The organism is Kitasatospora sp. NPDC034533 (assembly GCF_055575155.1).
The window spans coordinates 1-41786 of record NZ_JBVITE010000040.1 but is presented as its reverse complement, the minus strand read 5'-3'; the positions used below and the strand labels follow the sequence as shown (position 1 = coordinate 41786).

The 41786-nt window shown below is 70.6% G+C and carries 41 protein-coding genes and 1 tRNA gene; 30 read left to right on the top strand and 12 right to left on the bottom strand.

Annotated features, from left to right (window positions below):
• Positions 1-227 precede the first annotated feature (227 nt).
• A complete protein-coding gene (locus ACZ55U_RS25100; protein WP_465529148.1) occupies positions 228-806 on the top strand; it encodes a TerD family protein in 579 nt (192 codons plus the stop codon).
• A gap of 146 nt (positions 807-952) precedes the next feature.
• The gene (locus ACZ55U_RS25095; RefSeq protein WP_465529147.1) at positions 953-2050 is read left to right on the top strand and encodes a DUF475 domain-containing protein; all 1098 of its coding nucleotides are present in this window, start codon (positions 953-955) and stop codon (positions 2048-2050) included.
• A gap of 174 nt (positions 2051-2224) precedes the next feature.
• Here the strand turns inward: ACZ55U_RS25095 and ACZ55U_RS25090 are convergent, their stop codons facing one another.
• The gene (locus tag ACZ55U_RS25090; protein ID WP_465529146.1) at positions 2225-3337 is read right to left on the bottom strand and encodes a DUF2637 domain-containing protein; all 1113 of its coding nucleotides are present in this window, start codon (positions 3335-3337) and stop codon (positions 2225-2227) included.
• A 341-nt stretch (positions 3338-3678) separates the two neighbouring features.
• On the opposite strand from ACZ55U_RS25090, the gene ACZ55U_RS25085 reads away from it, so the two are divergent.
• A complete protein-coding gene (locus ACZ55U_RS25085) occupies positions 3679-4419 on the top strand; it encodes a Tellurium resistance (protein ID WP_465529145.1) in 741 nt (246 codons plus the stop codon).
• A gap of 161 nt (positions 4420-4580) precedes the next feature.
• Here the strand turns inward: ACZ55U_RS25085 and ACZ55U_RS25080 are convergent, their stop codons facing one another.
• Positions 4581-5774, bottom strand: coding sequence for a TerD family protein (locus tag ACZ55U_RS25080; RefSeq protein WP_465529144.1), 1194 nt, complete (start codon positions 5772-5774; stop codon positions 4581-4583).
• A 357-nt stretch (positions 5775-6131) separates the two neighbouring features.
• Between ACZ55U_RS25080 and ACZ55U_RS25075 the strand changes: the two genes are divergently transcribed.
• The 3 genes from ACZ55U_RS25075 to ACZ55U_RS25065 all read left to right on the top strand — a co-directional run bounded on the left by ACZ55U_RS25075 (position 6132) and on the right by ACZ55U_RS25065 (position 11212).
• Positions 6132-7391, top strand: coding sequence for an HpcH/HpaI aldolase/citrate lyase family protein (locus tag ACZ55U_RS25075; RefSeq protein WP_465529143.1), 1260 nt, complete (start codon positions 6132-6134; stop codon positions 7389-7391).
• A gap of 169 nt (positions 7392-7560) precedes the next feature.
• Positions 7561-10218, top strand: a complete 2658-nt coding sequence (locus ACZ55U_RS25070; RefSeq protein ID WP_465529142.1) for a phosphoribosyltransferase — start codon at positions 7561-7563, stop codon at positions 10216-10218.
• 25 nt (positions 10219-10243) lie between these two features.
• Positions 10244-11212 carry an HAD family hydrolase gene (locus tag ACZ55U_RS25065; protein WP_465529141.1) on the top strand — a complete coding sequence of 323 codons (969 nt, stop codon included), beginning with the start codon at positions 10244-10246 and terminating at the stop codon, positions 11210-11212.
• Here the strand turns inward: ACZ55U_RS25065 and ACZ55U_RS25060 are convergent.
• Positions 11209-11421, bottom strand: coding sequence for an FmdB family zinc ribbon protein (locus ACZ55U_RS25060; RefSeq protein ID WP_465529140.1), 213 nt, complete (start codon positions 11419-11421; stop codon positions 11209-11211). The genes ACZ55U_RS25065 and ACZ55U_RS25060 overlap by 4 nt on opposite strands.
• A gap of 22 nt (positions 11422-11443) precedes the next feature.
• A complete protein-coding gene (locus tag ACZ55U_RS25055) occupies positions 11444-12853 on the bottom strand; it encodes a hypothetical protein (protein ID WP_465529139.1) in 1410 nt (469 codons plus the stop codon).
• A 266-nt stretch (positions 12854-13119) separates the two neighbouring features.
• Here ACZ55U_RS25055 and ACZ55U_RS25050 point away from each other — a divergent pair.
• A tRNA-Val gene (locus tag ACZ55U_RS25050) sits at positions 13120-13191 on the top strand.
• A gap of 79 nt (positions 13192-13270) precedes the next feature.
• Here ACZ55U_RS25050 and ACZ55U_RS25045 read toward each other — a convergent pair.
• From ACZ55U_RS25045 to ACZ55U_RS25035, 3 genes are all read right to left on the bottom strand, one after another.
• Positions 13271-14386, bottom strand: a complete 1116-nt coding sequence (locus ACZ55U_RS25045) for a tyrosine-type recombinase/integrase (protein WP_465529138.1) — start codon at positions 14384-14386, stop codon at positions 13271-13273.
• Between the two features lie 320 nt (positions 14387-14706).
• Positions 14707-15228 (bottom strand): hypothetical protein, encoded by a 522-nt coding sequence (locus ACZ55U_RS25040; RefSeq protein WP_465529137.1) that lies wholly within the window; start codon positions 15226-15228, stop codon positions 14707-14709.
• Positions 15229-15368: 140 nt separating this feature from the next.
• Positions 15369-15986 (bottom strand): helix-turn-helix domain-containing protein, encoded by a 618-nt coding sequence (locus ACZ55U_RS25035; protein ID WP_465529136.1) that lies wholly within the window; start codon positions 15984-15986, stop codon positions 15369-15371.
• Between the two features lie 255 nt (positions 15987-16241).
• Here ACZ55U_RS25035 and ACZ55U_RS25030 point away from each other — a divergent pair, with 255 nt between their 5' ends.
• From ACZ55U_RS25030 to ACZ55U_RS25020, 3 genes are all read left to right on the top strand, one after another.
• Positions 16242-16436 carry a helix-turn-helix transcriptional regulator gene (locus tag ACZ55U_RS25030; RefSeq protein ID WP_465529135.1) on the top strand — a complete coding sequence of 65 codons (195 nt, stop codon included), beginning with the start codon at positions 16242-16244 and terminating at the stop codon, positions 16434-16436.
• Positions 16433-16663, top strand: coding sequence for a hypothetical protein (locus ACZ55U_RS25025; protein WP_465529134.1), 231 nt, complete (start codon positions 16433-16435; stop codon positions 16661-16663). The genes ACZ55U_RS25030 and ACZ55U_RS25025 overlap by 4 nt, the downstream gene beginning before the upstream one ends.
• A gap of 139 nt (positions 16664-16802) precedes the next feature.
• Positions 16803-17024, top strand: a complete 222-nt coding sequence (locus ACZ55U_RS25020; protein WP_465529132.1) for a hypothetical protein — start codon at positions 16803-16805, stop codon at positions 17022-17024.
• A 70-nt stretch (positions 17025-17094) separates the two neighbouring features.
• Here the strand turns inward: ACZ55U_RS25020 and ACZ55U_RS25015 are convergent, their stop codons facing one another.
• The 3 genes from ACZ55U_RS25015 to ACZ55U_RS25005 all read right to left on the bottom strand — a co-directional run bounded on the left by ACZ55U_RS25015 (position 17095) and on the right by ACZ55U_RS25005 (position 21257).
• Positions 17095-18591, bottom strand: coding sequence for a glycosyl hydrolase family 18 protein (locus ACZ55U_RS25015; protein ID WP_465529130.1), 1497 nt, complete (start codon positions 18589-18591; stop codon positions 17095-17097).
• 539 nt (positions 18592-19130) lie between these two features.
• Positions 19131-20165, bottom strand: a complete 1035-nt coding sequence (locus tag ACZ55U_RS25010) for a C40 family peptidase (RefSeq protein ID WP_465529128.1) — start codon at positions 20163-20165, stop codon at positions 19131-19133.
• Positions 20166-20813: 648 nt separating this feature from the next.
• Positions 20814-21257 carry a helix-turn-helix domain-containing protein gene (locus ACZ55U_RS25005; protein WP_465529126.1) on the bottom strand — a complete coding sequence of 148 codons (444 nt, stop codon included), beginning with the start codon at positions 21255-21257 and terminating at the stop codon, positions 20814-20816.
• 309 nt (positions 21258-21566) lie between these two features.
• Here ACZ55U_RS25005 and ACZ55U_RS25000 point away from each other — a divergent pair, with 309 nt between their 5' ends.
• The 11 genes from ACZ55U_RS25000 (at position 21567) to ACZ55U_RS24950 (ending at position 33668) form a co-directional block, all read left to right on the top strand.
• Positions 21567-21884 carry a hypothetical protein gene (locus ACZ55U_RS25000; protein ID WP_045700742.1) on the top strand — a complete coding sequence of 106 codons (318 nt, stop codon included), beginning with the start codon at positions 21567-21569 and terminating at the stop codon, positions 21882-21884.
• Between the two features lie 7 nt (positions 21885-21891).
• Positions 21892-22641, top strand: coding sequence for a DUF8175 domain-containg protein (locus tag ACZ55U_RS24995; RefSeq protein WP_465529124.1), 750 nt, complete (start codon positions 21892-21894; stop codon positions 22639-22641).
• Between the two features lie 34 nt (positions 22642-22675).
• Positions 22676-24448 (top strand): hypothetical protein, encoded by a 1773-nt coding sequence (locus tag ACZ55U_RS24990; protein ID WP_465529122.1) that lies wholly within the window; start codon positions 22676-22678, stop codon positions 24446-24448.
• Positions 24445-25983, top strand: a complete 1539-nt coding sequence (locus tag ACZ55U_RS24985; protein ID WP_465529120.1) for an SCO6880 family protein — start codon at positions 24445-24447, stop codon at positions 25981-25983. Before ACZ55U_RS24990 ends, ACZ55U_RS24985 begins: the two co-directional genes overlap by 4 nt.
• On the top strand, positions 25983-27476 hold the full coding sequence (locus ACZ55U_RS24980; RefSeq protein WP_465529118.1) for a VirB4 family type IV secretion system protein: 1494 nt from the start codon (positions 25983-25985) through the stop codon (positions 27474-27476). Before ACZ55U_RS24985 ends, ACZ55U_RS24980 begins: the two co-directional genes overlap by 1 nt.
• Position 27477: 1 nt before the next feature.
• Complete coding sequence (locus ACZ55U_RS24975) at positions 27478-29289, top strand: type IV secretory system conjugative DNA transfer family protein (protein ID WP_465529116.1); 1812 nt, start codon at positions 27478-27480, stop codon at positions 29287-29289.
• Complete coding sequence (locus ACZ55U_RS24970; RefSeq protein ID WP_465529114.1) at positions 29286-30071, top strand: DnaB-like helicase N-terminal domain-containing protein; 786 nt, start codon at positions 29286-29288, stop codon at positions 30069-30071. The genes ACZ55U_RS24975 and ACZ55U_RS24970 overlap by 4 nt, the downstream gene beginning before the upstream one ends.
• On the top strand, positions 30068-30901 hold the full coding sequence (locus ACZ55U_RS24965) for a hypothetical protein (protein WP_465529112.1): 834 nt from the start codon (positions 30068-30070) through the stop codon (positions 30899-30901). Before ACZ55U_RS24970 ends, ACZ55U_RS24965 begins: the two co-directional genes overlap by 4 nt.
• Positions 30898-31941 carry a DnaB-like helicase N-terminal domain-containing protein gene (locus tag ACZ55U_RS24960; protein ID WP_465529110.1) on the top strand — a complete coding sequence of 348 codons (1044 nt, stop codon included), beginning with the start codon at positions 30898-30900 and terminating at the stop codon, positions 31939-31941. Before ACZ55U_RS24965 ends, ACZ55U_RS24960 begins: the two co-directional genes overlap by 4 nt.
• On the top strand, positions 31938-32204 hold the full coding sequence (locus ACZ55U_RS24955; RefSeq protein ID WP_465529108.1) for a hypothetical protein: 267 nt from the start codon (positions 31938-31940) through the stop codon (positions 32202-32204). Before ACZ55U_RS24960 ends, ACZ55U_RS24955 begins: the two co-directional genes overlap by 4 nt.
• Positions 32205-32687: 483 nt before the next feature.
• Positions 32688-33668, top strand: coding sequence for a hypothetical protein (locus tag ACZ55U_RS24950; RefSeq protein WP_465529106.1), 981 nt, complete (start codon positions 32688-32690; stop codon positions 33666-33668).
• A 191-nt stretch (positions 33669-33859) separates the two neighbouring features.
• Here the strand turns inward: ACZ55U_RS24950 and ACZ55U_RS24945 are convergent, their stop codons facing one another.
• Both ACZ55U_RS24945 and ACZ55U_RS24940 read right to left on the bottom strand, forming a co-directional pair.
• On the bottom strand, positions 33860-34090 hold the full coding sequence (locus ACZ55U_RS24945) for a DUF397 domain-containing protein (protein WP_465529104.1): 231 nt from the start codon (positions 34088-34090) through the stop codon (positions 33860-33862).
• On the bottom strand, positions 34087-34947 hold the full coding sequence (locus ACZ55U_RS24940) for a helix-turn-helix domain-containing protein (RefSeq protein WP_388043771.1): 861 nt from the start codon (positions 34945-34947) through the stop codon (positions 34087-34089). Before ACZ55U_RS24940 ends, ACZ55U_RS24945 begins: the two co-directional genes overlap by 4 nt.
• 219 nt (positions 34948-35166) lie before the next feature.
• Between ACZ55U_RS24940 and ACZ55U_RS24935 the strand changes: the two genes are divergently transcribed.
• The 9 genes from ACZ55U_RS24935 to ACZ55U_RS24895 all read left to right on the top strand — a co-directional run bounded on the left by ACZ55U_RS24935 (position 35167) and on the right by ACZ55U_RS24895 (position 41771).
• Positions 35167-35622 (top strand): ATP-binding protein, encoded by a 456-nt coding sequence (locus ACZ55U_RS24935; protein ID WP_369184141.1) that lies wholly within the window; start codon positions 35167-35169, stop codon positions 35620-35622.
• An 88-nt stretch (positions 35623-35710) separates the two neighbouring features.
• A complete protein-coding gene (locus ACZ55U_RS24930) occupies positions 35711-36235 on the top strand; it encodes an NUDIX hydrolase (RefSeq protein WP_465529102.1) in 525 nt (174 codons plus the stop codon).
• A gap of 32 nt (positions 36236-36267) precedes the next feature.
• Positions 36268-38151, top strand: coding sequence for a radical SAM protein (locus ACZ55U_RS24925; RefSeq protein WP_465529100.1), 1884 nt, complete (start codon positions 36268-36270; stop codon positions 38149-38151).
• A complete protein-coding gene (locus ACZ55U_RS24920; RefSeq protein WP_465529098.1) occupies positions 38148-38780 on the top strand; it encodes a hypothetical protein in 633 nt (210 codons plus the stop codon). Before ACZ55U_RS24925 ends, ACZ55U_RS24920 begins: the two co-directional genes overlap by 4 nt.
• Positions 38777-39511, top strand: a complete 735-nt coding sequence (locus ACZ55U_RS24915; protein ID WP_465529096.1) for a hypothetical protein — start codon at positions 38777-38779, stop codon at positions 39509-39511. Before ACZ55U_RS24920 ends, ACZ55U_RS24915 begins: the two co-directional genes overlap by 4 nt.
• Positions 39512-39516: 5 nt before the next feature.
• The gene (locus ACZ55U_RS24910) at positions 39517-40149 is read left to right on the top strand and encodes a nucleoside/nucleotide kinase family protein (protein WP_465529094.1); all 633 of its coding nucleotides are present in this window, start codon (positions 39517-39519) and stop codon (positions 40147-40149) included.
• A gap of 12 nt (positions 40150-40161) precedes the next feature.
• The gene (locus tag ACZ55U_RS24905) at positions 40162-41019 is read left to right on the top strand and encodes a protein kinase domain-containing protein (protein WP_465529092.1); all 858 of its coding nucleotides are present in this window, start codon (positions 40162-40164) and stop codon (positions 41017-41019) included.
• 107 nt (positions 41020-41126) lie between these two features.
• Positions 41127-41264 (top strand): hypothetical protein, encoded by a 138-nt coding sequence (locus ACZ55U_RS24900; RefSeq protein ID WP_369184148.1) that lies wholly within the window; start codon positions 41127-41129, stop codon positions 41262-41264.
• 111 nt (positions 41265-41375) lie between these two features.
• The gene (locus ACZ55U_RS24895) at positions 41376-41771 is read left to right on the top strand and encodes a hypothetical protein (RefSeq protein ID WP_465529090.1); all 396 of its coding nucleotides are present in this window, start codon (positions 41376-41378) and stop codon (positions 41769-41771) included.
• Positions 41772-41786: the final 15 nt, after the last annotated feature.

The window sequence follows — 41786 nt, the reverse complement described above, 5'->3', positions numbered from 1 at the left end:
TCTTTCGTTCTCTCTACTCCTCCCCCCCCCCCCCCCCCTTTTCCCCCCCCCCCCCCCCCCCCTCCCCCCCCCCCCCCCCCGCTTTCGTGCCACCTGGTGCCGCGGCGGTCCGCCGCGCTGCGAGGATGTGAGTTCAGGAAGTTCAGCCGACCGGAACCGGTCGGCCGGGGCCACGGGGGACTACACCTTGGAAGGCGCCCCGGGAGAAGCAAGGGAGGAAGAACGTCATGGTGGTCACGCTCGCCAAGGGCGGCAACGTCTCGCTCACCAAGGCCGCGCCGAACCTGACGCAGGTCCAGATCGGCCTCGGCTGGTCGGCCCGTTCGACCACGGGCGCCCCGTTCGACCTCGACGCGAGCGCCCTGATCTGTGGTGGCGGGCGGGTGCTCGGCGACGAGTACTTCGTCTTCTACAACAACCTCAAGAGCCCCGAGGGCTCGGTGGAGCACCAGGGCGACAACCTCACCGGTGGCGACGAGACCGGCGACGACGAGGTCGTCCTGGTCAACCTCGAACTCGTCCCGGCGCAGGCGGACAAGGTGATCTTCGCGGTGTCGATCTACGACGCCGAGGCGCGGCTGCAGAACTTCGGGCAGGTCCGCAACGCCTACATCCGGGTCGTCAACTCGGTCGACGGCCAGGAGATCGCCCGCTACGACCTGTCCGAGGACGCGTCCAGCGAGACCGCGATGATCTTCGGCGAGCTGTACCGCTACGCGGGTGAGTGGAAGTTCCGCGCGGTGGGCCAGGGATACGCCTCCGGCCTGCGTGGCATCGCCCTCGACTTCGGCGTGAACGTACAGTAAGGGCGGAAATCGGACTTATCGCACCCGCTCCGATCATGAGAACAGAAGGCAGTGCGGGGGTGACCTGACCGGGCCGGCCCGGTCAGGGCGCCTCGGGGACGGGGCCGCTCCCGACACGGCCAGAACCCGAAAGGTAGCCAACTCCCGTGTTCCTCCGCACATTCGGCTGGTCGCTCGCGATCACCGCCATCGGCCTGGTCGCGGCCGGACTGCTCTGGGGAGCCCAAGGCTTCGGCATCGTGCTGATCCTCTCCATCCTGGAGATCTCCCTGTCCTTCGACAACGCGGTGGTCAACGCCACGGTGTTGAAGCGGATGAACCCGTACTGGCAGAAGATCTTCCTGACCGTCGGCGTGCTCATCGCGGTCTTCGGCATGCGCCTGGTCTTCCCGCTGCTGGTCGTCGGCCTCACCGCGAAGCTCAACCCGGCGACGGTCATCGACCTCGCGCTGCACTCCGACAAGACCCACGACGGCCTCACCTACGGCCAGTACCTGGAGGCGGCCAACCCGGCCATCGCGGCCTTCGGCGGCGTCTTCCTGCTGATGATCTTCCTCGACTTCATCTTCGAGGAGAAGGAGCACAACTGGCTGGCGTGGATCGAGCGCCCGCTGGAGAAGGTCGGCAAGCTGGAGGCCCTCTCCAGCGTCGTCGCCCTGGTCGCCCTGCTGCTCGCCTCCAACTTCTTCGCCGGGGAGCACGCGGAGACCGTGCTGCTCGCCGGGGTCCTCGGCCTGGTCACCTACCTGGCGGTCAACGGCCTCTCCTCGATCTTCGAGTCGGGCCTGGAGGCCGAGGAGGAGCGCGAGGAGGAGGCGGAGAAGTCCGGCAAGTCGCTGATCCAGGTCGGCGGCAAGGCGGCGTTCTTCCTCTTCCTGTACCTGGAGGTCCTGGACGCCTCGTTCTCCTTCGACGGCGTGGTCGGCGCGTTCGCCATCTCCAGCGACATCTTCCAGATCACCCTGGGCCTCGGCATCGGCGCGATGTACATCCGCTCGCTGACCGTCTTCCTGGTCCGCAAGGGCACCCTGGACGACTACGTCTACCTGGAGCACGGCGCGCACTACGCGATCGGCGCGCTGGCGGGCATCCTGCTGGTCGGGATCAAGGTCCACATCCCGGAGATCGTCACCGGCCTGATCGGCGTCGCCTTCATCGGGCTGGCGCTCGGCTCGTCGATCGTGCGCAACCGGCGTGAGGGCGCCGACGAGGAGCCGGAGCTGGTCGGCGCCGGCAAGCAGTAGGGGCCGACGCGCGGAACGGCCGCTCCCGGGAGTCCCCGGGGGCGGCCGTTCCGCGTTCATGGCTTTTTCGGTGTTCGTGGCCTTCGGTGCTCGTGGCGGTCGGGCTGGTGGCGTTCGATGCTCGTGGCGGTCGGATTCCGTGGCCCTGCGCGGTCCGGGCGGACCGGCGACGGGTCAGCCGAGCTGCTGCTCGATCGCGCGCAGCTTGCGCTCCAGCGAGTCGAGCTTCGGCATCGAGAGGGTGTCGTCGTCGGCCGTCAGGTCGACGGTCGAGCCGCTGCGGGACGACTCGGTGCCGACGGACGAGGCGGAGGCGGACGACGCGGACGAGTACGAGGAGCCGACGGCGGCACGCGGCCGGCGGCCGGAGTCCAGGGCGGCGGACTGGAGCGAGGTCGAGGAGGTGGCGGTGGCTTCCTCGGCTAGGGCAGGCTCCGTAGCGCTCGGGCCGTCTCCGGCAGCCGTGAGGGCGGGAACCTGGCGGCCACCGCGGGCCCGGGAGAGCATGCCGCCCTGACGGGAGATGGCCTTCAGCTCGGCCCGCTCGCGGCGGTCGGCGGTACGGGCGCGGGCCTTGGCGTCCAGCTTCGCCTGGCGCTCCTCGCGCACCTCGTCGACCGCCTCGTCCAGGCTGCGGACGTTCTCCAGCAGCATCAGCGACCAGGCCGCGTAGGTCTCGCGCGGGGCGCGCAGCCAGCGGACGATGCGGATCTGCGGCAGCGGGCGCGGCACCAGGCCCTGCTCGCGCAGCGCGGCCTTGCGGGTCTGCTTCAGCGCCCGGTCGAACAGGATCGCCGCCGAGATCGACATGCCGGAGAAGAACTGCGGGGCGCCGTCGTGGGACACGCCGCGCGGGGCGTGCACCCAGTTGAACCAGGCCGAGGCGATCGCGAACACCCAGACCAGCAGGCGCGAGCCGAGTGCGGCGTCACCGTGGCTGGCCTCGCGGACGGCGAGCACCGAGCAGAACATCGCGGCGCCGTCCAGGCCGAACGGGACGAGGTACTCCCAGCCGCCGGACAGGCCCAGGTTCTCCTTGCCGAAGCCGACCAGGCCGTGGAAGGAGAGGGCGGCGGCGACACCGGCACAGCAGAACAGCAGGGTGTAGGAGGAGATGCCGTAGATCATCTCCTTGCGGCGGCGGCGCTCCTCGCTGCGCTCCCAGGAGTCGCCGGACTCGTCCTTCTTCGAGCTCTTGAAGCGCAGCGTCGCCATCAGGACGGCGACGAACAGCAGGGCTGCGCCGCCGACGACGGTCCAGACCAGCTGTATGGAGGTCAGGTTCATTGCGGGTCGGGCCTCGGGTTTCCGCAGGGGACAGGATCACAGCGCGACACAGGCGGTCAGGACCAGCCGTGCGGGCACTGCCTGACGGTTCGTTCGTCGCCGCACGGCACACCCGCCGAGCCCGCGCAGGGGCGGACGGGACACCTGTGCGGCTAGACGATATCGCGTCCGAGGGGGCGGCATGTTACGGGAGGGCGGCCGACCGCGGCCAGTCGACCCGCCGGTCGGGCCCGTTTTGGGTAGCGGAGGGGGCGGACGGGGTATCCGATGGCCGGGCCGATGCCCGATCATTGGTCGGCGGACCGTCAGACCGCCTGGCGGGAGCAGGGGGAGAGGACGGAATGGTCTCGATCTGGGAGTACCTGCGCGGGGACAAGAGCTACACCTTCGACAACCCCGGCGGCCAGCACAAGGTCATACTCACCAAGTCGACCCCGCAGCACGCGATCACCGGGGCGGCCGCCACCACCGGCTACCTGTACGTCAACCTGCACTGGTCGATGAGCTCCGGCGCCGGCCCCCGGCCGAGCACCCGGGACTCCGTCAAGCGGTTCTTCAGCCCGCGGTTCCTGCGGCCGCAGGAACCGGACTCGCCGCAGAACAGCGAGCCCGCGAACGTCGACCTCGACCTGGCCTGCATGTACGAACTCTCCGACGGGTCCACGGGCGTGGTGCAGCCGCTCGGCGGGCTCTTCGGGGACCTCCAGAACCCGCCGTACATCAAGCTCAGCGGCGACGACCAGTACGGGGCGCCGTCCGGCGAGACGATGTACGTCAACCTGGAGAAGAAGGACAAGTTCAAACGGCTGCTGATCTTCGTCTACATCTACGACGGCACGCCGGCCTTCGAGCAGGCGCGCGCGGTGCTGACGATCGTGCCGCAGACCGGGCCCCGGATCGAGATCAAGCTGGAGGAGCGGGCCCGGGCGGCCCGTTCCTGCGCGGTGGTGCTGATCGAGAACGCGGGGGACAACCAGCTGACGGTGCGCCGCGAGGTGCGGTACGTCAACGGGTTCCAGGCGGACCTCGACCGGCTGTACGGCTTCGGGATGCAGTGGCAGCGCGGGTACAAGGGCGACTGACGGCGCGCCCGGGGGCCTCGGGGTGGGGTGTGCCTCGGGAGCGGCGCGCCTCGGGGCGGGGTGCGTTGGCGGGGCGCCTTGGGCGGGCGCCCCGGGCGGGGCGGTGCCGGGGGTGACCGGACGGCCCCGCCGGGGCGTCGGCGGGCGCGTCGTCGGATGCGTCAGCGGGGCTGGAACTGCGGGCCCTGCGGGGGCAGCGCGAAGTCCTCGCCGGCGGGCGCCGAGGGCCGGGCCGCCGGCGGCTGCGGGGGGACGGGCGGCTGCTGGCCGGTGCCGGGCTGCGGGTAGCCGTAGCCCGCGGGGTGCTGCTGCGGCGGGGCGGTGTGGCTCGGCTGGGGGTAGCCGTAGCCGGCGCCCGGCTGCGGGTACGGGGGCTGCTGTCCGGCGCCCTGCTGGGGGTAGCCGTAGCCGCCGGGGGGTTGGGGCTGGGGGTAGCCGTACCCCGTGCCGGGCTGCTGGGGGTAGCCGTAGCCGGTGCCGGGCTGGTGGCTCGGGGGCGCGGTGGGCGGCGGGGGCGTGGTGGGCGGCGCCGTGGGCGGCGGGGGCACCGGTGCGGTGCCCGGGACGGCCGCGGTTGCCGGGGCCGGGGTCGGTGCTGGTGCCGGTACCGGGGTCGGTGCGGCCGGTGCGGTGGCCGGCGGCTGGGCGGGCTCGGGCGGCGACTGCGGGACGGCCGGGGCCAGGGTGAAGGTGCCCGGCTCGGGGGTGGTCACACGCGGGTCCGGCATCGGGGTGCCGCCGCGCGGGTCGAACGCGCCGGAGGTGGTGGCGGGCGACGGGGGCGCCTGGCCCGCGTCCTCCTCCGCCTCGTCGTCCACGGTGATGCCGAAGTCGGTGGCGAGCCCGATCAGCCCGGAGGTGTAGCCCTGGCCGATCGCCCGGAACTTCCAGGCCCCGGACCGGCGGTACAGCTCGCCCGCGACGAGGGCGGTGACGTTCTCGGCGTCCTCGATCACGAACTCGGCGAGGGCGGGCGCGCCCTCGCCGGCCATGGCGTCGAAGAGCAGCAGACGCAGCCCCGGCACCGCGCGGAACGGCCCGCCCTCGGAGGAACCGGCCAGCACCACGCGGTCGACCTCGGCGGGCAGCTTGCCCAGTTCGACCTCGACCGTGTCGATGATCTCGGCGCCGCCGGAGGCCTGCTGCTTGGCCAGGTGGCGGACCAGGCCGGAGGGGTGGCGCGGCTGGTTGTAGAAGACGAAGTCGGCGTCCGAGCGGACCTTGCCGGTGGCGCCGAGCAGCAGCGCGGACGCGTCCACGTCCGGCGCACCGGGCGTGGCGCTCCAGCGCAGCACGGCGCGGACCGCCGCCGCCGGCAGTGCGATGTTGGCGCCCTTGGCCATCACGTGCGTCATAGCCGACCATCCTGCCCGTTCGCCACCCCTTCGGACAACGTGACCGGAGCGGTCCGCGTCGAGTCGGACTTTGCCAAGACTTGCGCTTTCCGAGGTTTGCCGAGGTCGTTTCCGAGCTCGCCCCCGTCGCTTCCATGATCACCAAGTGGATCGTGATGTTCCGGGAGTTCAGTGCCGGGGAACCGGGGCGGGCCGGGTCCCGTCCGTACGATGGACGGTCGAACGGCCCCCGGGGGTCCGGCGCGGGGGTGTCCCGCGGCGGCCTGCCCCGGGAACCGTGGCGCCCGGACGGCCGGTCCGACCAGGGCGTCGTCGGCAACGGGCCGCCGGCCGGTCCACTTCCTGGAGGAGAGCACCTTGCGCCATTTCGGCCACCTCGCCGAGGACGTACGCGGCCGGCTCTTCCTGGAGCAGCCGCGCGCGTTCACCGCGCGGAGCGAGCCGGCGGTGCTCGCCACCGCCCTCGGCGGCACCCTCTACAGCCCGGCCACCAGGCCCGCGCTGGCCGCCGACATCCGCAAACTGGCCGGTCGGGGCGTGGTGTCGATGGTGCTCTGCCTGGAGGACGCGATCGCCGACCACGAGGTGGACGCGGGCGAGCGGAACCTGGTCGAGCAGCTGAATGACCTGGTCAAGGATTTCACCGACCGTACACATGGCCACCCCCTGCTCTTCATCAGGGTTCGTGCCGCCGCCCAGATCCTCGACCTGGCCAGGCGACTCGGTCCGGCCGTCGAGTTGCTCAGCGGCTTCGTGCTGCCGAAGTTCACCCCCGCCAACGGCGGCGAGTACCTGGCCGCGCTGGCCGCCGCCGAGGCCGCCACCGGGCGGCGGCTGTTCGCCATGCCGGTCCTGGAGTCCCCCGAACTCGCCCACCTGGAGACCAGACGGGAGCAGCTCTTCGGCATCGCCGACCTGCTCGCCGGCCACCGGGAGCGGGTGCTCGCCGTCCGGCTCGGGGTCACCGACCTCTGCTCCGCGTACGGCCTGCGGCGCTCGCCGGACCTGACCGCGTACGACGTGGCGCTGGTCGCGGCGGTGATCGGGGACGTGGTCAACGTGCTGGGCCGGGCGGACGGCACCGGGTACACCGTCACCGGGCCGGTCTGGGAGTACTTCCCGGTGCAGGAGCGGATGTTCAAGCCGCAGCTGCGCCGGACGCCGTTCGCCGCTGCCACCGTCGTCGGGGCCGGGACGGGGACGGGGGGCGGGGCGAGGACCGGAGGCGGCGCCGGGGCCGGGGCCGGGGTGCTCCGGGCTTCCGGGGAGGAGGTCCGCCGGCGGATCATCGAGCACGACCTGGACGGGCTGATCCGGGAGGTCGAACTCGACCGGGCCAACGGCCTGCTCGGCAAGACCTGCATCCACCCCAGCCACGTACCCGCCGTGCACGCCCTCTCCGTGGTCACGCACGAGGAGTACTGCGACGCCCTCGACATCCTCCGGCAGGAGCAGGACGGCGGCGGAGTGCTGCGCTCGGCGTACACCAACAAGATGAACGAGGCCCGGCCGCACCGGGCTTGGGCGGAGCGGGTGCTGCTACGGGCGGAGGTGTTCGGGGTGGCCCGGGAGGACGTGAGCTTCGCGGAACTGCTGTCGGCCTGCCTGTGCGGCTGACTCCGTTCCCGGGAGCGCGCCGCCGAACGCTCCCCGGAGTGTTCCTCCCGGTGAGCCCGAACCGTTCCTCCCCGTTCCCGCAGCGCGGATATGACGAACGCACGAATGCAAGGACGTGCTGACGCGCTGACACACGGACGCACTGACGCGCGAACGCACTCGCGCGGGAATGCGCGAACGCACGCACGCGGTACATCGCACCATCGCACCATCGAAGACAGGACCAGCAGTGACAGCAACCCCGCAGACGTGGACCGGCCGTTGGGTCGCCGACCGGGCCGGGATAGCGCTCACCGGCTCCGAGCGCCTCCCCGAACTCGTCGGCCTCGCCCTGCGCGCGGGCAACCCGAAACGCGCCCACCTGCTGGTCTCCAACGTGCTCGGCAAGCACGTGCCGCAGCGTCCCTCGGTGGTCCACGGCACCGGGCTCGAACTCGGCCGCCGGGTCCGCGAGCTGCTCGGCCCGCGGGCCGCCGCCCGGACCGTCGTCCTCGGCTACGCGGAGACCGCCACCGGCCTCGGCCACAGCGTCGCCGACGGCCTGGACGCCCCCTACCTGCACTCCACCCGCCGCCCGGTGCCCGGGGTGTCGCCGCTCGGCGGCTTCGAGGAGGAGCACTCGCACGCCACCTCGCACCTGCTGCTCCCGGCCGACCCCGGACTCCTCGCCGGGGACGGCCCGTTGGTGCTGGTGGACGACGAGTTCTCGACCGGCCGGACGGTGCTCAACACCATCCGCGACCTGCACGCCCGCCACCCGCGCGGGCACTACGTGGTGGTCGCCCTGGTCGACCTGCGCTCGGCGGCCGACCGGCGCCGGCTCGACGAGGCCGCCGCCGAGCTCGGCGCCCGCCTGGACCTGGTGGCCACCGCCAGCGGCGGCGTCGAGCTGCCCGAGGACCTGCCGGCCCGGGCCGAACGGCTGATCGCGGAGGCGGCGCCGGTCGACGTGCCCCCGGCGGACGGCGCCGCGCCGCTGGTCCGGGTGGACCTGGACTGGCCCGCCGGGCTCCCGGACGGCGGCCGGCACGGCTTCACCGTCCGCGACCGCGCCCGGCTGGACGCCGTACTGCCGCGCCTGGCCGGGCAGTTGGCCGAGGCCCTGCCCGCCGGGGCGGAGCGGGTGCTGGTGCTCGGCTTCGAGGAGCTGATGTACGCGCCGCTGCGCCTGGCCGGCGCCCTCGACGACCGCCTCGGCGGCGACCGGGTGCGCTTCTCCACCACCACCCGCTCGCCCGTCCTGGCGGTCGACGACCCCGGCTACGCGATCCGCACCCGGCTCGCCTTCCCCGCCCACGACGACCCGAGGGACGGCGGCTCGACCGAGCGCTACGCCTACAACGTCGCCCCCGGCCGCGACCGGACGCGGCGCTTCGACGCCGTGGTGCTGGTGGTCGACGACGTGGCCGACACCCCGGCGCTGCACCGGGGGGAGCGCGCGCTGCTCGGCCAGTTGCGGCGGGTGACCGACCGGGTGGTGCTCGCGGTGCTGCCCTCGCACCGGCCGGCGGGGGCTGCGGGCGGCCCCTCGGTGCTGCCCTCGCACCGGCCGGCGGGCGTTGCGGGCGGGCTCCCGGCGCCTTCGCCGTTCGCGCCGGCCGCCTCTCCGCTGCCCGCGCCGCTGTACGGGCCGGCGTTCTCCTCCTACCCGGCCGAGGAGGTGGCCTGGCTGCTCAAGGACCTCTCCGGGATCGCCCTGGAGGCCCCGACCGAGGAGCGCGAGGAGGCCGTCCAGAACGGCGGCGCGCACTACGCGGAGTCGCTGCCGGTCGAGTACCAGCCCAGCCCCGAGTACCAGGAGCTCTTCCACCAGGCGCTGCGCGGCTCCGCCGACCGGATCGCGCTCGGCGTCGGCACCGTCGCGGAGACGTTGCTGCGGGAACGCGGCCCCGGCCTGGTGCTCGCCTCGCTGGCCCGGGCCGGCACGCCCGTCGGCATCCTGGTCCGCCGCTGGCTGGCCTTCGCGCACGGCCTGTCCGTGCCGCACTACGCGGTCTCGATCGTGCGAGGCCGCGGCATCGACCCGGTCGCCCTGCGGTACCTGGCGGCCCACCACAACGCGCGGGACGTGGTGTTCGTGGACGGCTGGACCGGCAAGGGCGCGATCACCCGCGAACTCGCCGACGCCCTGGCCGGAACCGGCTTCGACCCGGACCTCGCGGTGCTCGCCGACCCGGGCCGCTGCGTGCGGACGTACGGCACCCGGGACGACTTCCTGATCCCGTCCGCCTGCCTCAACTCCACGGTCTCCGGTCTCATTTCGCGCACCGTGCTGCGGCCGGGGCTGATCGGCCCGGACGACTTCCACGGCGCCAAGCACTACGCCGACCTGGCCGGGAGCGACGTCTCGGCGGTCTTCCTGGACACGGTGGCCGCCCGCTTCGGCGAGGTGCGGGCGGCGGCGGTCGAGCGCGCCGAGCGGCTCGCCGCCGACCCGCACCGGGTGCCCGACTGGGCCGGCTGGGCAGCCGTCGAGCGGATCAGCGCCGAGTACGGCATCGACAACGTCAACCTGGTCAAGCCCGGCGTCGGGGAGACCACCCGGGTGCTGCTGCGCCGCGTCCCCTGGCGGATCCTCGCCCGGCGCGGTGCCGGTGCGGACCTCGACCACGTCCGGCTGCTCGCCGCCCAGCGCGGCGTCGTGGTCGAGGAGGTGGACGGCCTGCCGTACACCTGCGTCGGTCTGATCCACCCCCGCTACAGCCGGGGCGCGACCGGGGCGGACGGGCGGGCCGTGACCGGGGTCGAGGGGTCGGCCTTGGTCGGTGGCGAGGGGCGGGCCTTGGCCGGGGTCGACGGGCGGGCCGTGACCGGTGGCGGGCTGTGACCGAGGAAACGGGGAGGGAATCCTGATGGGTGTTCTGGTGGCCAGCGACCTCGACCGGACGCTGATCTACTCCGAGCGGGCCATGGTCCTGGACACGTCGGACCGGTCCGCGCCGCGGCTGCTCTGCGTCGAGGAGTACCAGGGCCGGCCGCTGTCCTTCATGACCGAGCGGGCCGCCGCCCTGCTCGCCGAACTCGCCCGGCGGGCCTGCTTCGTCCCGGCCACCACCCGGACGCCGGAGCAGTACGGACGGGTCCGCCTGCCCGGCCCGACGCCGGACTGGGTCCCCGCGTACGCGATCTGTGCCAACGGCGGGCAGCTGCTGGTGGACGGCGTGCCGGACCGCGACTGGCGGGCCGAGATCACCGGGCGGATCGCCGCCGGCTCGGCCCCGCTGGAGGAGGTGGTCCAGCGGCTCGCCCGGTGCGCCGCCCCGGAGTGGACGCGCAAGCGGAGCGTCGCCGACGAGCTGTTCGCCTACCTGGTGGTCGAGCGGGCCGCGCTGCCGGAGGGCTGGCTGGCGGAGCTGACCGGCTGGTGCGCCGAGCGCGGCTGGACGGTCTCCCTCCAGGGGCGCAAGGTGTACGCGGTGCCGGTGCCGCTCACCAAGAGCGCGGCTCTGGCCGAGGTCGTCCGGCGCGCCGGCGGGGGCGGTGGCGGCGGTGGCGGTCACGGGGACCGTGGAGGGGCGGACAGCGGCGGCGGTGGTACGGACGGCGGCGTGCTCACCGTGCTGGCGGCCGGAGACTCGCTGCTGGACGCGGACCTGCTGCTCGCGGCGGACGCGGGCTGGCGCCCGGGGCACGGCGAGCTCGCGGACAGCGGCTGGACGGCCCCCGGCGTCACCGCCCTGGCGGAGGTGGGGGTGACGGCGGGGGAGGGGATCGTCCGGCGGTTCCTGGCCGCGGCTTCCGCTGCTTCCGGCGGGGGTGCCGCAGGTAGGGGTGTCTCCGGTGCGGCCGGTGTCTCCGTCGGTTCCGTGGTCTCCGGCTAGCCGCAGCACCCGCCGCCGCAGCAGCCGCCCCCGCTCGGGGCCGGCTGCGGGGCGCCGCCGGCCGCGCCGGTGACGGCGACGGTGGACAGCAGCTTCACGGTGTCCTCGTGGCCCTGCGGGCAGACGGCGGGGTCGTTGGCCTGGGCCATCGGGCGGCGGAGCTCGAAGGTGGCGCCGCAGGAGCGGCAGCGGAAGTCGTAGCGTGGCATACCGGCAGAGTACCGACCGCGCTCAGTGCTGCTGGCCGAGATCGCCGCGAATCATGCCGATCACCCGCGCCGCGGTGTCCCGCACCGCCGCCAGCTCGGTCAGGAAGTGCCAGTAGTCGGGGTGCCGGCCGGCCGCCTCCAGGGTGGCCACCGCGCGGTCCAGCCGGGCCACCGACTCGTCCAGCGGGCCTGCGTGCCGGGGGTCCGGCGCGCTGCGCCCGGCCATCGCGAGGCGCTGCGCGTCCCGGATGGCGAAGCGGGCCCGCTCGACCTCCCGGCTGGGGTCGTGCTGCACCTCGTTCAGCTGCCGCAGCCGGTCGTTCACCGCGAGCACCGAGCCGTCGGCGGTCTCCAGCAGCGCGCGGACCGTACCGATCGCGGCGGTGGCGTCCGCCCAGCGCTGCTCGTCCCGGGCCCGGGCGGCCTCGGCGAGCTTGCGCTCGGCGGCGCGCCCGGTCTCCGCGACCTGGTCCGGCACCCGCTGGAGGTCCTGCCAGCAGGCGGTGCTGAACCGGCGGCGCAGCTCGCTCAGGGCGGGCGCGACCGTCTCGGACTTGGTCTCCAGCGCCTGGATGCGGGTCCGCAGGCTCGCCACCCGCCGGTCGATCTCCCGCGCCCGCTCCGGCAGCTGCCCGGCGTCGGCGGCGATCGCCTCGGCGCGCCGCTTGACGTCGTCCGCGCGCCGCAGCGTGTCCGCGACGCCGTGCCGGGCCGGGCCCTCGTTCAACCGGCCGAGCTCGGGCGCCAGTTCCGCCAGCCGGGCGGCCAGGTCGTCCGCCCGCAGACCGGCACCGCGCACCTCGTCCAGCGTGTTGCTGGCCGCCAGCAGCGCGCGCTTGGCCTGCTCGACCGCCGGGGTGACCCGCATCAGCTGCTGTTCGGCGTGCTGGACGGTCGGCTGGAGCCGGCGCAGGAAGTCGTTCAGCTCCGCCCGGGCCGAACCGAGCTGGCCCTTCACGTCCTCCAGCTGCCGCTTGGCCTGCGCGGCCGTGCCCGCGTCCAGGGTTTCGCTGTCCAGGTTGTGGGCGTCGAGGGCGGCGAGGTAGTTCACGGTGACCTGATCGACCCGGCCGGAGATCGCCGCCAGATCGGCCAGCGCGCGCTGCGCCGCCGGGCCCTCCTCGGCCGCGCGGACGGTCTCCACCGCGAGCTGCACCTCGCGCTGGGTCTCCTCCAGCTCGTAGAACGCCTCCTGGGCCGCCGCCCGGGCCTCCCGGGCCTGCGCCCGCCCGCCCTCGCCACCGCCGCGCCGGCCCCACCAGCCGCCGCTCCCGGCCGACGCCAGCACCACCGCCCCCAGCGCACCCGCGAGCACCACCGGCAACACCAACGCGTCGGCCGCCGCACTCCCCGCCCGACGCCGCCCCCGCCCGCTCCCGTCGGCCACCGCCACTGCGCGCTCCCTGTTCCGACCCGCTGATCCGTGCCCCATTCTCCCCGATCCCCCCGCCGCCCCGTCACCCCCTCCCACCCCGCCGACCCCCTCCCGCCGCGCCCGCGCCCTCGCTCCACTGCCTCCCACCCGGGCGCCCGGCCCCCACCACTTCGGCTGACCCGTCACCCTCTGCGGCCCTGTCCGCCCCCTCCCGTCGCGCCTGTGCCCTCGCTCCACTGCCTCCCACCCGGGCGCCCGGCCCCCACCACCCCCCGGGACCAGGTACCCTAGGCTCTCGTTGTGCGCCCGCCGGGCCACGACGGGGGCGCGTAGCTCAGTGGTAGAGCGCTGCTCTTACAAAGCAGATGTCGGCGGTTCGAAACCGTCCGCGCCCACAGCAAACATGCAGGTCAGAGGGCCGTGGTGACAGCTCGAAGGAGCTGACACCACGGCCCGAAACACATTTAGAACACATCACGCCGCAGCGGCGTCGGCGGCTGCCTCCAAGGCAGCCACTTCGGCGGCGAGCTTGGCCGCCTTCTTCTGCGCCTTCTCGGCCTTCTTCTTCGCCAGCTTGAGCACCTTCGACCGTTGGCTGTCGAGCCGGTCTGACACCTCGTCCAGACGGTCCGGCCAGAGGTGACCGTACGTGTCCAGCGTCAGGGTCGCGGTCTTGTGTCCGAGCATGGTCTGGACCACCTTGACGTCGGCGCCGCTGGCGATCGCCAGGGAAGCCGCAGTGTGCCGCAGTTTGTGAAGCGTGATGCCGAGGTCTGCCAGGCCAGCGCTCTCCAGAGCCTTCTTGAATCGCCGACGTGTGAAGTTGCCGACGATCAGCTTTCCGCCCTCGGGGGCTGTAAAGAGAAGGTCGTCCGGATTGCGGTCGGCCATCAGCAATTCGAGTTCCTTGAGAAGGAATGCGGGCACCGGAACCGAGCGGCGCTCATGGTTCTTCGGAGTGTCGAGGTATAGGCCACTTTTGTCTCGGCTCCACGTCTCGGCGATCCGAACGCGTCGGGTGGCAAGGTTTACGCGACTGATTTTGATTGCGGTGGCTTCGCCCCAGCGGACTCCGGTATAGGCAAGAAATAGGATCAGCGTCCGATACTCGCCGCAGGCGTCAGCGAGGTTTTCCACCTGCATGTTGTCCAGGTAGACGTGCTCCGGCGGGACGTAACGAGGGAGCGGGATTCCGATTGCCGGGTTATAGGCAATTCTGCGGGCGCGAACCGCATAGTCCAGCACTCCCTTGAGGACGACGTGTATCTTCCGAATGGAACTAGCGGAGAGGGGCTTTCCGCTGGATACGGAGTCTGCGAGGATGTCACCGAGCCACTTGGCGATGCCGTCGAACTGGATGCGAGCGACCGGAGTTGATCCCCATTTGGGGATCACGTATGTGTCCAGTGCGATTCGGTACCTGGCGCGGGTCGAACGCTTCACATTGAGCTTGGCTGTGAACCACTCTTCCGCAACCTCTGCGAACTTCGTGCGGCCTGCGGATGGGTCTCGGTAGGTTCCATTGCCGAGTTTTTCCTCCAGCTCGGTCCGAGTGGCTTCGGCATCGACCTTGCGCTGGACGGTCTTCATGCGTGCCTGGCCGTCCGGGTCGTACCATCGCACGCGGTATCTGCCGGGAGCCGTGCGTCCGCTGGACTTTGCCTTTGCTACTGCCGACTTGAAGTCGGCATGGTTAATTCGGTCTTCTATCCAAACGCGGGACATAAATCACCTGGATCTGCTTTGCAGTGTTCATGGTCATATCCATTCCTTCTTTCTGCCCGTTCGAATGCGCGAATTCTGCCGCATATCGGGTTGCATGGTTTATCGGTGATCCGCGTGCGCGCCGGCAGTGACGGCATCGCGACGCGGAAGAGCGGGGTCCGGCGACTGGGGCGTTGCGTCGGGGGTTAGGCCGGCCGCGGGATCGGCCGGATGCCGAGCGCCGGGTTGCTGGGCAAGTGCCCGTGGCGGACGGCGTGTTCTAGGGCCCGCTTGAGCGCGGCGAGGACACTGTTGATCGTGGCGGCGCTGAGTTGGTCCTCGGCGTGCAGGGCCGACATCAGGCGCTCGACGTCCGCCCGCGTGATCGTGATGGCGAGCCTGCGTCCAAGGCGCGGCAGCACGTGCCTGTCGAGCGGTCGGCGGTTCGGGAACCTCGGCGCCCCAGGCCGGGGAGACCGCACCGGGAGGGAGGACCAGCGGTCGACGAGATCGCCAAGCGTCAGTGGGGCCCGGCCGCGGGCGATGTCGACGCGCACAGCTGCTGCGAGGTGTGCGGTCGGCAAACTCAGGCTGTGGAACGTGCCCGCATCGTCGCGCCAGCGCACGCGGTAGCGGGCGGGAGGGGTGCGGCCGGCCGTACGAGCGCGTGCGGCGGCCAGCAGGTAGTCCGCGTGCTTACCGCGGTCCTCGATCCGAGCGTGGAGCATGGTGTGCTGCCAATCGTTGATGAGTGCATGCCATAAGACTTCCTCTTCTCTGCCCGTACGGGTGCGGGACCGGTCGGTCGCGCAATCGGGTTCGCTGAACTGGCGCTACGGCCGTGCCGAACGCCTGGTGATGCAGGGCCCTACTTCGAGCCGGAGTCGTCCGGGTTGAGTAGGGCAGCGAGTTCCTCCGGGCTTGCGCCCGACCGAACCGCAGCGTTGATCTTCGCCATGGTCGCCGCCATCTCCGAGTTGAAGGCTGCGGTCATCGCGGCGGCCCGGTCCTGGAGAACCGAGCTGGTGAAGTCGGCGAGGGCCTGTTGGCTGTCGCCAGCCGGCCTCTGTTGGATGGCTGTTGAGTAGAACTGCCTGGAGTCGCTCTGGGGCAACGCCTTCTGCCCACAGAACCACTCCATCAGCAACTCGCCATCGCTGACTGCCACTTCTGGAGTCAGCAGAATCGTCGTGCCAGGTTCGGCCTCTTCCGGAAGGCCCAGCAGATGCATCGGCGAGATGTCCAACGCCACTGCGAGGGCCACGACTTCGTCGATCGACAGCTCGCGCCGCCGAACGCCGTTCGCGTCACGCCGACCCGTCTCGATGTTGGCCAGGACGGGGGCCGTCAACTTCGTCGCGCCAGCATCGTGGCAGGCGGCTGCTAGCTGCTTCATGGTCCACCCGCGTCGATTCCGGGCCGCCTTCACCCGAAGCGCCACTGCGTCGCTCACCGACAGGGCCGGCGGGGCCGAGTCGCTCGACATCTGGCCTCCTTGCTTGTCGTATCGGCGACTCTACTCATCACCTCTCGATTGCGCAATCGACAACTTCGCAACGCCCAGTGAGTGTCGATTCGACAGGCGCCCCTCGGCGGGCGCCGAGAACCTGGACATGGTTGTCGAAACGACAACTTTAGATGTCGTATTGACAATGAGACTGGCACTGCCCGATGCTCATCTCGGTTGTCCAAACGACAAGCAAGGTTGTCGAAATGACACATGGACGAGATGTGAGTGCTCATGAGTACGGACAGGTTGTGGACCTTGAAGGAGCTTGCGGAGTTCCTGGGCGTGCCGACGCAGACGATCTACCAGATGAACTGGAAGGGCACCGGTCCGCGGAGCTACAAGGTCGGTCGGTGCAGGCGGTACGACCCGCACGACGTGCGGCAGTGGCTGGAATGCCGCTCCTCCGACACGGGGAGCAAGCGATGAAGCGACAGCGCTGCACGACTCGCCGCCCGTGGTGGTCCGTGGACGACGCGGCGATCTACCTCGGCATCACGAGCACGGACCTGCGGGACCTGGCTGCTGTCGGCACCGGCCCCAGGTACACCGAGAGCACTGACGGCCTGCGGCGCTACCGGCCGTCCGACGTGAGGCTCTGGGCCTCGGCGGGCCTGGTGCGCGACAGCTGCGGATGGAACAGGAACGCGCGATGACGCGACGGCGCGCCAGCGTGCCCCCTCGCCAGTCGACCAGCCCAGCGGGATGCCCACGCGCGCCCCGCCCACCGTGACCGGAACTGCGCCTCGCCACAGACCGGCGCCGAAGCTGCCCCCCATCACCGCAGGAGTCACCATGAACAACAACACCTACGACCGCTACGCCGAGCAACCTCCCGCCGCCTGGATAGGCCGGCACTGGATGGCGACGACCAAGGACGGCTCCGGCCAGTACCTGCGCGGACTGATCATCGACGTGCGCCCCGGAGGTGTTCACGTCCAGTGGCCGCCTGCGGACGGCCAGGATGAACGTGCTGAGTGGGCCACCACTGACAGGGGGACGCTGGCCAGAGACTGAAGGCAGTCAGAGGGCCCAGCCGCTGTTTGCGGCTGGGCCCTCGTGCCGCTCCTGGCGAGCGGATGGCGGGTCAGTTGTTGCCGGTGACGTACAGGGGCTTCATGTCGATGACCGTGGTGGTCACGGTGTGGCCGAGCCCTTCCCGGGCGGCGTTGGCGAGCAGGCCGGTGTCGGCGTCGGCGCGCCAGGCGTACAGGCCGCCGAGCTTCTTGGCGCGGGCGTACTCGGCCTTGGCCTTCACGGTGCGCGGGGTGTCGAGGGAGATGAACACGCCGTTGGCGGGGTTGTGGAGGAAGTCGGCGTCGGCGACGGTGTCGGTGTGCAGGGTGAAGCCGTTGCGGCCCTTGCCGCCTTCCAGGTCGAGGTAGTTGCGCAGGATGTCTGCCAGCTCGCTCACGCCTGACTCGAACGAGCCGACCACGGTTTCGATGGTCGGCTCGTGGGTGCCCTTGAGGGGTGAGGTCTGCTGGATGTTGGCCTGCTGGGTGTTGCGGGTGTGGGTGGCGTAGGCGAGGTGGATGGCGCCCGGGGAAACCTTCAGGTCGCCGGTCAGGTACGTCACGGCAGTGTCCACGCTGGACTGGCCGGCGCCGGCCCGCAGCGGGGTGTGGTGGCCGAGGGTCTCAGACCAGGTGCCGAAGAAGTCCAGGGCCAGGAGATTGATGCGCTGAGCGCCGGCCTCGATGAGGAGGGGGACGTTCATGGCCTTGATGCTGTCGACGGTCCCGGGCACGGCGATGGCGATGGCGGCCTTGGGGAGCTTCTGCTTGACCGTGCGGATGAGCTGGGCGTAGTTCTCGGGGTCCTCGGGCCCGTAGGCATTGGAGGAGGCGCCGGCGGAGCCCGGGTACTCCCAGTCGAGGTGGAGAGTGCTGAACATGGGGAAGGCGGTGAAGATCCGGGCGACGGAGTCGGCGAACCGCCCGCGGCTCTCGGGTTCCTTGGCGATGTGGTGGAACGCCTCGCTCATCGCCCAGCCGCCGACGTTGAGTCCGACCTTGAGGTCCGGGTTCTTCTTCTTGAGGGCGGCGACGGCGCCGAGCAGGCCGTGGGCCTTGTCCTGGGTGAAGTTGGCCGCGGCGTCCTCGCTGAAGTATCCGTCGAAGCCGAAGCCGATCCAGGCGAGGACGTCGCCCCAGGAGTCGGTGAAGGTGACCTGGCCGCGGTCGGTGCCGAGCTTGAAGTCCCGGGCCGCCTTCTCGATCGCGTCCTTCCTCTCGCCCTGGTCGCCGATGATGCCGACGCCGCCGATGACGAGCTCGTCGAAGGCGCCGGCGGGGATGCGGGCGATGTCCGCACCCCGTCCACCGGTGGCGAAGTCGCCCTCGTCGTAGCGGTAGTCGTAGGTGGAGTCCGACGCCAGGTATCCGGACAGGGTCAGGCCGTTGCCACCCTGGTAGGTGTTGAAGACCGTCTTCGCCGACCGGCGCGGGGTGTAGGACAGCCTCGTGGTCTCCCTCGCCGGATCGAAGCGGTTCTCCTGGTAGGTCTTCTCGGCCGCGCCCGTGCCCCGCACGCTGCCGTTGACGTCGATGCCCGGGTCGGAGGCGTTGACCAGCTCGCTCATGACGAAATCCCCTCGGTTGCCCACACGATGCATACGGTGGCCGCCGGACGCGCGGCGGCGCAGGCAGGGGCGACGTGGTCGAGGCCGTGCGGTTCGCCCGTACGCCCGTTCCAGCCCCTGCCCGCACCGACCTGTCGGAGCGCCAAGCGACTTGTTCCGTATGCATCGTCAGCGACGAGCAGCCCGATCGACGGGGCGAATCGCGATCTTCACTCGAAGGGGTGGTGCTTGAGCAGCTTCGCATGCGCCGGCCCGGATAGTGCAGTAGCTCCACGACTGTTGAATCACGTCCCGTGCTTACGTTGGGGCGCATCCGTCTGGCGGATCTGTTCCAGGAGTCATCCGGACGATTTGCCAGTTCCATCCGAAGAGCCCCCGCACTGGGCGGTCGAAGTCGCTCGCTCTGACGTCAACTCGGCCCTAGCAGGCAAGGGCAGTCAGCAGCTATTTCGTGGTCAGACGGCAGTGGCAGCCTCACCTTCGATTGCCTTGGTGGGGGCGTCGGTCTGCGCTCGCGAGAAGCCTAGGAGGAGCCGAAACTACGAGGGAACGATCCGCCGGAAGGCAACCGCCTGCTTGTCCCAGTATCCGCCGGTGAAGTTGGTGATCTGGATGTTCTTGCCCGTCCGCGGCGCGTCCAGGACGAGGTTCGACCCGAGGTACATCCCGACGTGTCCGGGGGAGGTCGGGGTGCCGTCCGTCCCGGCCAGGAAGATCAGGTCGCCCGGCTTGAGCTGCGCCGCGCCGTAGACCGGCGTCCCGTCGAAGACCTGCTCGAACGTGGTTCGGTGGATTGTGATGCCGGCGGCCTCGTAGGCGCGCAGCATCAGGCCGGAGCAGTCGTAGCTCGGATCGCCGGTCCCGCCCCACTGGTAGGGCATGCCCAGCTTCGAGATGCCGAACTTGATCGCGGTGACGACCTGGACGGGTGTTCCGGCGGGGAGGGTGAAGCCAGCGGGGAGGCTGATGGCGTCGGTCGTCGTCTGGCCGTCGCCGTTGCCCTGTGAGCAGCCCGTGGCGTTCCCGCTGTAGGTGGCCACCAGCTGCCGGGCGGTGTTCTCCCACTTCGCATAGGCGTCGGGGAACGCGCTCGCCTGGACCCGTTGGGCGGCCACGGTGACCGGCAGGGTCTCCCAGCCCGGAACCTTCACCAGCGCGGCGTAGAACTTGGTCGCGGCGTAGACGGGGTCCAGGATCTGGGTGGGCGAGCCCCACCCCTGCGACGGGCGTTGCTGGAACAGCCCGAGCGAATCCAGGTCGCCGGAGCTGAGGTTCCGCAACGTCGACTCCTGCAGGGCGGTCGCGATTGCGACCACCGCCGCCTGCGGCGGCAGCTGGAGCTGGACCGAGACCTGGTAGATGATCTGGCCGTTGTTGATCTGCTCTGTGGTCAGTTGCTGTCCGTCCGCGGTGACCTGCCCAGGTGCCACCGGCTTGAAGCAGCCCAACCCGCCGTTCGTGGCGGAGGCGGCGGGGGTGGCGGCGGCGGTTCCTCCGCCGGAGAGCGCGATGCCAAGGACCACCCCGAAGGGCGCCAGGACGCCTGCCAGGGCCAGATGGGCTGCCTTCTTCACGTGCCACCTCTGCGGCCGACGCCGCTGAGCAGCGCACAGCCGATTCACATCAGCTAATCGGATTTGCTCGAACCATAGGCTGATGCGGACCACTTTGGTCAACCAGAGTGAACGTGATCAATGCCACTTCTTAGCCAAAGTGAATGCTCGCGGGTGTACCTCATCCTGGACGGCTTGCGAGAGGCGTAGGGCTCGGGCTGCTGTGAGGCGGTTGTGGCGCGCGCTGGGGGCGGCTCAGGCGCCGGGGCGACCGAAGAGGTGTTGGAGGGCTGCGGGCCTCAGGTCCGGGAAGGCCAGGCGAAGGGCTGCCTCGGCGACCCCCTCCGCCTCGGCCGCATGGAGCCGGATGTCCGCCATTGCGAGCGGGCGCCGCCTTGGCGGCGCTCCGGCTGTTGTCGGCGGAGCGGCTGCCGCCGGCGACTGCTGGGACGGCTGCGAAGGTGTGCCGTGGTCCAGTTGTCGATTGCCGCAGAGCTGCGACGCGCTCATGAAGATGCCTCCCTGTCGGGAGGCAGTCATTGGAGCGGGCGACGGTAGTCGGCCGGTCACTCCTCCCGGCTCGCAGAACTGTATGCGAATGGACACCGGGAGTGTGCCGACTGTGTGAACTTGTGATGATCAGGTGGATGGAGTGGCGTGTGGGGCTCGTCACTCGGGTGTGGCGCCGGAGTCGGGCAAGCCCTCCATCGCCCGTGCCGATTGGATCATGGTGGCGATGGCCGCCATGCTGCGTTCCGAGAGGCCGTCCATGTCGAGCACCATCTGTCGGATCGACGCGCTGCGCAGTGCGCTCGCGAGGCGCAGCTGCTCGTCCGTCCGCTTTGCCGTCTCCTCCTCGTAGAAGTAGAGCGGGGAGACGCCGAAGAAGTCCGCAATTGCCTTGAGGCGACTGTGTGTTGGGTCGGTCCGCTTGCCCTTGCGCAGCTGCCACAGATAGGTGGCTCCGAGGACCTGGTGGCCTGCCTTCTCGTTGATCGCTTGGGCGACCTCGGGGTTGGTGTACGGACCCCGGTCGGCGGGGTGGACCGTCGCGAACAGGTGCTCCAAGCGGCTCGCGACCGAGCCGGCCCCGGCGGATTCTTCGACTGGCATGACGCGGGTAGCACTCCTTGCTGCTGACTGGGTCTCATCGTTGCGCACAGTGACGCCGATTAGCCACCGTAAACAGAGAGTGGTCGGGTGAGGCTAGTCACATTCACTTTGGTTGACGCGTCCGGCTTGCGGGCGTTTATCGTTTGCTCACGGCCGAAATTAGCCAGAGTGAATCGCACTGTCCTCATGTGCTGAACCCAGGTGAAGGCCGCTTCATCCGCCTCCCCGTGCCCTACAGCAGGGGTGGCCCCTTCTGGCCAGGACAGATCCTGCGGGATCGCTGGCATGTCTGCCTTCCGGGAGCCCGGTATGTCCCTCACCCTGCAAGCCGTTCACCACCTTGCAGACGTCCACTACCTCGCGGATATCCAGAATCCCGCGCCGGCCGACCCGACCAACGGCAGCAAGGGCGCGAACCTGCTCCTGTCGTACGCGAAGTGGGGCGCGCTGATTGCGTGCGCTGTCGCCGCCGTGGTCTCCGGCGGCCTGATGGGCATAGGCCACCTCTCCAACCGGCCCGACAGCGCGGAGAAGGGGAAGCGTTCCCTGGTCTGGTCCTTGGGCGGCGTCATCGTGACCGCATGCGCCATTCCCGTCGTGAACACCGTGTTCGGCGCGGCGGCCTAAGCGCGCCATGAACCAGTTCCTCGACCACCGCCCCCGCCGCCGGATTCTGCCGCTGCTCCTCCTCGGTGTCGCTGGCCTGCTCGCCTTCGTCGCCATCGGGGTCGCCATCGAGTCCGGCAGCGAGCCCCGCGGGCCCAAGGTGTTCACGCCGCCGGCCGCCATCCCGCCACCGGGTTCGGTTACCGGCGTGGACTCCACAGGGTCGCCCGCTCCAGGGCTGACCGGCCCGCTCCAGCTTGTTCGCGGAGAGCGCCTCGTCAACGGGGTGCAGTTGGGCTTCCCGCATTCCACGGTAGGCGCTGTTTCGGCGGCGGTCGAGTACTGGCGTCAGCTCGGCTCCACCCTTGAACCCGACCGCGCCGCAGCCGTTGCCCGGCTCGTCGCCGTCGACTCCTGGTCCGACGCTGCGGACACCCTCGCCAAGGGGCCGGTCGCCACCCGAAAGGGGCTCGGCCTGCCGCAGAGCGGCCAACTGCAGCCCGGCGCCTCCGTCGTCCTGTCGCCCATCGAGTACCAGGTGCGTTCGGTCGGCCCCGACAGCGTCCAGGTCCTGCTGTTGGCCACCTACACCACCAGCGTGCCCGGCACCGGGATGCAGACGCGCATGGGCGTCTATCCGCTCGACCTCACCTGGTCCGCGAACGACTGGCGCATCCCCGCCCCCTCGGGCAACTCCACCACCGACTACACCAGCCTCGTCGCCGAGCCGGGCAGCCCCCAAGCTGCGGCCAAGGGCTGGCAGGAATTGAAGCGATAACCATGGTCACCAGCACCACCACCAGGGGGCTCGCATGGCCTGCGGCCTGACCAGTCCCCTCGACTGCGTTCCTGGCATCGGCGACACCGTCCTCGGCGGGCTCGCCGGCGACGCCGCCGGCAAGGTGGCGAGCAGCGCGTGGGACTCGATCTGCAAGTCCTTCGCGGACGCCGCGACCGAGCTGCTCAAGACGTTCGCCACGGCCTTCGTCAAGATTCCGGCGCCAGACCTCGCCAGCAACGGAGTCAGGAGCGTCTACGCGATATCCCTGGGTGTCGCCGCCCTCGTCGCCTGCCTGCTGGTCGTCTTCCAGGTCATCCGTACGGTGATCACCCACGACGGCCGCCCGCTGGCCACCGCCGCCGTAGGCGTCGGCAAGGCGGCGCTGGCGTTCCTTCTCACCCTGGTCGTCGCCTCCACCGCGTTGGCGGCAAGTGACGAACTGACGAAGTACATCGTCGACAACTCACTCGGCGGAGAGCAGGCCCTCAGCGACAAGATCGCCAAGCTCGTCTCCTACACGCCGGGGACGGCGGCCTCACTCCTGCTGATCATCGCCATTATCGGCATCCTGCTGACGCTGGTGCTCTGGTTCGAGATGCTCCTGCGCAATGCGGCGATCGTCGTGCTGGTCGCCACCTCGCCGATCTCGGCGGCAGGCCAGGTGTCCGACTCGACCAAGACCTGGTGGTCCAAGCTCGTCTCCTCCACCGTCCAGCTGATCATCCTCAAGCCGATCATCGCCCTGGTCTTCGCCCTGGGCTTCAACGTCGCGGGCGACTCGAAAGACCTCCAGACGACCCTGTCGGGGATGCTCATCCTGCTGCTCGCGGCCCTGGCGTGGCCGGCCATCGCGAGGTTCTTCACCTTCGCGAGCGTCCAGGTCGGCGGCGGTGCCGGTCTCGCCGCTCTACTCGGCTTCGCCGGAGGCCGACTCAGCACCGCGGGCGGTCCGCCGACCGGCGCCTCGCCGGATTCGTTCGGGCAGGAGAGCGCTGGCCGCACGATGAACAGCTTCGCCAGCAAGGGCGGAGGCGCCGCCGGTGGTGCCGGTGGTGCCGGTGGTGGCGCGGCAGGCGGTGCGGCAGGTGGTGCGACCGGTGGCGCCGGAGGCGCTGCGGCCGGTGGAGCCGGCGCCGCAGCTGGCCCGGTCGGGATGATCGCCGTCGCAGCGGTTAAGGCCGCCCAGCAAGCGGTCAACTCCTTGGCCGGTGGCATGGAGAAGATGGCCGGCCACGCCGGGGTGCAGGGTGCGAACCCGTACGCGGCGCAGCCTGCTGGCTACGTCAACCGCCATGCCAGCGCACCGTTGCCCACGGCGGGCGGTCTGCTGCCCGACCAGCCGACGCCGGACTGGTCGGACCAGCAGGAGCCGCCGGTCGAAGAGGTGGGACCAGCCAGCGCGCAAGCCGATCACCAGCAGGCGCTCCAGGACATCACCCCGGACCTGCCGGTCGCCGGTGCTCCGCGCAGCGACCCGCCCACCATCGAGATGCCTCCGGTGTCCGCAGGCCCGAGTGCAGGTTCGTCGGCAGGTGCGGACTCTCCTGCCGGGCCTGAGACGTCCACCCAGGTACCGGCCGCTGCGAACCGCTCCGCCTCCAGCGCCGCACCGCTTCAGGCCGGCCAACCCGCAGCCGGTCGGCCCGAGTCGGCTCAGGGGCAGACCGCGCAGACCGCGCCCGCACCGGCCCCGGCAGACCGCCCCGGTGCGTCCCGCACCCAGGCCGCTCCGGTCGAGCGCCCTGCTGCTCCTCCCGCCAAGACCACCCGGCCTGACCACTCCGAAGGAGGAGGCAAGTCATGAGTACCGAGACCGCTACCCGCACCTACTTCGGGTGGCAGCAGGAGAAGGTCAACTTCTTGTTCGGCCTCTCGGGACAACGGGCGGCGATGGTCGGCACCGGTGTCCTCGGACTGATCTGGCCGTTCGCAATCTCCTACATCCGGGCCGGACTTGTGACGTGGCCCGTGTCGTTTGTCCTCTTCCTACTCGCGTTCGTCCGGATCGCCGGCCGTACGGTCGATGAATGGGCGGTCGCCTTCATGTCCTTCGAAATCCTCCGCTTCCGCGGGCAGAACCGTTTCCTCTCCGGCGCCTTCGCACCCCGTGTGTCCGAGACGGACGAACCTCGGCTGGATCTGCCCGGCATCCTCGCCCCGTTGGCGATCCTCGAAGCAGACGGGGGTAGCGGTGCTCCGATCGCGGTGATCCACCACCGTCTCGACCGCACCTACACGGCGGTCGCCCGGGTGCGCGTCCCCGGCATCGGCCTTGCCGATTCCAGCAGGCGTGACCAGCGGGTGGCCAACTGGGGCTCGCTGCTCCAGTCCCAGTGCACCGAGGGCAACGCGATCATCCGGATTCAGGCGCTCCAGCGGATCGTCCCGGAGTCCGGCGCCGCGCTCCAGCGCTGGCACGTTGACCACGTTGCCGCCGAGGCGCCCGCCGTCGCGGTCGACGTCACCAAGTCGCTGCTCTCCACCGCCACGCTGGCGACCAGCCAGCGGGAGGCGTACCTCGCGATCACGATGTCCGCCGCCCGTGCCGCCAGCCCCATCAAGGCGGCGGGCGGCGGCGACGCCGGTGCCGCCGCCGTCCTGGTCCGCAACCTTCGGGCCATGACGTCCTCGATCGCCTCCGCAGACCTCCAGGTCGAGAGCTGGCTCAACCCCCGCGAACTGGCCGAGGTCATGAGGACCGCCTTCGACCCGGACTCCGGCCGGATGCTCGCAGAGCGCCGCGCCGCAGCCACCTCCGCCGCCCTCCGAGGCGACCAGGCCCCCTTCGCGGCGGGAGTCAGCCCGACAGCGGCTGGCCCGTCCGCCGCCCACGCCTGGCGTGGCCGGTACGAGCACGACGGCGCCGTCTCGGTCACCTACGCCGTCCACAGCTGGCCGAAGAACAAGGTGTACGCCACCGCCCTCGCCCCCCTGCTGGGCGAAGGAAAGTACCGAAGGACCCTTAACCTCCACTTCGAGCCCCGCAGCCCGCGCGCCGCCGAGCGCGAGATCATGCAGGAGCGGACGGCCCGCGAGGTCGCCGTCAACATGCGGCACAAGACCGGCCAGATCGTCCCGGAAGCGGAGAAGCAGGCACTGCGCCGCGCGGAGGCCCAGGACCAGGAGCGCGCCGCCGGCCACGGCATGGTCCGTTACACCGCCTACTGCACCGTCACCGTCACCGACCCCGCGGACCTTGAGGACGCCTGCAGCGAGCTCCTGGCCGACGCCAACAGCGGCAGCATCGAACTCCAGCGCATGTGGATGGCCCAGGACGTGGGCTTCGCGATCGGCGCGCTGCCAGTCGGCATGGGCCTGCCCAAGAAGAGGGCGGCCTGATGTTCCGTCGCCGATCCACCACCGACCTCCCCGTCCTCGACCTCACCGACGTGCTCGGCCGCCCGGTACCGGTGCAGCCGAAGCCCGTGCCCCGGAAGGCGCCGAAGGTGCGCCGGGAACCGGTCGCGCCCCGGCGCGGCTACGCCCGCCCGTTCGCCGGGCGAGCATCGCGGATGCCCGAGGTCCCGGTCTACAGGGGGAGCACCGGCCAGGTCCAGGGGCTGTATCCCTGGCTGTACGGGGCCTCCATGCCTCCGGCCGGCGCCTACATCGGCGTCGACTGCCTCTCCGGCGGCGCCTTCTCCTGCCATCCGATCGAGTGGCTGCACCGTGGGTTGATCACAAATCCTAATTTGCTGATCACCGGAGTTCCCGGCACCGGCAAGAGCGCGACCATCAAGTCCTTGGTGACCCGCCTGGCCGCCTACGGCGTTCGGTCGTTCATCCTCGGGGACATCAAGAACGAGTACGCGTCCCTGGCGCGGGCGTTCGGCGTCGAGCCGGTCGAACTCGGCCCCGGGCTGCGGAACCGGCTCAACCCGCTGGACAGCGGACCGCTCGGCACCAACCTGCCGTCCGACCCGGAGGAGTTGCGCGAGCGCCTGGACGAAGTCCACCGCCGCCGGATCACGCTGCTCTCCTCCCTGCTGGTCGTGCGCCTCGGCCGCAACCTCACACCGACCGAGGAAGCCGCACTCTCCCTCGCCATCAAGCACGCCTCCGGCCAGGCCACCGGCGCCAGCCACCTGACCGACCCGACTATCCCTCAGGTCTGGGCCCTGCTGCGCGACCCGCTGCCCGAGATGGCCCAGGACCTGCGCGTCCGCGACACCGACGTCACCGAGCTGCGGGAGATGATCCGTCCGGCCGCCGACGCCCTCGGCAACATGGTCAGAGGCTCCTTGTCGGGCCTGTTCGACGGACCCACCACCGTCCGGCCCGACTTCGGCGCGCCGATCCAGACCGTCGACCTCTCCCGGATCGACGGGCGCGGCGACGAGACCGTGGCCATGACCCTTGCCTGCGTCAGCAGTTGGGGCCAAGCAGCGATCGACGAGCCGGGCGGGCCCGTGCGCCTGATCGTGCGCGACGAGCTGTGGCGCGCGATGCGCGTGCCGGCCATGATTCGCAAGCTCGACTCCGACCTCCGGCTCTCCCGCGCCCAGGGCACCATCCAGGTCCTCAGCACGCACAGATTGAGCGACTTCGAGGCGGTCGGCGCCCAGGGCAGCGAAGAGGTCAGCATCGCCCGCAACCTCATCTCCAGCTGCGACGTGCGGATCTGCCTGCGCCAGGACACCGCACCCCTGGCCATGACCCGCGACGTGATCGGCTTGACCGACACCGAGTGCGCGCACATCGCCTCTTGGAGCGGTGAACAGATCGGTCGCGCGATCTGGAAGATCGGCAGGAACTCCAGCCACGTTGTGCAAACGATCTTGAGCCCGGCTGAGCGGCAGTTGTACTACACCAACGAGCGGATGGCTGTGTGAGATGGCCTCCGCCTCGAACTCCACCGTCGCGCGGCGGCCGGTGCTGGACGGCCCTGCGGACTACTTGATCGTACTGCTGATCATCGTGGTGGTCACCGTCACCGTGGGGACGTGGGCCACCGGCCAGGTCGCCGGGTTGATCACCCACGCCTCCTGGCCGGCGGTCCCGTTCGGCGACGCATTCAGCGTCGCCAAGCAGCTGCCGCACCACCTGGACGACCCGAGAGCAGCCTGGCCGGGGCAGGTCCGTCGTGACCTGCCCGGCCCGGCCGGCTTCGCCGTCGCCGCCACGATCGTTGCCAGCACGATGGTCACCGCTGGCGCCTTCGCCCTGCGCCGTCTCCGGCGGAGCCGTTCAGTGCGCGGCTTCGCCTCCGTCTCCCAACTGTCGAAGACCCTGTCCGCCGCCGCGGTGGTCAAGCGTGGACCCATCGTCCGGCCCTCGCTCAAGGGCCACCGGATCACCGCAGCCGACGTCGCAGTGCAGCTCGGCCGCACCCTGGCCGGCATGCTGCTCTGGGTCTGCATCGAGAACTCCGTGCTGATGCTGGCCGCCCCGCGCCAGGGCAAGACCAGCCAGGTGATCATCCCCTGGATTCGTGCGTGGCGCGGTCCCATGCTCATCACCAGCGTCCGAGCCGACGTCCTCGACGCGACCGCGCTGATCCGACGCGGCCTCGGCCCGACCCTGGCGATGCTGCCGACCGGCATGGTCGAGTGGCCCGACCAGGTGCAGTGGTCGCCCACCAGTGGCTGCGAGGACTTCGGCAAGGCCATGCAGCGGGCCGACCTCATGGTCAAGATCGGCAAGAGCGAGACCACCGACTCCTCCGGCGCGGGCTTCTTCGGCGCCACCGCGACCTCTCTGCTCGCCGGTTGGCTGCACGCCGCAGCCATCACCGGCCGCAGCATGGAGGACGTCCTGCGCTGGGGCTTCAACGCCCACCTCGAAGAACCGATCAAGCTGCTCGCCGAGTCCCGCCGCGCGGAACCCGGCGTCGCCGAGATGCTCGACGGCCTCTACCGCAACCCCGGTGACACCCGGGCGAACCTCTTCGCCACCGTGCAGACCGCGCTGACGCCCCTCTTCTCGCCACTGGCCCGCGCCACCTTCGTCCCCAAGGCCGGCCAGGGCATCGACATTGAGGACTGGCTGCGCAGTAACGGCACCATCTACCTGCTGGTGGACAAGGAAGACGCGACCGCGCTCGCCCCCCTGATCTCCGCCTTCGTCTCCGAGGTCTTCGGCACCGCCAAGCGCCTCGCTGACCGCTCTCCCGGCGGCAGGCTCGACCCGCCGATGGGAGCGCTGCTGGACGAGGTCGCCAACGTCACGCCGCTGCCGAACCTGCCCGACCTGATGTCCTTCGCGGGCGGCTCAGGCATCTTCACCGTCGCCGTGCTCCAGAACATGGCCCAGGCCCGCAAGGTCTGGGGCCGCGAAGGGGCCGAGATGCTCTGGGGAAGCTCCACCGTCAAGATCGCCCTCGGCGGCCTCGGCGGCGACGAACTCGAAGAGTTCTCGAAGTTGGCCGGGATCTTCCGCGAGTCCCTGACGACCTACCAGAGCGGCGCGCAGGGCACCACGATGCAGACCACCCTCCAGGACCGCAAGACCGTGACCCCGGACGAGATCCGCACCCTCGACGAGGAGAAGCGCGAAGCCCTGGTCATCCACGCCACTACCCCCATCACCAAGGTCCGCATGCAGCGCCACTACGAAGGCCCCGACCGCAAGCTCTACGAGGAAAGCAACGAGTGGGCGAAGCGGTACCGGGCGGGCGACGTCGACTTCATCAAGGACGCCGCATGACCGCCCGACCCGTGTGGAGCGGGCACCAGGCCGTCGCGCAGACCGATGCCGACCGGCGTTGGGAGTCCCGGTTCGACCAGCGGCACCGTCGCGGCCTGCTCCGCCGCCCAGAGACCCCCACCGACTACAGCCTGCGGTGGAGCGGGCCGGTGCGCGGAATCGACGGCGCCCTCTACCACGCCGGCGAGGACCACGCGGGTGCTCCGGTGATCTCCGTGTTCAGCCCCGGCTATCAGGAGGTCGTCCCCGTCTCGTGGGCAACGGACGACTGGGCCGAGCACCGGGCGCTCACCGATGGGCAGTTCGTGGCCCTCAGCGACTGGCGCAGGGCACGCGCGGACTACGAGGACCTGGTGCTCGCCTACCTCATCCAGCGCCCGCGTGAGCTGAACGACCTCGGCAGGTGGGTGCCGGTGGACACCTTCACCACCCACGTCCGCTACGGCATCTTCGAGGCCATGCTGGCGCTGCACACCGACGCGGAACCGGTCACCCCCGCCGCCGTCGAGGAGCGCGTGCGCCGGAGCATCGAAGAGCTGTCGCCCCGCCTTGCGCAACTGATCGCCGACACCATGGACACCCCCGCCTACCTTCGGCGGCTCATGCTCACCCCGAGCACGTCGATCGAAGCGCTCGACGCCGCTGTGTACCTCGTGATGGCCGACTGGAAAGCCGCATCGACCGCCGACCGTACGGACACGAGGCACCAGTACACCAGGCTCCCGGACGACCCCGCCGAGACCAGCCCGTACCTGCCAACCCAGCTCCAGGAACAACCATGACCGAGCCCGCGATCACGCCGATCGGAAGGGTCAAGCACCGCCCCCACGCCCGCATCCGCCGCTCGCGCGGGCGCCGTGCCACCCCCGGACCCGTCACCGGCACCAAGCCGGCCGCCACCGAGGCGAGCCCCCGCACCCGGTTGGTCGAGTGGCACACGATGACCGGACCCGAGCGCATCGCGGCCTGGGGCGGCCTCTGCGACTGGGTGACCTGGCTCCACGATCGCTACGAGCTGGCCGTGGAGTCGAGACTGCCCCAGTGCTGGGCGGAGCACCCCGGACTGATCGAAGAGCTGTGGGCGCTCAAGGTCTGGCGGGAAGAGATCTACGGCGCCGCTCCGGAGCAGCAAGTAGGCCAGGCGGCGCGTTACTGGCACGCCGAACTGCGGACCGTGGTGGCCAACGCGACCGCCGTCTACGCCACCGCATGCCGAACCGGGCACCGTATCTCCGACGTCCGAGCCGCTGACTCCCCGGACCTCCTCAACCGCTGGACCGGTGCCGACGCCTGGGCCGGAATCCCCAGCCGACTTCTGGCAGCCCACGCGGACACAGCCGAAGCCGGCAGTCCGGACCGGCTCACCGCAGCCCAGATGGAAGACGCCCGGACCCGCGGACTCGCCACGCCGATCAGCCCCGGAATCCCCGAGTACGTGAGGTTCGCCGACGCCTGGTGGGCCGTCGACATCGACGGCGACTGGCTGCGCGTCGTCAACCCGGAACTGCTGGAGCGGCTCGAAGACGCTGCCGCCCGGATGGCCGCCGCCGACAACGCCGCCCGCCGCTACCGCGAAGCCACCACCGGAACGAAGTCGAGGACAACCCGATGACCCACCCCGACCTCGTCCTGCGCGCGGAGCAAGCCGTCATTGGTGCCGCACTCCGCGACCGCCAGCGGCTGGACGACATCGCCTACCTCACCCCCGACCGCATGGCCCACCCCACCCACCGCGCCGTCCTGACCGCGCTGATCGACTCGCGGACCAGCAGCCCGACCACCCCGACCGCCCAACTGCCGGAGCTGATCGCCCAGCGAACCGCCATCCCCGGGGTCACCGCCGACTACCTGCGCCGTCTCGCCGACGCTGCGCCGCAGCCCCGCGCCATCGCGAGTTACGCCCGCATGATCCAGGAGTCGGCCGTCCGCCGGGACCTCGCCCAGCACGTCGACCGACTGCGGACAGCAGCTCCGGGGCTACGCGGACCGGACCCGGTGCTCGACCGCCTCGCCCAGGCGATGAGGCACACCGAGCACGCCGCTCCGGTGGCCAAGTACAACGAGCCCGCCCCGGCGCCGTACGAGGTGCGGGCGAGGCCGGCGGGGGAGGGGGAGATCCGGTTCGAGACCCGACTTGAGCGCCAGGACGCCGTACTGGCGGACCTGCTTCAACACCCGGAGCAGATCCGGGAGGTGAGCACCTGGTTGTACCCCGAGGTGTTCGAGGAAGGCCCCCGCCGCGAGGTCTACGAGGCGATCGTGGTCGTGGCGGAGCGGGGCGAACCGGTCGACCAGCTGACCGTCGAGTGGGAGGTCTACCAGCAGGACCCCCAGGCGTACGAGGTGACCGTCGAGGTCCGTGTCGAGCAGCGTGAGGAGCGCCCCGACTACCTCGCCCGCCTCGCCGCCACCGCGGTCGTCGTCGGTGCCGCCATCGAGCTGTCGGGGGAGATGATGGCGGAGGACATCCGGACGAAGCTCGCCACGGACTTCGCCGCCGTCGACGTCACCGCTCACACTTCCGGGGCGGAGCCCAAGACGGGCCTTGCCGTCAGGACCGTCACGTCGACCGCTCCGGTGGAGCCGGCACCGCTTCTGCAACCACCGCCGGTGCAGCAGGCCCCCAGCATCCAGCCGAACATCCGGCCGTGAGGGGGACCATGATGACCAACTCCGACGCGGGCATGATGGCCGACCTCAGCCACGCCGTCATGGACGCCGCCCTCGCGGACGGCAGCGCCCACCACCTCAGCGAGACGATCACGGACTTCGCCTGGTACCGGTCCAGCTGGTGGATCTTTGACCGGGCCGGCTGGTGGGAGGTCACCAGAGCCGATGTCGCGGCCGGACTTGACCTGATGGCAGCGAACATGCGCCTCGCTGACGAGGCCGTGCGGCGGAGCAGCAGGGGGTGAGGGTGTCGGCGGGCTGCCCTCACCCCCTGCTCAGGCAGTGCTGTCCTCCGTCGCTGGCCCGTTGGTGGAGCGCATCGGTCAGCTCGCTTGCCGCCGTGGCCGATTGACTAGGCGCCTGGAGGGGCCCGGCCAACTGCCGGACCCCCTTTCAGCTCGGCAGTGCCGCCGCCTGCTACATGTGATGGACCAGCCACACCATCGCATCGATGGCGTACTGTCCCACCGCACCAGCTGCGCCGCAAACGAACCCGTACCTTACGACTCGAAGCCACCGACCGCGGCTGGCTGCCTTGCTAGTCGTTGCCATCAGACCTCCAAGCGAGAGCTGTTCTTCTCGGAGGTCTGGCGACCCCCGATGTCCAGACTTCAGCCCCGCAGAGTCCGAAGGTCAGAAGTTGTCTGGAGATGACCGCAGTTGAGGCCAGTCGCGTGGCATCCTCTCCTTGTCAAGCTTCATCAACTTTCATCAACGGCGGAGGCTCCATGCCGATTCGGATGCCCGGACAGGACGAGTTGCCCAACGGTCCGCACCGCCAGCTACTGGAAGCAGTCCACGAGCTCTATAGGAACGCGGGCTACCCTGGACTCCAAAAGACAAGCTCAGCAATTCGTGCCAATGATGATTTTCACGACACGATCAGCCACGAAGGGATCAGTAAGATCTTGAGGGGGGAAACGCTCCCCCAGCGGTGGCTTAAGCTCGACGCCCTCGTGCGGCAACTTCTTATCTGGCATACAGGGCCGGCGGGCGTTCCCGGCGAGGTCGCACGAATCCGAGGACTGTGGGTAGCAGCCATCGGCATGGCCGAAACCCCAGGACTTGATAGCTCCACGCGAGAGCGAGAAGAAGTTAGGAAATCACCGTCATCTAATGTCCGTAGTTCTCGGGTCGAGACGGTCACGATTACCATTCAAAGGCCGGAGCGACGCAATTTTTTTGCCGCTGAGATTCGTCAATATCGGGACCTTGACCAGGGCCCAACCTCGCAGAGGGACTTTATTGACCTTATCAACAAGGCGGCCGAAAGCTCCGGAATGGACGTGCGGGATTGGCACGTACAGTCAACGGGGGATGGCGCCATCGGAATCCTGCCGCGCGATGCATACGAGCCCTATCTAGTGGAGCACTTCACAAGGGCACTTGCGGCGGGCCTCCGCCGCCGAAACCTTCGACATACTCCGGCGAGGCGAATGGGCATCGGCCTCGCAATCGGGTTCGGCATTGTTCGATTCGGCGATCACGGATTCACGGGCAGGCGGCTTGTAAATACCGTCAGACTCCTCGATCACCCGGAGATGAGGAGGTCGCGGCAGGGCCTAACCTTGGCGTTGGATGATCGAGTGTATGAGGATAGCATTGTTGAGAACTTCACGAGCTTCCCTCGCGGGAACTTCCAAAGAATCACCGTCGACGCAAAAAGAGTGTCGATTCCTGGCTGGATTCTCACCGACGACGACATGTAGGGATGCGGCCTCGCCTCCGGGCGAGGCCGCATCCACGCGGTTGCGGCGTAACGGCCTCCGCCCCAAGTCGCGCTCCCGGACCGTCAGATGTAATCGGTGAAGTCGCTCCCGGTGTGCTCGATGTAGGCTGTCGAGCTGGCGCGTGCGGCATGTGCGACCTCCCGGAATCGGTCCACGGTGCGCGGGGGTTGTCAGGGCCTGCGGAGTTCGCCGCGCAAGATGCCCGCCACGAAGACGTCGTACTCGGTGTCGTCGAAGATGTGCGGCGGCTTCTGCTTGTTCTTCGAGTCTCGGATCGCGACGATGGCGCTTTCGAGGAAGGCGACCTCTACGCAGTTGGTTCCGCCGCTGCTGGCGGTCTGCCACTCGGCTCTGGCGAGTTGCTCTTCGAGCCAGGCAGGGTCGAGGTCGTTCTTGTTCATGACGCGAGTTCCTTGGCGATCGTCTTGAGTAGGGACAGGGATGCCTTCTGACCGAGGGCATCGGATTTCAGGTGGTTGCTGGTGGTGCGGTAGACCTCGACCGACTCCGGGTCGGTGAGGTGGAGCCGCGCTCGGGTGGCCTCTATGGTGACCGTGTCGTTGCCGGTGGCGAACGACATCAGCATGAACGGTCCGTCCATGCCCGCGTGCGCGCCGGCGCTCAGCGGCAGGACTTGGATGGTCGTGTTCGGGTCGCTCTTGAGAAGGTCGATGAGGTGCTCGACCTGGGCCTGGGCGACGGCCCGGCCGCCGACTTCCTGACGGAGGAGCCCTTCGGGGATCACGGACCATATGCGCAGGGCTGGTTGGCGCTTGGCCATGGCCTGGCGGTGCTCTGTGCGCATGGCGAGGAAGCGCTCGATGTCCTCGGCGGTAGTCCAGGCCCGGCTGCCTTCGACGATCGCCCGTTCGTAGGACGGGATCTGGAGCAGGCCATGCAGGGCGCCGGAGTTCCAGTGGAACAGGTCGAGGGCTTCCTCGATCTCGGTCAAGTAGTCACTGAGGGGGTCCTCGACGACGCCCTGGTAGCGCTGGTGCCAGTCCGGCTCGCCGGCGCGTCGGACCAGCTCGCGCCACTGCTCGCGCCGAGCCTGATCGTGGATCTGCAAGACCTCGAAGAAGTGGGGGAGTACCTGGAGCTTGACTCCTTGTGTCCCGTTCTCGATCTTGCTGACGGTCGACAGCGCCTTGTAGCCGAGGTGCTGGGCGGCCTCTTCCAGGCTCCATCCCAGCGCCTCGCGGGCACGCCGGATCTCTGTTCCCAAGCGCCTTCGGCGCGGGGTCGGCTCGACGGGCATCGCACCTCCTGACTCCGGAACCGCAGCTTTCTCAGGGAAAGCGTAGTGCCCGTGCCAGTAAGTGCATATGACAGTTCGCCAGAAGGAAAGGTTTTCCTCTCTGGAGACCTTGCCCTTCTGCCATCGCGGGTCCATCATCGAACTCCGGCCGAGCGCAGAGTGCCCCATTGGGTACGGAGCGCAACGGCAGCCCTGTATCCGAAGCCATCCGGAGGGCCCATGTCTGCCGCGACTGTCGACCAGCTCGGGGAGCTGCGCCTGGTCCTTCCCGTGCTGCGGCCCGAAGCGATGGGGCGCGTGCGCGAGATCGTGCGGGCCCAGCTGCGGATCTGGCGCAAGAGCGAGTTCGCAGACGTGGCGGAGCTGGGGGTGACTGAACTGCTGACCAACGTCCTCCTGCACACCGAAGGCGGGGGTGAACTGCTGGTGCGGGAGACCTCGAACGGCATCCGTGTCGGCGTCACCGACTTCGACGACCGGCTGCCGCTGGCCGGAGAGCCGGAGCAGGACGCGACCGGCGGGCGGGGGCTCCTCCTGCTCGCCAGCCTCGTGGGCGGGCTGGAGACCGAACTCCAGCCGCGCGGCAAGGAGATCCGGTTCAGCCTCCAGTGCGCGGGCCGCGAGGGCGAAAGCGCCTTCGTGGGGGCACCGGCGATGGCCGTGGCGCCCGGCTGATCATCCCATCGCACAGTGGTCCGACCGCCCTGGCACGGGCTGGGAGAAGGCGAGTTGACGGCCACTCAGTGGACCTAGACTCGTGGGCTTGCCCGTCCGGCGTGACCGCCGGACCGAAGGGCTGGAGCCGCGCTCCCGCAGGCTCCAGACGATCATTCCCGACCACGTGGAGGTTCCGATGCCCGAGAAGGTCACCAAGGAGAAGGTGCTCGTCTACGTCGTGCGCGACGGGCGGCTGCTGGTGTTCCGGCACACCGATTACTCCTACGAGGAGGTCGGCATCCAGGTCCCGGCCGGCAGCATCCGGCCCGGGGAGACCCCGGAGGCCGCCGCCCTGCGCGAGGCCCGGGAGGAGACCGGCCTGAACGACTTCAAGATCGTGCGCAAGCTCGGCGAGACCGAGTACGACATCAGCCCGTACCGGTTGGAGATTCAGCACCGGCACGTCTTCCACCTGGAGCTCACCGAGCCCACCCCTGAGCGATGGATGAGCCAGGAGGACCACGACGGCGAGCAGGAGCCCACTCACTTCGAGTGCTTCTGGATTCCGCTGGAGGCCGCGCACATCCTCCAGTCCGGCCAGGGCGCCCTGCTGGGACGCCTGTCCGACTAACCACCCGGTCACGGCAGCATGGGAGGCAGCCGATGCACCGCACCACCGAACAGCACCACCCGATCGACCGGCTCTACCGGAGCCTTCAGCCCGAGGACACCAGCACGGCGGTGTCGGTGATCGTCAAGCTGCGCGGGGAGACCTGTGACATCGACTGCCCCCACTGTTACGAGAAGCGCAAGGAGGTCCCCGGCGGAGCCCGGATCAGCGCCGACCAGATCGGACAGCTGTCCCGGCTCTTCCGGGGCCGCCCCCTCGCCGTCGAGCTCCACGGCGGGGAGCCGCTGACCGCCGGCCGCGAGGCCGTCGCCGAGGTCCTGCGCGAACTCGCGGCCCAGCCGCAGGTGGTGCGCGTGTCGATGCAGACCAACGGCGTCCAGCTCGACGCCGCGTGGCTCGACCTGTTCGACGAGCTCTACCCGCAGTTGCAGATCGGCGTCTCCCTCGATGGCGACGCCCAGGGCAACGCCTGGCGCATCGGCTACGACGGCAAGCCCGTCTACCCGCGCGTCGCGGCGGCCTTGGAGCTGCTGGCCGAGCGGGGCCGCAAGGTCGGCGTCATCACCACCGTGACCCCGGCCGTGCTGGGCCGGGCCGAGCAGGTCCTTGACCACCTCGCCGCCTTCGCGGCGGTCAACGCGGTCAGCTTCGTGCCCTGCTTCGACACCGCCATCCGCCGCTCCACCACGGTGCGGACCCGGCGCGTCCCGGCCAGCCGCCTGCTCCAGCAGGCCGCCCTCGCCGCGGAGGGCGGGCCGGCGTGGGCGATCCACCCGGACGAATACGCCGAGTTCGTGCTGGCCGCCACCGCCCACTGGATCGGCGCCGGGCACTTCAGCCGGATCAAGCTGGAGCCAGCCGTCTCCACGATCCGTCGCCTGCGCGGCTTAGGCAGCGGCTTCTGCCACTTCTCCGACCTCAAGTGCGACCACGTCTTCACCCTTTACCCCGACAACCGGTTCGGCTCTTGCGACGAACTGCCCTGGCCCCAGGCCCGCCTGGGCCAGCTCGACGAGATCACCGGCCAGGACGAGGCGGCCCGCCTCCAGCAGGGCAACCTGCTGCTGAACCAGGGCAAGGCGCTGATGGCCAAGTGCGTGGGCTGCGACTACCGCAGCACCTGCGGCGGCGGCTGCATCGCCACCCGCTGGCGACAGGACCCGGCCGTGGACGGCGACGCCTACTGCGACTACCGGATGCGCCTGGTCGACGGCATCGCCGCCCTCTTCGCCCAGCCCGCCCACCCCGAAGGCGCCTGGTGCCAGACGCTTCGCTGGCACCCCCGCACCCCGAACAGCATGCGTGATGTGAACGCCTTCACCGCCCGCTGGGACGACCCCGCCACGGTCCGCGCCGAGGTGAGGCTGCACGCCAGCGAGCACGGCAACATCAACACCGTCGGCCTTCCCGGCGTCCACGAGGCCGACGACCTTGATCCCGCCCACCCGAAGTGGCGCGAGGCGATCGAATCACGGGTCTGGCCCCTGGTCGACGTCCTCACCACGGGCTGGGGCCTGATCACCTACGACAGCTGCCAGGGCCACCAGTACGACGGCCTGGACCTGGACCCGGCCGAACTGCGGGTCGGCCTGTTGCCCCGCGACCGCGCCGAGTACGCCCGCACCGCAGCGGCCCTGTGCCGCGCGGCCGCCGCCGTCGCCTCCGCGCTGCCCGGCGGCGTCGAGGTCCGCGTCGCCCGCTCCGAGCTGACCTGCGAGACCTCCGGCACCACGGTCCCGGTCCTCGACCTCAGCCTCCACCCGGACCACCGCCAGGACTGGGACACCTACTTCGCCGACCTCGAAGCCGCCGCCCGTGCCCTGGCCACGGTGCTGGCGGCCGAGCACCCGGCGGGCACCGCGTGCGCCTGCCCGCTGCCGGCCCCGGCCGCCGTGGACCAGGCGGCGGCGGGATGAGGCCCGGCGACGAGGTGACCGTCCACCAGCTCCTCGGGCGGATCTCCTACTTCCACGCGCTGTTCATCGAACCCGCCCTCGCCTCGGCCACGGCCGCCACCAGCGGCGAGGCGTGCTGCAACCACCGCGCCCCGGTGCGGACGGTGCGGCCGGACGCGGGCGGGCTGCTGGCCCACAGCGCGTGGGCGGTCCTCGACGAGGTCGCCGCCACCCTCGGCACCAGGGCCGGGCGGTGCCCGTCGCACGGGACCGCCTGCTGTGCGACGTGCCGCGTCGCGGGCTCGGCCGCCGTCGTCGTCGAGGCGTGGCTGGCCACCGAACACCGCGCCTACCAGCGGCCCGAACCCCACGGCCCGATGCGGCAGGCGTGCCGCGAGGCCGCCGCCGCCCGTCTGACCCGTGTCTTCGTCTACCAGCACCACGCCCCCTGCCCCGCGGCCCAGGCCGGCGAGACGGCCGGTGCCTGGCTGCTGCCCGGGACGGACGAGCTGCCGCTGACCGGCGAACTCCTCGCCCTGTGGCGCGACCCGCTAGCCGGTGGCGGCAGCCCGGTCGTCAGCTGGCTCAACCACTGCACCGACCTCGACGACATCCGCCGCGTCCTCGACACCAGGAGGCCCACCCCGTGACGATCCACATCGCCGAGACCACCGGCGTCGGCAGCATCGAGAACTTCCTCGGCTCCACCGAGCGGCTCCACCTGGCCGCCCTGATGCACGACGTCCTGGCCGCCGCCGACGCCGACCGCTTCGGCGACGAGCGCCGCACCTCCATCCACGAGATCCCCGGCCACAGCCACGAGCAGGCGATGGCCGTCTACGAACCCGCCGGACGCGTCGAGATCCCCGGCATCCCCGCCGAGGCGGAGAAGATCCTCCAGGACGCCTTCGACCGCGCCCGCCCGGCCCTGGCACGGGTCATGCCCTCCATCACCGTGTGCCGCCCCTGGACGTACGTCGAGTACGGGGCGGGCCAGCACATCACCAGCCACCTCGACGGCATCGCCCCCGACCCGCTCGCCTGGCCCCGCCAGATCGCCGGCATCAGCGTCGTCATCACCCAGGCCGACGCCGGAGGCGACTTCTACGTCGAGACCGCCTCCAGCGACCGTCTCTGGTACCGCCCGGCCCCCGACCCGGCCGTCAACGGCTACGCGGAGGGCATGTGGCTGGCCCACGACGGCGCCGACAACTCCGCCGCCTGGTTCCAGCAGATGCCCCGCACCCGCTGGTCCGTCGACCCCGCGCCGGGCACCGCGCTGCTGTACGGCTCCCAGCTCGCCCACGGCACCCTGCCGGTCACCGCCGGGCGGTGCGCGAAGTTCATCAGCTGGCTCGCTGCCGAGGACCCGAGGAGCTGACCGCCGTGCTCATGGCTCTGGAAGGCTTACCCGGCGCCGGCAAGAGCACCCTGCGAGACCGGCTCCTCGCCGACGCCCGCACCGGCGGCGTCCCGCTCGACCACACCGGCCAGTTCTCCTGGCTCTCCCTGGCCGCCACCCGCACCCTGGTGCGGCTGCGGGCCGGAGAGCCGGCCGACGATCCGGAGCAAGCCGTTGAAGCGGCCTGCTGGGACCTCGCACTCCACGCCCGCTTCAACTTCACCCCGGCGCTCGCCCGCGGCCCGGTGGTCGCCGACCGGCTCAGCCTGTCCACCGCCTGCCTGCTCGCCCTGGTCCACCGGCGCCCGGTCGGCGAGTACGTCGAGCGCCTCGCCGAGCAGCAGCGGGCACGCCCGCAGCTGACCGTCCTGCTGACCACCGAGCCCGGCCTGTGCCAGGCCCGCCTCGCAGGCCGCGAGAGTGCCCCGCGCTTCACCGACCGCCCCGAGGCCGCCGCCCGCCTCGCCGACCTCTACCCGCAGGCCGCCATCGCCTGGACCCGCTGCACCGGTCTGGAGGTCTGGCAGCGGCCCTGCACCACCAAGGCCGACCTCGACCAGCTGGCCGCCGACTGCCTCGCCCACCTGAACGGCTCCACCCGCCCGTCCGCGACCTGAGGAAGCGAGCTGATGAACCTCCACCCCCTCCACCCCGCCGCCTGGGTCCTCGACCAGCTGCGCGCGGACGGCTGGCAGGTGAGCGACCTGCTCGCCTTCACCCGCGCCAGCACCCTGGTCACCGCCCACCGCGACGGCGACCGCCAGCCCGCCGTACTCAAGGCCGGCTTCGGCTCCAACCACGTCCTGGCCGAACTCCCCACCGACCAGCGGCCCGCCGCGTACGGCTTCTACTGGTACGCGCAGATGACCGACGCCGAACGCGCCCTGGCCCGCGAGGACTTCCGCCACGAGGCCGACCTCACCCGGGCTGCCTCCGGCGCCGACCACGTCGTCCCCCTGCTCGAACACGGCCACGGCGAGCGGTTCGACTGGTACACCATGCCGCTGTGCGACGGCGGCAACTTCCGCACCTTCATGGCCTCGGGCAAGGACACCGACGAGGGCCTGAACATCCTCGCCGACGTCGCCGAGGGCCTGACCGCCCTGCACCAGCGCGGCATCGTCCACCGCGACGTCTACCAGGAGAACATCCTCATCCACCAGGGCCGCGGCCTGATCACCGACCTCGGCGCCGCCCGCCGCCTGTCCACCGAACGCGGCCCCGAGCACCGCGGACCCGAGGTCCACTGGCCGCCCGAGTACCTCACCGGCTACCACCAGGCCGGCCCGGCCGCCGACGTGTTCAGCCTCGCCGTCCTGGTCTACCGCTACCTCTGCGCGGACATCCCCCGCCTCGGCGGCCACGCCAACCTCGCCCTCATCCCCGCCGCGCTGCGGACCCTGGTCGTCGCCGCACTCTCCGACCAGGGCGGCGACCGCCCCGCCATGAGCGACCTCGCCGCCGCCCTCCGCACCGCCTCGCACTGACCGGGAGGCCGCCGTGACCCGGGCGCGATCACCGCCCGGTGCCCGAGCACGCACCACCGCAACGGGCACGCACAACCATCCGATTCGCTCAGAAGGAGAAGGACCCCATGGACAACGACCGCATCTCCGAGTTCCTGGCCGACGTCGAGGGCCTGCGCGGTGAGGACGAGACCGTCCGCACCACCGCCCACACCTCCAGCGTCTCCGCCGAGGGCTGGCTGACCGCCGAGGGCGACGTCGCCTGAACACCCCTGACCGCCCGGCGCGCTGAATGCCGGCGGTAACCAACCTGGGGCCGGACCCGACCGCGGCGGGCCCGGCCCCGGGCCACCCCTCACCTGAAAAGGAGCCCGCACGTGGACAACCCCGGCCTCTTCGACTTCCTGCCGACCAGCCGCCTGCACGACGAGCGCACCGCCAAGATCCACACGATCCTCAACCCCGGGGCCCGGCCCCGGCCCACGGGCCTCGGGCCCGCCGCCGACTACTGCCTGGCCCACCACGCTCTCGAAGGCGCCGAAGCCGCCGCTCGCTCCGGCGAGCGGGCCGCCTTCGACTGGTACGCCGCCAACCCGCACGCCGACGCCGCCGCCAGCTCCACCCCCACTGTGCTCGGCCCGCGCGTCGTCGTCGCCCCCGACCTCGGCGACCTGACCCGTTCCCCGATCTCTGAGAGGGCGTTCGATAGGGGAATCCCCCCAACTGTCCGGCTTCCAATGGCGCGGCACGGACTCGGTTCCAGGATCTCGTAGCGGCCGGGCCCGCGT

Coding starts and splice junctions, on each gene's coding strand:
- ACZ55U_RS24960 (WP_465529110.1), top strand. CDS start 30,898: ATGACCCACCCCGACCTCGTCCTGCGCGCGGAGCAAGCCGTCATTGGT.
- ACZ55U_RS25000 (WP_045700742.1), top strand. CDS start 21,567: ATGTCCCTCACCCTGCAAGCCGTTCACCACCTTGCAGACGTCCACTAC.
- ACZ55U_RS24945 (WP_465529104.1), bottom strand. CDS start 34,090: ATGAACAAGAACGACCTCGACCCTGCCTGGCTCGAAGAGCAACTCGCC.
- ACZ55U_RS25040 (WP_465529137.1), bottom strand. CDS start 15,228: ATGCTCCACGCTCGGATCGAGGACCGCGGTAAGCACGCGGACTACCTG.
- ACZ55U_RS25055 (WP_465529139.1), bottom strand. CDS start 12,853: ATGGGGCACGGATCAGCGGGTCGGAACAGGGAGCGCGCAGTGGCGGTG.
- ACZ55U_RS24905 (WP_465529092.1), top strand. CDS start 40,162: ATGAACCTCCACCCCCTCCACCCCGCCGCCTGGGTCCTCGACCAGCTG.
- ACZ55U_RS25030 (WP_465529135.1), top strand. CDS start 16,242: ATGAGTACGGACAGGTTGTGGACCTTGAAGGAGCTTGCGGAGTTCCTG.
- ACZ55U_RS24995 (WP_465529124.1), top strand. CDS start 21,892: ATGAACCAGTTCCTCGACCACCGCCCCCGCCGCCGGATTCTGCCGCTG.
- ACZ55U_RS25005 (WP_465529126.1), bottom strand. CDS start 21,257: ATGCCAGTCGAAGAATCCGCCGGGGCCGGCTCGGTCGCGAGCCGCTTG.
- ACZ55U_RS24950 (WP_465529106.1), top strand. CDS start 32,688: ATGCCGATTCGGATGCCCGGACAGGACGAGTTGCCCAACGGTCCGCAC.
- ACZ55U_RS25060 (WP_465529140.1), bottom strand. CDS start 11,421: ATGCCACGCTACGACTTCCGCTGCCGCTCCTGCGGCGCCACCTTCGAG.
- ACZ55U_RS24975 (WP_465529116.1), top strand. CDS start 27,478: ATGGCCTCCGCCTCGAACTCCACCGTCGCGCGGCGGCCGGTGCTGGAC.
- ACZ55U_RS25035 (WP_465529136.1), bottom strand. CDS start 15,986: ATGTCGAGCGACTCGGCCCCGCCGGCCCTGTCGGTGAGCGACGCAGTG.
- ACZ55U_RS25080 (WP_465529144.1), bottom strand. CDS start 5,774: ATGACGCACGTGATGGCCAAGGGCGCCAACATCGCACTGCCGGCGGCG.
- ACZ55U_RS24940 (WP_388043771.1), bottom strand. CDS start 34,947: ATGCCCGTCGAGCCGACCCCGCGCCGAAGGCGCTTGGGAACAGAGATC.
- ACZ55U_RS25025 (WP_465529134.1), top strand. CDS start 16,433: ATGAAGCGACAGCGCTGCACGACTCGCCGCCCGTGGTGGTCCGTGGAC.
- ACZ55U_RS24935 (WP_369184141.1), top strand. CDS start 35,167: ATGTCTGCCGCGACTGTCGACCAGCTCGGGGAGCTGCGCCTGGTCCTT.
- ACZ55U_RS24900 (WP_369184148.1), top strand. CDS start 41,127: ATGGACAACGACCGCATCTCCGAGTTCCTGGCCGACGTCGAGGGCCTG.
- ACZ55U_RS25020 (WP_465529132.1), top strand. CDS start 16,803: ATGAACAACAACACCTACGACCGCTACGCCGAGCAACCTCCCGCCGCC.
- ACZ55U_RS25065 (WP_465529141.1), top strand. CDS start 10,244: ATGGGTGTTCTGGTGGCCAGCGACCTCGACCGGACGCTGATCTACTCC.
- ACZ55U_RS24970 (WP_465529114.1), top strand. CDS start 29,286: ATGACCGCCCGACCCGTGTGGAGCGGGCACCAGGCCGTCGCGCAGACC.
- ACZ55U_RS25015 (WP_465529130.1), bottom strand. CDS start 18,591: ATGAGCGAGCTGGTCAACGCCTCCGACCCGGGCATCGACGTCAACGGC.
- ACZ55U_RS24965 (WP_465529112.1), top strand. CDS start 30,068: ATGACCGAGCCCGCGATCACGCCGATCGGAAGGGTCAAGCACCGCCCC.
- ACZ55U_RS25100 (WP_465529148.1), top strand. CDS start 228: ATGGTGGTCACGCTCGCCAAGGGCGGCAACGTCTCGCTCACCAAGGCC.
- ACZ55U_RS24925 (WP_465529100.1), top strand. CDS start 36,268: ATGCACCGCACCACCGAACAGCACCACCCGATCGACCGGCTCTACCGG.
- ACZ55U_RS25070 (WP_465529142.1), top strand. CDS start 7,561: ATGCGCGAACGCACGCACGCGGTACATCGCACCATCGCACCATCGAAG.
- ACZ55U_RS25090 (WP_465529146.1), bottom strand. CDS start 3,337: ATGAACCTGACCTCCATACAGCTGGTCTGGACCGTCGTCGGCGGCGCA.
- ACZ55U_RS24985 (WP_465529120.1), top strand. CDS start 24,445: ATGAGTACCGAGACCGCTACCCGCACCTACTTCGGGTGGCAGCAGGAG.
- ACZ55U_RS24990 (WP_465529122.1), top strand. CDS start 22,676: ATGGCCTGCGGCCTGACCAGTCCCCTCGACTGCGTTCCTGGCATCGGC.
- ACZ55U_RS25085 (WP_465529145.1), top strand. CDS start 3,679: ATGGTCTCGATCTGGGAGTACCTGCGCGGGGACAAGAGCTACACCTTC.
- ACZ55U_RS24980 (WP_465529118.1), top strand. CDS start 25,983: ATGTTCCGTCGCCGATCCACCACCGACCTCCCCGTCCTCGACCTCACC.
- ACZ55U_RS25045 (WP_465529138.1), bottom strand. CDS start 14,386: ATGAAGACCGTCCAGCGCAAGGTCGATGCCGAAGCCACTCGGACCGAG.
- ACZ55U_RS24920 (WP_465529098.1), top strand. CDS start 38,148: ATGAGGCCCGGCGACGAGGTGACCGTCCACCAGCTCCTCGGGCGGATC.